At 67.2% G+C, this 57,671-nt stretch carries 45 protein-coding genes, 1 other RNA gene, 2 pseudogenes and 1 riboswitch (1 of these 49 running past the window's edge); of the genes and pseudogenes, 28 read left to right on the top strand and 20 right to left on the bottom strand.

All coding sequences use genetic code 11. The annotated features are described in order from the left end of the window. From AC5P57_RS19745 to AC5P57_RS19735, 3 genes are all read right to left on the bottom strand, one after another. Positions 1-1,073: the 5' portion of a hybrid sensor histidine kinase/response regulator gene (locus tag AC5P57_RS19745; RefSeq protein ID WP_262234542.1), read on the bottom strand. It extends 1,846 nt beyond the left edge of the window; only the first 1,073 of its 2,919 coding nucleotides appear in the window; its start codon is at positions 1,071-1,073; its stop codon lies off the left edge, out of view. Between the two features lie 143 nt (positions 1,074-1,216). Continuing rightward, positions 1,217-1,627 carry a hypothetical protein gene (locus AC5P57_RS19740; RefSeq protein WP_262234543.1) on the bottom strand — a complete coding sequence of 137 codons (411 nt, stop codon included), beginning with the start codon at positions 1,625-1,627 and terminating at the stop codon, positions 1,217-1,219. 451 nt (positions 1,628-2,078) lie between these two features. Continuing rightward, complete coding sequence (locus AC5P57_RS19735; RefSeq protein ID WP_262234544.1) at positions 2,079-4,478, bottom strand: autotransporter family protein; 2,400 nt, start codon at positions 4,476-4,478, stop codon at positions 2,079-2,081. A 769-nt stretch (positions 4,479-5,247) separates the two neighbouring features. On the opposite strand from AC5P57_RS19735, the gene AC5P57_RS19730 reads away from it, so the two are divergent. Next, positions 5,248-8,196 carry an autotransporter family protein gene (locus AC5P57_RS19730; protein WP_262234545.1) on the top strand — a complete coding sequence of 983 codons (2,949 nt, stop codon included), beginning with the start codon at positions 5,248-5,250 and terminating at the stop codon, positions 8,194-8,196. A 150-nt stretch (positions 8,197-8,346) separates the two neighbouring features. Here the strand turns inward: AC5P57_RS19730 and AC5P57_RS19725 are convergent, their stop codons facing one another. From AC5P57_RS19725 to AC5P57_RS19710, 4 genes are all read right to left on the bottom strand, one after another. Further along, positions 8,347-9,732 (bottom strand): FAD-binding oxidoreductase, encoded by a 1,386-nt coding sequence (locus tag AC5P57_RS19725; RefSeq protein WP_262234546.1) that lies wholly within the window; start codon positions 9,730-9,732, stop codon positions 8,347-8,349. Beyond that, positions 9,729-10,373, bottom strand: coding sequence for a metal-dependent hydrolase (locus AC5P57_RS19720; protein ID WP_099553588.1), 645 nt, complete (start codon positions 10,371-10,373; stop codon positions 9,729-9,731). Before AC5P57_RS19720 ends, AC5P57_RS19725 begins: the two co-directional genes overlap by 4 nt. 110 nt (positions 10,374-10,483) lie before the next feature. Then, positions 10,484-10,852, bottom strand: a complete 369-nt coding sequence (locus AC5P57_RS19715) for a YraN family protein (protein WP_185959181.1) — start codon at positions 10,850-10,852, stop codon at positions 10,484-10,486. Beyond that, positions 10,842-12,563 (bottom strand): penicillin-binding protein activator, encoded by a 1,722-nt coding sequence (locus AC5P57_RS19710; protein ID WP_099553593.1) that lies wholly within the window; start codon positions 12,561-12,563, stop codon positions 10,842-10,844. The genes AC5P57_RS19715 and AC5P57_RS19710 overlap by 11 nt, the downstream gene beginning before the upstream one ends. Positions 12,564-12,644: 81 nt before the next feature. Here AC5P57_RS19710 and rsmI point away from each other — a divergent pair, with 81 nt between their 5' ends. Further along, positions 12,645-13,463 (top strand): 16S rRNA (cytidine(1402)-2'-O)-methyltransferase, encoded by an 819-nt coding sequence (gene rsmI / locus AC5P57_RS19705; protein ID WP_099553595.1) that lies wholly within the window; start codon positions 12,645-12,647, stop codon positions 13,461-13,463. A 171-nt stretch (positions 13,464-13,634) separates the two neighbouring features. Further along, positions 13,635-13,986: RNase P RNA component class A (gene rnpB, locus AC5P57_RS19700), an RNA gene on the top strand. A gap of 123 nt (positions 13,987-14,109) precedes the next feature. On the opposite strand, the gene AC5P57_RS19695 is transcribed toward rnpB, so the two are convergent. Together AC5P57_RS19695 and AC5P57_RS19690 are read right to left on the bottom strand one after the other, a co-directional pair. Beyond that, on the bottom strand, positions 14,110-14,589 hold the full coding sequence (locus AC5P57_RS19695) for a DM13 domain-containing protein (RefSeq protein ID WP_142807246.1): 480 nt from the start codon (positions 14,587-14,589) through the stop codon (positions 14,110-14,112). A gap of 306 nt (positions 14,590-14,895) precedes the next feature. After that, positions 14,896-15,684: an NRDE family protein gene (locus AC5P57_RS19690; protein WP_262234617.1), complete on the bottom strand. Its 789-nt coding sequence runs from the start codon at positions 15,682-15,684 to the stop codon at positions 14,896-14,898. 323 nt (positions 15,685-16,007) lie between these two features. On the opposite strand from AC5P57_RS19690, the gene mraZ reads away from it, so the two are divergent. From mraZ to lpxC, 15 genes and pseudogenes are all read left to right on the top strand, one after another. Then, positions 16,008-16,454: a division/cell wall cluster transcriptional repressor MraZ gene (mraZ, locus tag AC5P57_RS19685; protein WP_004143635.1), complete on the top strand. Its 447-nt coding sequence runs from the start codon at positions 16,008-16,010 to the stop codon at positions 16,452-16,454. A 14-nt stretch (positions 16,455-16,468) separates the two neighbouring features. Then, positions 16,469-17,437: a 16S rRNA (cytosine(1402)-N(4))-methyltransferase RsmH gene (rsmH, locus tag AC5P57_RS19680; protein ID WP_262234547.1), complete on the top strand. Its 969-nt coding sequence runs from the start codon at positions 16,469-16,471 to the stop codon at positions 17,435-17,437. Continuing rightward, positions 17,434-17,697 carry a cell division protein FtsL gene (gene ftsL / locus AC5P57_RS19675; RefSeq protein ID WP_005412242.1) on the top strand — a complete coding sequence of 88 codons (264 nt, stop codon included), beginning with the start codon at positions 17,434-17,436 and terminating at the stop codon, positions 17,695-17,697. The genes rsmH and ftsL overlap by 4 nt, the downstream gene beginning before the upstream one ends. After that, on the top strand, positions 17,694-19,538 hold the full coding sequence (locus tag AC5P57_RS19670) for a peptidoglycan D,D-transpeptidase FtsI family protein (RefSeq protein ID WP_262234548.1): 1,845 nt from the start codon (positions 17,694-17,696) through the stop codon (positions 19,536-19,538). The genes ftsL and AC5P57_RS19670 overlap by 4 nt, the downstream gene beginning before the upstream one ends. Continuing rightward, the gene (locus AC5P57_RS19665) at positions 19,535-21,043 is read left to right on the top strand and encodes a UDP-N-acetylmuramoyl-L-alanyl-D-glutamate--2,6-diaminopimelate ligase (protein ID WP_099553600.1); all 1,509 of its coding nucleotides are present in this window, start codon (positions 19,535-19,537) and stop codon (positions 21,041-21,043) included. The genes AC5P57_RS19670 and AC5P57_RS19665 overlap by 4 nt, the downstream gene beginning before the upstream one ends. Beyond that, positions 21,040-22,434 carry a UDP-N-acetylmuramoyl-tripeptide--D-alanyl-D-alanine ligase gene (locus AC5P57_RS19660; RefSeq protein ID WP_099553602.1) on the top strand — a complete coding sequence of 465 codons (1,395 nt, stop codon included), beginning with the start codon at positions 21,040-21,042 and terminating at the stop codon, positions 22,432-22,434. The genes AC5P57_RS19665 and AC5P57_RS19660 overlap by 4 nt, the downstream gene beginning before the upstream one ends. After that, positions 22,424-23,509 carry a phospho-N-acetylmuramoyl-pentapeptide-transferase gene (gene mraY, locus AC5P57_RS19655; RefSeq protein WP_010481929.1) on the top strand — a complete coding sequence of 362 codons (1,086 nt, stop codon included), beginning with the start codon at positions 22,424-22,426 and terminating at the stop codon, positions 23,507-23,509. The genes AC5P57_RS19660 and mraY overlap by 11 nt, the downstream gene beginning before the upstream one ends. 1 nt (position 23,510) lies before the next feature. Next, positions 23,511-24,830, top strand: coding sequence for a putative lipid II flippase FtsW (gene ftsW / locus AC5P57_RS19650; RefSeq protein ID WP_142807249.1), 1,320 nt, complete (start codon positions 23,511-23,513; stop codon positions 24,828-24,830). Further along, positions 24,827-25,915: an undecaprenyldiphospho-muramoylpentapeptide beta-N-acetylglucosaminyltransferase gene (murG, locus tag AC5P57_RS19645; protein WP_262234549.1), complete on the top strand. Its 1,089-nt coding sequence runs from the start codon at positions 24,827-24,829 to the stop codon at positions 25,913-25,915. Before ftsW ends, murG begins: the two co-directional genes overlap by 4 nt. Before the next feature lie 40 nt (positions 25,916-25,955). Further along, on the top strand, positions 25,956-27,392 hold the full coding sequence (murC, locus tag AC5P57_RS19640) for a UDP-N-acetylmuramate--L-alanine ligase (RefSeq protein WP_099553609.1): 1,437 nt from the start codon (positions 25,956-25,958) through the stop codon (positions 27,390-27,392). Then, entirely contained in the window at positions 27,389-28,351 is a 963-nt protein-coding gene (locus AC5P57_RS19635; protein ID WP_099553611.1) for a D-alanine--D-alanine ligase, read from the top strand. The genes murC and AC5P57_RS19635 overlap by 4 nt, the downstream gene beginning before the upstream one ends. Continuing rightward, positions 28,348-29,025: pseudogene (locus AC5P57_RS19630) on the top strand (cell division protein FtsQ/DivIB); the annotation flags it as partial. The gene AC5P57_RS19635 and the pseudogene AC5P57_RS19630, both read left to right, overlap by 4 nt. Positions 29,026-29,093: 68 nt before the next feature. Next, on the top strand, positions 29,094-30,329 hold the full coding sequence (gene ftsA / locus AC5P57_RS19625) for a cell division protein FtsA (protein ID WP_005408083.1): 1,236 nt from the start codon (positions 29,094-29,096) through the stop codon (positions 30,327-30,329). Positions 30,330-30,499: 170 nt separating this feature from the next. Further along, positions 30,500-31,735, top strand: a complete 1,236-nt coding sequence (gene ftsZ / locus AC5P57_RS19620) for a cell division protein FtsZ (protein ID WP_049428898.1) — start codon at positions 30,500-30,502, stop codon at positions 31,733-31,735. A gap of 192 nt (positions 31,736-31,927) precedes the next feature. Then, positions 31,928-32,839 carry a UDP-3-O-acyl-N-acetylglucosamine deacetylase gene (gene lpxC, locus AC5P57_RS19615; protein ID WP_004143722.1) on the top strand — a complete coding sequence of 304 codons (912 nt, stop codon included), beginning with the start codon at positions 31,928-31,930 and terminating at the stop codon, positions 32,837-32,839. Between the two features lie 282 nt (positions 32,840-33,121). Here lpxC and AC5P57_RS19610 read toward each other — a convergent pair whose 3' ends face one another. After that, entirely contained in the window at positions 33,122-33,571 is a 450-nt protein-coding gene (locus tag AC5P57_RS19610) for a DciA family protein (RefSeq protein ID WP_005408086.1), read from the bottom strand. 12 nt (positions 33,572-33,583) lie between these two features. Here AC5P57_RS19610 and AC5P57_RS19605 point away from each other — a divergent pair, with 12 nt between their 5' ends. The 3 genes from AC5P57_RS19605 to AC5P57_RS19595 all read left to right on the top strand — a co-directional run bounded on the left by AC5P57_RS19605 (position 33,584) and on the right by AC5P57_RS19595 (position 38,631). Next, positions 33,584-34,540 (top strand): M23 family metallopeptidase, encoded by a 957-nt coding sequence (locus AC5P57_RS19605; RefSeq protein ID WP_099553613.1) that lies wholly within the window; start codon positions 33,584-33,586, stop codon positions 34,538-34,540. A gap of 300 nt (positions 34,541-34,840) precedes the next feature. Further along, complete coding sequence (gene secA / locus AC5P57_RS19600) at positions 34,841-37,573, top strand: preprotein translocase subunit SecA (RefSeq protein ID WP_099553615.1); 2,733 nt, start codon at positions 34,841-34,843, stop codon at positions 37,571-37,573. 101 nt (positions 37,574-37,674) lie between these two features. Beyond that, positions 37,675-38,631 carry a Nudix family hydrolase gene (locus tag AC5P57_RS19595; RefSeq protein WP_142807254.1) on the top strand — a complete coding sequence of 319 codons (957 nt, stop codon included), beginning with the start codon at positions 37,675-37,677 and terminating at the stop codon, positions 38,629-38,631. An 87-nt stretch (positions 38,632-38,718) separates the two neighbouring features. On the opposite strand, the gene AC5P57_RS19590 is transcribed toward AC5P57_RS19595, so the two are convergent. Both AC5P57_RS19590 and metF read right to left on the bottom strand, forming a co-directional pair. Then, a complete protein-coding gene (locus AC5P57_RS19590; protein ID WP_142807255.1) occupies positions 38,719-39,303 on the bottom strand; it encodes a DUF4124 domain-containing protein in 585 nt (194 codons plus the stop codon). A 40-nt stretch (positions 39,304-39,343) separates the two neighbouring features. After that, positions 39,344-40,171 (bottom strand): methylenetetrahydrofolate reductase [NAD(P)H], encoded by an 828-nt coding sequence (gene metF, locus AC5P57_RS19585; RefSeq protein ID WP_142807256.1) that lies wholly within the window; start codon positions 40,169-40,171, stop codon positions 39,344-39,346. Between the two features lie 201 nt (positions 40,172-40,372). Between metF and AC5P57_RS19580 the strand changes: the two genes are divergently transcribed. The 3 genes from AC5P57_RS19580 to AC5P57_RS19570 are packed head-to-tail and all read left to right on the top strand — an operon-like array spanning position 40,373 to position 43,119. Continuing rightward, complete coding sequence (locus tag AC5P57_RS19580; RefSeq protein ID WP_262234551.1) at positions 40,373-41,305, top strand: alpha/beta fold hydrolase; 933 nt, start codon at positions 40,373-40,375, stop codon at positions 41,303-41,305. A gap of 36 nt (positions 41,306-41,341) precedes the next feature. Then, a complete protein-coding gene (locus AC5P57_RS19575; RefSeq protein ID WP_495219760.1) occupies positions 41,342-42,391 on the top strand; it encodes a sensor histidine kinase in 1,050 nt (349 codons plus the stop codon). Further along, positions 42,388-43,119: a LytR/AlgR family response regulator transcription factor gene (locus AC5P57_RS19570; protein ID WP_099553628.1), complete on the top strand. Its 732-nt coding sequence runs from the start codon at positions 42,388-42,390 to the stop codon at positions 43,117-43,119. The genes AC5P57_RS19575 and AC5P57_RS19570 overlap by 4 nt, the downstream gene beginning before the upstream one ends. A gap of 6 nt (positions 43,120-43,125) precedes the next feature. Here the strand turns inward: AC5P57_RS19570 and AC5P57_RS19565 are convergent, their stop codons facing one another. The 4 genes from AC5P57_RS19565 to AC5P57_RS19550 are packed head-to-tail and all read right to left on the bottom strand — an operon-like array spanning position 43,126 to position 47,715. Beyond that, complete coding sequence (locus AC5P57_RS19565; protein ID WP_262234553.1) at positions 43,126-44,607, bottom strand: amidohydrolase family protein; 1,482 nt, start codon at positions 44,605-44,607, stop codon at positions 43,126-43,128. Beyond that, positions 44,604-45,896, bottom strand: coding sequence for a sensor histidine kinase (locus AC5P57_RS19560; RefSeq protein ID WP_262234554.1), 1,293 nt, complete (start codon positions 45,894-45,896; stop codon positions 44,604-44,606). The genes AC5P57_RS19565 and AC5P57_RS19560 overlap by 4 nt, the downstream gene beginning before the upstream one ends. After that, on the bottom strand, positions 45,893-46,582 hold the full coding sequence (locus AC5P57_RS19555; protein WP_262234555.1) for a response regulator transcription factor: 690 nt from the start codon (positions 46,580-46,582) through the stop codon (positions 45,893-45,895). Before AC5P57_RS19555 ends, AC5P57_RS19560 begins: the two co-directional genes overlap by 4 nt. A gap of 2 nt (positions 46,583-46,584) precedes the next feature. Then, positions 46,585-47,715 (bottom strand): type 1 glutamine amidotransferase domain-containing protein, encoded by a 1,131-nt coding sequence (locus tag AC5P57_RS19550; RefSeq protein ID WP_262234556.1) that lies wholly within the window; start codon positions 47,713-47,715, stop codon positions 46,585-46,587. A 106-nt stretch (positions 47,716-47,821) separates the two neighbouring features. On the opposite strand from AC5P57_RS19550, the gene AC5P57_RS19545 reads away from it, so the two are divergent. Together AC5P57_RS19545 and AC5P57_RS19540 are read left to right on the top strand one after the other, a co-directional pair. Beyond that, the gene (locus AC5P57_RS19545) at positions 47,822-48,379 is read left to right on the top strand and encodes a DUF3228 family protein (protein WP_262234557.1); all 558 of its coding nucleotides are present in this window, start codon (positions 47,822-47,824) and stop codon (positions 48,377-48,379) included. Positions 48,380-48,584: 205 nt separating this feature from the next. After that, a complete protein-coding gene (locus AC5P57_RS19540) occupies positions 48,585-49,103 on the top strand; it encodes an energy transducer TonB (protein WP_262234558.1) in 519 nt (172 codons plus the stop codon). Here AC5P57_RS19540 and AC5P57_RS19535 read toward each other — a convergent pair. From AC5P57_RS19535 to ahcY, 3 genes are all read right to left on the bottom strand, one after another. Further along, complete coding sequence (locus AC5P57_RS19535; protein ID WP_262234559.1) at positions 49,100-49,603, bottom strand: hypothetical protein; 504 nt, start codon at positions 49,601-49,603, stop codon at positions 49,100-49,102. The genes AC5P57_RS19540 and AC5P57_RS19535 overlap by 4 nt on opposite strands. Beyond that, positions 49,603-50,076, bottom strand: a complete 474-nt coding sequence (gene ybaK / locus AC5P57_RS19530) for a Cys-tRNA(Pro) deacylase (protein ID WP_262234560.1) — start codon at positions 50,074-50,076, stop codon at positions 49,603-49,605. Before ybaK ends, AC5P57_RS19535 begins: the two co-directional genes overlap by 1 nt. A 262-nt stretch (positions 50,077-50,338) precedes the next feature. After that, positions 50,339-51,784: an adenosylhomocysteinase gene (gene ahcY, locus AC5P57_RS19525; RefSeq protein WP_004154241.1), complete on the bottom strand. Its 1,446-nt coding sequence runs from the start codon at positions 51,782-51,784 to the stop codon at positions 50,339-50,341. Positions 51,785-51,820: 36 nt separating this feature from the next. After that, positions 51,821-51,904, bottom strand: a riboswitch (S-adenosyl-L-homocysteine riboswitch). Between the two features lie 120 nt (positions 51,905-52,024). On the opposite strand from ahcY, the gene AC5P57_RS19520 reads away from it, so the two are divergent. Beyond that, positions 52,025-54,541 (top strand): S9 family peptidase, encoded by a 2,517-nt coding sequence (locus tag AC5P57_RS19520; protein WP_262234562.1) that lies wholly within the window; start codon positions 52,025-52,027, stop codon positions 54,539-54,541. Positions 54,542-54,713: 172 nt separating this feature from the next. Next, on the top strand, positions 54,714-57,425 hold the full coding sequence (gene ppc / locus AC5P57_RS19515; protein WP_262234619.1) for a phosphoenolpyruvate carboxylase: 2,712 nt from the start codon (positions 54,714-54,716) through the stop codon (positions 57,423-57,425). Between the two features lie 116 nt (positions 57,426-57,541). Here the strand turns inward: ppc and AC5P57_RS19510 are convergent. After that, positions 57,542-57,671, bottom strand: a pseudogene (locus AC5P57_RS19510) (acyl-CoA thioesterase); the annotation flags it as partial.

Here is a 57,671-nt window from a genome sequence, read left to right as displayed (position 1 = left end):
CGCAGCAGCACCACCCACAGCGCGCCCAGCAGCACCGCCAGCATCAGCACGCCCGCCAGCAGGTAGGCCCGTTGCGTGGCCCAGACATCGGCCCAGTGGTAGGGCCGTACCAGCACCCAGTCCACACCGCGCAGCGGCGCTGATACCTCGAAGCGGTGGTTGCCGTTCAACGGTTGGGGGGCCGGTGGTGCCTCTGTGGCCGTGGCATGCAGTACTTCGCGGCCCTGCCGGTCCACCACCTGCCATGTCCCGGCAGCCGCCTCGGTCAGCCGTTCGTGCAGGGCATCCAGCGGCTCGAACGTGAGGCGGTGGGCAAAGGGCGTGCCTTCGCTGCGCAGGCGCATCTGGGTCACCAGCGCGTCCTGTCCGGTAAATGGACTGCGCCCGTAGTACACACGCAGGTGCCCGCTGGGCAGAGCGATGTCGGTCCCTGTTCCCGCGCCCTGCCAGCCTTCATCGGCGGTACGGCGCAGTGCGGCCAGGGCCTGTTCGCGGGTCTGCATGCCCATGGCGCGCAGCAGCTGGGTTTCGTCCTGCAGCCCGGCCACCGCGAACAGCTGCCCTTCCGGTTCGTAGGTGTAGGAGATAAGCGAGGTGGGCGAATCCTGCGCCGCTACCGTGGCGGCCATGTAGGCCGAATAGGTTTCCACCATGCCCAGGAAAGCAGCCTGGGTCTGCGGGGCAAGGCGGGGCTGCGGTGGCGACACCGCCAGCCAGGGAACCGACAGCGCGCCGGGCGCCAGCACCTGTACCTGGCCCCGCTGGGCCGCCAGGCGTTCGGCAAGGGGCATGCCACGGGCCGCCAGCAGCGGCTGCTGCGTGGCCCACAGGGTGGCGTTGGTGTTCAGGCTGGCGACGTAGGCGCGTCGGCGTTCGCCGATGTAGCGGTCCATGGTCTGCAGCCCACGGCGCAGGGCGTCACGTTCTTCCTGGTGCACGGTTTCCAGCCGCAGCCACAGGGCCGCAGCGCCGGCAGCCAGCAGCAGCACGGTCAGCACTGCGCCGCCGCCAAACAGGACCCGTCGTTGCAGGTGCCGCAGGGTGGCAAGCACGGAGTCGGTGGGTGACGCCATGGCACAACCCTGCAGATCGGGGCCCGCACACAGAGTGCCGGGCACGACACGCCCGTGCAAGCGCAGGCCTGGCCTGCTGGCCGTGGCCACGCCGGCGCTGCGGTTCGCGGCGGGGCAGGCCGGGTGCGCGCAGCGCCTGGCCTTCAAGCGGCAGGCAGCTGCACACCCACGTATTCGGCCAGCCCACGGCAGGCCAGCAGCAGCCCTTCGTGGGCATCGTCGCCCAGCTGCTGGTCGTCGCTGCCGTCCACGCGCACGCGTTCGCTGGCGTGCAGCAGCTCCAGCAGGAAGGTCAGTCCCGCGTTGGCGCGATCGATGCGGGCCAAGGCCATCTGCTGGCCCTGCGGACGCGCTGTGTCCGGCCACGGTTGTCCATCGGCGGCTTCCACGTGGCGGATCTGCCGCAGGCAGCCCAGCAGGGTGATCCCAGCAGGTGCTTGCGCCGGCTGCGTGGCGCTCAGTGTGGTTTCCAGGGCGCGGGCGATCTCATCGGGCAGCTGGTGGGCGGCCTCGCCCAGGGTGGCGAACAGATAGGGGTAGTGCGACGCGGTCATGGCGGCATCCTCGTGCATGGTGCAAGGGCCACCGCCGCGCGGGCGCGAGGGTGGCGGACGATGCATGGTTGCAATACCGGGGACAACCGTAGTGGCCGGCGGGCGCAAGGCCCCCACGCACCGCCCGCCAAAGACGCACGGACGGATTGCCAGCCGACGCCGCGCAACAAGGAAAGCGCGACGCCGGCTGACAAGCGTAAACAACACGGTAGTCCTACGGGATTGCAAGCCCGTGCCACCCGTTGTCGGTGGCGACCCATGATTTGCATGGAGCGCTGGTGAATCCAATCAGAAGAGTTTCAAAACGCGAAACACTGAATTTCTCAATCACATGCATCGCGTGATGCGGCATGCACAACGCCGGGCCAAAAGCGTCACCTTTCGCGTCGAGCCCTGCTCGACTACGCGCAGCCGAGCACGGGCCCAGCCCCGCAGGTTCCCGCGCGTCACCTCACCAGGTGTAGGCAACGCTCACATTGGCCGTTGCTTCGCGGTAGCCATGGTCGCCGCGCATCACGCCCAGTCCGCCCCAGGCACTCAGCCCCGAACGGAAGTTGACCCGCGCACCGGCATTCAGCTCATAGCGGTTGCGCGGCACGCTGGCCTTCAGCGCTTCTTCGTCGAAGGCCATGCCGTCACTGGCGCCATCGCGGTACCAGTTGGCCACCACGTACGGGCTGACCGACGCACCGGCGGCGCTGCGGCCTTCGCCCTGCAGACGCAGGCCCACGCGACCGGACAGTCCACTGTCGCCCAGGCTGCGCACCACGGTGCCGGTGGCCTCGGTGTGGCGATCGGTGCTGGCGTCGGTATGGATCAGCTGCAGTTCCGGCTGCAGGCTGAGCGCGGTGCTGCCGATCTGGCCGATGCCGAAGCGGTAACCCGCTTCCAGCGAGGATTGCCAGATGTCCGAATCGTAGCGTTCCTCGGCCAGACCTTCGCCCTGCACGCGGTTGCGGAACTGCCCGCGCTGCACGCTGGCATCCACGTACAGTGCATCGCTGCTCCAGCTGCCGTACACGCCCAGCGCGCCGCCTTTCACCTTGCCCTTGGCGCTGTAACCGGTCAGCAGCGAACGCGATGTAGCACTGGATTGCGCCACGGTGCCCATCACACCCACGCGGCCGTGGCCTTCATCGAACACGCCCAGATCCGCACCCAGCTGCAGGCGCGAGCGGTCCACGCGCAGGTCCAGCTGGTCTTCCACGGCCGACAGCTTGCTCTGGGTGCCATCCACGCGTGCCCAGCCGCGCACGCCATCGTCGGCACGGCTGCCGCCCTGGCGTTCGCGCCAGCCGTCGCGCAGCAACTGGTCCAGGGCGAACTGGTTGGCCAGGTAGGCGCCGGTTTCAGGGCGCAGTACTGGAATGGGGGTGATCGGATCCACCGGGTCCACCGGATCGACAATCGGCCGGCACTGCGGTAGGGTCGGGTCGGCCAGGCACGGGTCCGGCGCGGTGGCCAGCTGCGAACGCAGGTGCCAGCCACCGTCGGTCGCATCCTTGAACAGGAAGTACTCGTACTGCCCGCCTACGGCACGGCCCTGCAGATCGAACTGCGCGTTGGACGCGCCGCCGATGCGGATCAGTTCGATGCCCTTGCTGGTCTGCGCACCGGCGCCGCCCGCGTTGGTCACGCGCACGTTGGCCTGGCCATTGGCATCGCCGGTGATGATCAGCTTGTCGGTGGCCGAGCTGTCATCGCCCAGCTGGGTGTTGAAGCCCAGCGTGCCGCCGTTGCCGGTGAAGCTGTCCACGCTGAGCGTATTGAAGGTGCTGCCATCACCCAGGGCCACAGTGCCGGTGGCGCCCAGGGTGAGCTGGCCGACGTTGCTGTCGCCAGTCATCAGCCAGGCGCTGTCGCCATCGATGCTGGCCGTGGTGACGTTGAAGAAGCGGCCGTCGATCTGCGCCTTGTTGCGCAGGATCAGGTCCAGCCTGCCGTTGGTGACGGTGGTGGGGTCGAAGGTGACGTTGCCGATGAGGCGGGAATCGTCCACGGTGAAACGCACGTCGGTGCGGTCAGTTGAGACAGAGTTGAGGAAGTACTCGACCAGCAGCAGGTTGCCATCGCCGCCGAGCAGCTGCGATCCATTGGCTACGGTGATGTCGTAGCTGTTGTCATACAGTGGCATCACGCGAATCGCTGCACCGCGGCCGGACTGCAACGTGGAGTTGTCGATGTTCAGCCGTACTGGGCCCACGTTGCCACGCTCACCCCACAGCATGGCGCCCACATTGGCGGCGACGATGCGTGAGCCGTTGATGATGTCCATCTCGCCGCGACTCACGCGCACGCCCAGTCCGCTGAGGTGGTCGCGTGTGAAGTCGGGGGCATCGTCCACCTGGATGAAGGTCGAGTCGATGCGGGCACTGGATGGGTCCTGCGCGCCGGCACTTCCAGGCGAAATATCGACACCCCATGATGCCGTCGCCGAGGGGAGCATGGATGCTTGCGTCACGAGTACCGTGCTTCCGGTCAGGTCCAGTCGACTGCCGCCCGCGATACTGATCCTGCCTTGGATCAGGCTGTCAGTGGCGCGCAGTGAGGAGAAACTGCCCAGCCTGATCGCGTTCCCGGCAGAGGAGCCAGCGTAAGTGACCTGCGCATTGTTGAGGGTCGCGGTCGAGCCATATGCATCGATCTGGTGGGTCTCGCCGCCGTTGACGGTCAACACCGAATCATTCTGCAGATTCCAGGCTTCCACGGGATCGCCAGCAATCACTTCGGCGGTCTGGTTATCGAGATCACCGGCCCAGGCAAGGGGGGCAAGGCCGGTGCTGGCAAGCACCGCGGCGAGGCTGCAGGCGAGCGGGTTGAGCGAAAAGGCGGAACGCGGATGACGGTTCATGGTGCGACCTCAGGCTGGGAAAGCGGGTGGACACTTCTAAGCCCGATTCAGGCAGGTGGCGTACAAGCGCGGTGTCCAGTTCGACGTCAAGTGTCGTGTTCGACCTGCTCGCTTCCCATGCAATTAGTTGCAAAGCGGGCTTGTTGGAGTCACGTTCATGGGCAACTGTTCAGCCCCGCGGCATGGGCGCTCCGTGAGCGATCTGCAATGCGTTCGATGGTGCGGCACGGCCTTGTTCGCAAACATGTGTGGCGTCCATCTGGAGCCACACGACATCGAAGCGACTGAACCCGAATGTATGGCGGGGTGAAACGGGTCAGTTGCAACTCTCCCATGAGGATAGGTTTGCCCTCCTGCGTGTGGAGCAGAACGGCACGGGGGGGGGAGCGTTCCGACTCAGGTGGATTGAACCGGCGCATGGCCTGGATGGCGGCAATGTTGGGGCAGGCGGCACCTTTGATTTCCAGCATTCTGGTCGTCACGGCGCTTGCCATTGTGCATCTGGATGTACGGCCTGCACACCTCGGGAAGTGACATCAGGCTTCGACATCGCTAGAGAATGAACGTATTTCCCCCGGGGCCGCGAGAAAGCAGGTTCGGCGCAGCAATCTGCGTGGCATGGGCGAGTGATGACACAATCAAGAAGCTTGTTAACGAGAATAAACGTCGTGTAAACAGCGGATTGTCTTATCAGACGTTGCAATTAATTGCATGGCTGGTGTTGAACGCGACATTCACCATGCCGGTCTCAATAAATGGACACTGGCACATGCGATACCGTCAAATTCGACACACGGCGCTGCCCCTCGCACTGACGGCCGCCCTCACCGTTGGCATTCCCTTCAGTGCGCACGCACAGCAGATCATCGCTGATGGAGACGCACAAACGCCGTCAGCGGGTGAATACAGCACAACCGGAAGGGGCAATCATGCCTTCCATGCGTTCAATGGCGGCAGCATCGTGCCGCTGGGTGTGGTCAAGGTGAGCGCCAGCGATGGTGCATCCGCAGTCCGGGCCGAAGGTGCTGGCAGCCGTATCGAGCTGACTGGTTCGGCCCTGGTCACCACCGGTCTTGCTGCCACCACGGCATTGGCGACGACGGGCGGCGAACTGCGTCTGGCGGCTACCGATGTAATCAACAAGGGCACCGGCATAGGCGTTGAGGCACACACCGGCAGCCAGGCCACGCTGCAGGATGTGAACATCCGCATGGAAGGTGCGTCATCGGTCGGCCTCGGCGGTGGAGGTGACATCGCGATGACCGGTGGCTCGATCTTGGCGATGGGGCGGGGCAACCGGGCGGTGGCGGCCACCGGGGCGAACATGATCCTGACCGGCGTTGCAATTGAAGGCGAGTCGGGCATCTGGCTGGGCGATGGCAACGAGCTTGAGCTTGCGGGAAGCAGCGTGAAGGCCAGCGGCAACGCGCTTAACATCAGTGGTCGCGGCAATGCAGTGACTGTGGCGGACTCCAGCTTCCACAGCAATGGCAATTCGACGGGTACCGTCATGATGGTCTCCGATTCGACGCTGACCATGGCACGCAGTGCTGTCATCAGCGAGGGTGATCGGGCTGCCGGTATCGATGTGCGAAGAGGTGTGGTGGATCTGGACACTTTGAAAGTGACCACGTCCGGAGAGAGGAGTTACGGGTTGTACGCTAACTTCGCCGCCTCCGGCGCTGATCCGGCCATCAACGCGACTGCGACCAAAGTTCATACTTCTGGTGCAGGTGCGATAGGCGCCATCGCCCACCAGGGTGGCGGCATCCACCTTGATGACAGCATCATCCTTACCGAAGGCCGGGAGGCACATGGTGTGCTGATCGGCGGCATTGGCGAAATGACGTTGACCGGTTCGCACATTCGCACCGAGGGCGAAGGGTCATGGGCTGCAGTGATCAACGATCGCGGTCGCCTGACCATCGACGGTGGCTCGCTGATCGGCACGCAGCACGGCGGTGTGTGGGTGCGCAGCACGCGTGATCCGGGCCTGACGCTGGGCAATGGTGCAGTGGTATCCGGTGGCAACGGCATTGCGCTGGCGCTGGATGCGGCCGTGGCAGGTCGCTTCGATGTGGCGCTGGAAGGCGGTGCGCAGCTGCTGGGCGACATAGTGACCACCCCGGAGGATGTCGATGCTGGGTTGATGCCGCAATCGCAGGTGCATGTGCGCCTGGCCGACGCCTCGCTGTGGCAGGGCGCTTCGGATCGAGTGCAGACCGTGGCGCTGGACGACGGCAGCCAATGGACGCTGACCGGTGATGCCACCGTGGGCGAACTGCAGGTGCGCGACAGCGCGCTGGTGCTGTCCGATGGCAGCGGACGCTTCAACACGCTCACCGTGGACGGTGATCTGCACACCGAGGGTGCCACGTTCCTGTTCAACGGTGCGCTGGGTGATGACAGCTCGGCCATGGATCGGCTGCACGTGCGCGGCGATGCCTCGGGCGATGCGCAGATTGCAGTGCGCAACATCGGGGGCGTGGGCGCGGAGACGGTCGATGGCATCCGCCTGATCGAGGTGGACGGCGCATCGCTGGCCAGCTACACGCTGGCCAGGCGTGCGGTCGGTGGCGCCCATGAATACTTCCTGTTCCAAGGCGGGCTGGCCAATCCAGGTGATGGTGCCTGGTATCTGCGTTCGCAGTGGTTCGATCACTGCGCGGAAGATCCGTTTGCCGCCGGCTGCTCGGGTGGCCCGGGCCCGGGCCCCGACCCGGGTGATGGCGGCGGCGAGGGAGAGGGTGGCGGCGAGGGAGAGGGTGGCGGCACGGTTGATCCGATCCGGCCGCCGCCGATGTTGCGCCCGGAAGCCGGTGCGTACCTGGCCAACCAGCGGGCGGCGGTAACCATGTTCGACCACGGCCTGCACGAACGTGTGGGCGCGGTATCGATGCAGGAAGGGCGCACTGCATGGGCGCGTGTGGGCCGCAGTGCAGCCGATTTCACCGCCGTGGGCGGGCAGCTGTCGGTGGACGGCAGCACCTCGGTACTGCAGATCGGCAGCGATCTGCTGCGGCGGGGCAATGCAGCGTTCGGGGTGATGCTGGGCAGTGGGCGTGCCGACAATCGCGTTGCATCGGATCTGACCGGCTACACGGCCAATGGCCGCGTACGTGGTACAGCGGTGGGTGCATATGCCACCTGGATGCAGGATGCGGAAGGAACGCATGGCGCGTACATGGATGCCAGCCTGCAGCATGCCCGCTTCGACAACCGCGTGCAGGGCATCGGCCTGGAGCGCGAAACCTATGACTCACGCACGATCCGCACGTCGCTGGAAGGTGGCTATACCTTCACTGTTTGGCAGGGGGCGATGGGCCAGCTGTATCTGCAGCCGCAGGCGCGGGTGTCCTACACCGATTACCGCGCCGATCGCCATGTGGAACAGAACGGCACCGTGGTCGACCGTGCCGATGCCGGTGGCCTGAACGGTCGCGTGGGCGTGCGTGTATTCGGCCATGGCACGGCGGCGGGCAATCGCATGCAGCCCTACCTGGGTGTGAACTGGCTGCGCGGCAGCGGCACCCACACGGTGCAGTTCAACAGAAACACGGTGGCCGCTGATGTGCCGCGCAACCGCTATGAAATGCAGGCCGGTGCCGAGCTGCAGCTTGGCCAGCGCTGGGGCGCGTGGGGTGGCATGACCGTGCAGCGTGGTGACCACGGCTACCGCAACGTGGGCGGCCAGCTGGGTGTGCGCATGGCCTGGTAAACGTGACGGCACGGGCTTCCGCAGAGCCGAGCCTATGCTCGGCTCACCGCGCGAAGCTCGGTGCACCGTGATCTGAATGGAGAGCAGCCGAGCGTGGGCTCGGCTCTACAGGTGCACGTTTTGGTAGCGCCGGGCCATGCCCGGCGGGCATCACACCGGCGGCAACACCTTGCCAGGGTTGAGGATGCCATCCGGATCCAGCGCGGCCTTGATCGCGCGCATGGTGGCCAGCGTGGCCGGGGTGAAGGCGCGGGCCATGAAATCGCGCTTGGCCAGGCCGATGCCATGTTCACCGGACAGCGTGCCGCCCAGCGCCAGGGTCAGTTCGAAGATCTTCGGCAGCGCGGCATGCGCACGTGCGTTCTCGTCGGCGTCATCCGGGTGGTAGAGGATGTTGACGTGCAGGTTGCCGTTGCCGGCATGGCCGAAGGTGACGATGGTGAGCGTGTAGTCGCGGGCCAGTGCCTGCACGCCGGCCACCAGATCGGGAATGCGCGACACCGGTACAACTACATCCTCATTGATCTTGCCCGGGGCCACGCTGCGCAGTGCAGGTGAGAGCGCCTTGCGTGCGGCCCACAGCTGGTCACGTGCGCGGCCTTCCATCGCCACATCCAGTTCGATCATGCCGTCGCCTTCAGCGGCGGTGGCCAGTGCCTGCAGCAGGTAGGGCAGGGTGTCGTGGTCACCATCGGCTTCGACCAGCAGCATGGCGCCGGCCTGCGGCACTTCGGCACCATTGAGCCGCAGCAGTTCCAGGCTGCGTGCATCCATGAATTCCAGGCGCGTGGGCACCACCGGCTGCGACATCAGGCGCGATACCGCCGCAGCGGCCGCATCGGCATCGCGGTACAGCACGCGCAGCCCGGCCTGGCTGACCGGCAGCGGGGTCAGCTTCAACGTGGCTTCCACGATCAACGCCAGCGTGCCTTCGCTGCCCACCAGCAGGTGGGTCAGGTCGTAGCCGGTGGCGTCCTTGGTGTAGGCGCCGCCGCAGCGGATCACCTCGCCGGTGCCGGTGACCGCCACCAGGCCCAGCACGTTGTCGCGGCTGGTGCCGTACTTCACCGCGCGCGGGCCGCCAGCGTTGCAGGCCAGGTTGCCGCCGATGCTGCAGGCTTCGGCGCTGGACGGGTCCGGCGCCCAGAACAGGCCGTGTGGAGCCAGCGCCTGCTGCAGGGCGCCGTTCAACACGCCGGGCTGCACCACGGCGCAGCGGTCGCCGGCACGGATCTCCACGATGCGGTCCATGCGGGTGAACGACAGCACGATGCTGCCCGGCAACGGCACGGCCGCGCCGGTGGTACCGGTGCCTGCGCCGCGTGCAACCAGCGCTACGTGGTGTGCACGGCAGGCGCGGACCAGTGCCTGCACCTGTTCGATATCGGCGGGCAACGCAACAGCGGCGGGGCGTTGGTGGCGCCATGAGTTGTCCTGCGCGTTCGCCTCCAGCGCGCCGTCATCCATGCGCCAGCCCTCCGCGCCCAGCAGGGCGGACAGTTCGGCAACCAGGGCAGCGGGCAGGGCAGTACTCATGACGGATCTCGTGGGGCAACGGGAGCGGGTTGGATCAGTTTCCAGGCGACAACGGCGCCGGCCAGCGGCAGCCAGACCCAGCGCAGTTCGGACAACAGCGTGGCGAGGCCACGTGCGCTGAAGAACTGCGCGGCAAACGGTGAAACGCGGATCGGTCGCCACGGCGCGAAGAAGCGTTGTTCGCTCCACGGCCAGGCGAGGGCAACGCCGAGGCCGCCGGAGGTCATCGCATCCAGCAGCGGGTGGCTGGCCGCGCAGATGAAGACGAATACAGCGGCTTGCACGGTAGATGCCACCGTTGGCCGCGCCCTGGTGGGTGCCAACCTTGGTTGGCACGAAACCGCCGACCAAGGTCGGCGACTACCGGAGCTGTGTGGTGCCGACCAAGGTCGGCGACCAGCAAAGAACGCCAACACCGCCGCCATCGCCGCCAGCACGCAGGCAAACAGCAGCGAATGGCTGGCCCCACGATGGCCGAACGCATCGGCATAGGGAATGTGCAGGGCGAACGCCAGCACATCGGCATCGGGAAGCATGGCGGCGATCACGCCGGCAACCAGCAGGCGCGGCGGGATGCGGCCGCGATCCGCCGCGCACCACAGCGCCAGCGGTACGGCGGCATGGGTGATGATCGACGGCATCAGTCACGCACCGTGGTCGTGCCGGCCAGGCCGCGCTCTGGTAGGTGCCAACCTTGGTTGGCACAGAAGCGCCGACCAAGGTCGGCCTCTACCAGAGCGGACGGTATCCATCAGCAATCATCCAGCCGGAACGCATCACGCAGCCACCGCAGCTGCGGCGGCTCGCCCGTGGCGTCAACCACGTCAAAACGGCAGGGTGCATCGGCCAGAGCGGGATTGTCCTGCAGGTACAACTGTGCGGCATGCGCCAAGCGCCGGCGTTTGCGTGCATCCACCGAAGCGGCGCCACCGCCGAAGTCAGAACGTGCGCGATAGCGCACTTCCACGAACACCACGGTGCCAGCGTCATCCATCACCAGGTCCAGTTCGCCGCCACGGTAGCGCACGTTGCGCGCGCGTGGCTGCAGGCCGGCCTGTTGCAGATGCTGCTCGGCGGCGACTTCCACCGCCGAGCCACGTTGGCTGCGCTCAGCGACCACCGACGATCGGCATCGGCCGGCCGCCATTGAAGGTGGACCATGCCGGCTGGCGCAGGATGTTGCCGTTGCTGTCCAGGAACAGGGTGCCGGTAGCGCCGTCCAGGCCGCCTTCATTCGACAGCTTGTCCAGGTAGGCGGTGATCTTCCAGGCATCGGCGCCGAAGGCGAACAGGCGACCGGCCGCACCGCGGGCGCTGGGCAGCGCGCTGGCAACCTGGCTGGCCGACGGCAGGCCGGACACGCTGCGCACGTTCCAGGCTTCGTTCGGGTAGACGATGCCATCCAGCGCCACGTCTTCTTCCATCTTGCCGCTGCCGACAGTCAGCTGCGAGGTGCCGACGCGGGTCGCGCCACCGGCACCGGCCAGCGCCAGCTGCGGCGCCAGCAGGCGCGCCTGCGGCGCGCGCACGGCCAGGAACACGGCATCGACCTGGCCGGCATTGCGCACCTGTGCGCCAACGTCGCCCACCGCATCGCTGACGCCGATCGAGGCCACCACCTGGCCACCACGCTGGGCAAAGCGCTGGGCGAAGGCGGCGGCAGCACGGCGGCCGGTGTCGTCGGCGCTGTTGATCACCAGCGCCTTGCCACGCTCGCGGCCACGCAGGTATTCGGCGGCGACGATGCCGTCGTCTTCCGGCGCCAGCGAGAAACCGGCGCTGCCGGCCGGCGGTGCATCCTTGCCGCGGTTCAGGGCCAGCACCGGCACCTGCAGCTGCTGGCGGCCATACACTGCGTCCACTTCGTCGCGGCCCAGCGGGCCGACCACGAAGTCGGCACCGGAGGCAACGGCCTTGTCGTAGGCGGCCAGGGCGCCGGCCGGGGTGCCGGCGGTGTCGAAGAAGTTGATGTCCGGGCGGCGGCGGCTTTCACCGTAGTAGGCACTCAGCAGGCCATCGCGCACCGGCTGTGCGGCGGTGGCCAGGCGGCCGCTGAGCGGCAGCAGCACGGCCAGCTTGGCCGGCGGCCGGTAACCGTCGCTCATCGCCGGCGGGCGCTTGCTGGTATCGAACTGGGCGGCGCCATCGCGGTCGAACGGACGCGGCAACGGCAGGCCGCGTGCGATCAGCGCACGGCCAGCGAAGTTGTACAGCGGGTCGTTGGCCGGCAGGGCGGCGGCACGGCTGCGCAGGGTGGCGTCGTCGAGGGTACCGAGCAGGCCGGAGATGGCGGCCTGGTTCTCGCTGCGCGCACTGCCGGTCAGGCTGGCATGGGCGCGGGCGCGCTCGGTGGCGGCGCCGAACGCGTCGCCGGTGCCCTGCAGCGCGTTGGCGCGGGCCACGTACCAGCGCGTGCGCAGCGCGGGGAAGACGTTGTCGCCATGTTCCTTCAGCAGGGCCAGGGCCTGCGCCGGCTGCTTGTCGGCCAGTGCCAGCTCGGCGCCGGTCAGCTGGTAGCGCTGCAGGCTGGGGCCGGACAGCTGGCGGGCGGTGAGCTGGCCGAGCAGGCTGCGCGCGCGGGCACTGTCGCCGGCCAGGTGCCAAGCCCAGGCCGCGTCGGCCAGCGCATTGCTGCGGGCACCACCGCGCAGGGTGGCGGCCAGGCCTTCCAGTTGCAGCGCGGCATCGCGCGGCTTGCCCTGTTCGATCAGCGCCAGCGCCTGGCTCTGCGCCGGCGATTCGGGCGCGCTGGTCAGGCTGGTGGTGGCACAGCCGGCCAGCAGCATCAGCGACAACGACAGGGCGGAGATCCGTGCGGCGGGCTTGTTCATGATCGGGTCCATGCGATGAGGGCAGCGGCCTTGGCCGGGTACACGCTACGATTCTACCCTTGCCCCGTGAGTACCGCTGAAATGAGTGTCCCAACCCTGTACGTCGTCGCCACCCCGATCGGCAACCTGGCCGATCTGAGCCCGCGCGCGCAGGAGGTGCTGCGGTCGGTGGCGGCCATCTGTGCCGAGGACACCCGCCGCAGCGGTCAGCTGTTGTCGCATTTCGGCATCCAGCAACCGCTGGTGGCCCTGCATGAACACAACGAAGAGGCCTTGGCGCAGCGCCTGGTGTCGCGCCTGCAGGCTGGCGAATCGCTGGCGCTGGTCAGCGATGCCGGCACCCCGCTGGTCAGTGACCCCGGTTTCCGCCTGGTGCGTGCCGCGCGCGCGGCCGGCATCAAGGTCAGCCCGATTCCTGGCGCCTGTGCCGCCATCGCCGCGTTGAGCGTGGCCGGCCTGCCCAGTGACCGCTTCAGCTTCGAGGGTTTCCTGCCGGCCAAGGCCAGCGGCCGCCGCGACCGTCTGCAGGCGCTGGCCGGTGAAGTACGCACGATGGTGTTCTATGAATCCTCGCATCGCATCGCCGAGTCGCTGGCGGACATGGCGGCGATCTTCGGCGGCGAGCGCCCGGCAGTACTGGCGCGCGAACTGACCAAGCTGTTCGAGACCGTGCTCGATGGCGACCTGGCCGGCCTGCTGGCCAAGGTGGAAGCCGACGAGAACCAGCGCAAGGGCGAGTTTGTGGTGATGGTGCAGGGCGCCGGCGACGATGAGCAAGCGCAGCTGGCGCATGGCCGCCGTGTGTATGCCAAGCTGAGCGAACACCTGCCGCCGTCGACCGCGGCCAAGCTGGCGGCCGAGCTGACCGGCGCACCGCGCAAGGCGTTGTACGGCAGTTGATGGATCGTGCGGACCAAGGTCCGCACCCACCAAAGCGGCGGAATCGGTAGATCCACGCCATGCGTGGATGGGTTAGACCTCCAGTAGATCCACGCCCTGCGTGGATGGATGAACCGGACGCCGCGATCAGCACGGCAGGACGGGCGTGCGTAGGCTAGAATGTGCGCTGGCGGAGCCGGCCAGACAGTCGCGTCATCCCTTCGGGGGTGCCGAGGAAAGTCCGGGCTCCATAGGGCAAGGTGCCAGGTAACGCCTGGGCGGCGCAAGCCGACGGAAAGTGCAACAGAAAGATACCGCCTACGTCTTCTTCGGAAGGCCGGTAAGGGTGAAATGGTGCGGTAAGAGCGCACCGCGAGTCTGGCAACAGACCGGCACGGCAAACCCCACCTGGAGCAAGACCAAATAGGGATCCTTTGGCGCGGCCCGCGTTGGATCCGGGTAGGTTGCTTGAGCGTTGCGGTGACGTAACGCCTAGAGGAATGACTGTCCACGACAGAACCCGGCTTATCGGCCGGCTCCGCCTCCTTCTTCCATATGCATGAACCGCGCATCGGTAGTGCCGGCCGCTGGCCGGCAACCTCCTCACCAGCAGACGCATCGTGCTGTTGCCGGCCAGCGGCCGGCACTACCGGGATGATGTCCGGCCTCAGCCCGGCGTGCGGTACTGCCCGGCGGAAATGAACTGCTCGAAGCGTTCGCACCACACCACGACGGTGCTGTAGTCGTCCACGTTGACGCTTTCAGGCACGTCCACCAGGAAACGGTTGAAGGTCTTCACCTCGCCGATGCGCTGGGCCTGCGCCTTGATCTTCAGGAAATCGGCCTTGTTGTCGACGAAGTCGCGGACCAGGTAGACCTTGTAGTCCGGCCCCGGTCCCATCTTTCCGTCGAACGCGACCTGGCGTGCGCTGACGCTGACCTTGCCGTCGGCCCAGTGCACCGCGTCGCTGCCTTTGAGGTCACGGCGGAAGGTGGTGTGGTAGGTGGCGTCGTTCATCGCGGCCTGCACCTGCGTGATCGGCGGGTCATCGGGGGCGATCAGGATCGGCAGCAGATAGATGCCCAGGCCGAAGCCCAGGCCGAGGGTGAGCAGGTGGGTGGCGAGCAGGATGAGGGTGCGGCGCATGGGGCCTCCATGTAGATGTGGATCGCGCGGCCTGGTGCCGGGCACGACCACTTTGGGAGGTTGGGGGCGGCATTTATAGACACAGTGCCAGACGCAAAAAGGGCACAGTGGGGTGGCCGCAGCAGCGCAGGCCCTGTGGTGCGGGCGGAAAGGCGCTGCGTCGGGAAGCTGAATGACGCCGTTGGCAGTCCTGGAGCGGGTAGTGCCGGCCGCTGCGTGGCTTGCCCGAAGATCCGGAAGTTGCCGGCCAGCGGCCGGCACTACCCCGCTGGAAAGGGATTCCGGGCAGCGGCCAGCATGACCGGGTCAGAAAATGACGTGGCTCTGTCCGTTGGCTGCGCCCTGCGGGCCAAAGCGGCGCTCGTGGATTTCGCCGTGGCCATCGGCGTCGATCAACAGCACGGTGCTGGCGCGGGTGCCGTAGTCGTCGCCGCGGATGAAGGCCGGGCTCAGCCAGCGCTCGCGTTCCAGGCCGATGCCGGTGTCGGGCAGGTCGCTATCGGCGGGGCGATGTTCGTCGGCGAGGGCGTTCCAGAGCGGGGTCAGGTCTGGGGTCAGATCCCTTTCGCTTTGCGAAAGGGATCTGACCCCATCTTCCTGCAGCCAGGTTTCAAGGGCAGCCATCAGCCGCCGGGTCTTCGGCCACGGCGCGTCCAGTGCGCCGTTGGACATGCCATGCACGCCGGGGCCCAGGCTCTGCCGCTCGGCGGGGTGGTTGCCCAGGAACTCCAGGCTGTGGCCGTCGGCCAGCAGCAGGTTGAAGGGCGCATACGCGCCCGCCACGGTCGCCAGCCGGTCGATATGCACGGCGGCCGGGTCGCGGCCGCGCAGGAAGTCGGCCACCAGCGCCCCCCGGGACGGGCCGGTCTGTGCGGCCAGCGGATCGCGGACATTGGTGACCACGGCCATGCGGCCGCCGGTACCGACACCGGCCCAGCCACCGCCGGAGCGCAGGTCGCGTCCCCCGATGACGGAGGTCTCATCTTGCCAGGGGGCCAGCGCCGCCGTCGGGCGGGCGTGGAACTCATCACGGTTGCCGGTCATCACCAGCCGCCAGCGCGGGTGGTGCATCCAGCCAAGAGCGAGCAGGCACATGGCCTCATTGTGCATGGTTTGCGCAGTCCGGCGGTGTTTCCGGCCGGTTCCGGATGAATGCGCGGGCGATGTTTCACGCCCTGTCTACAGCCCTGAACTTCCGTTCAATCTCAAAAATTGAGACGGATCAGCAACTTGTGGATAAGCCTTGAACAATTCTCTAAAGGTTGTTGCAAGCCATTGATGCGGCTGGCGATTTCCCCGCTGAAAAGTTGTTGACAACCCTTCGGCCGCTGCTAAGGTGGGCATCAGAGGGAAATCCGGGTGTTTTGTGGGTTTTCGTGGTTCAATGTTTCACCGGGCGAAGGATAGGTGCACGCGTCGTGTTCCAGGGCGAGACGGCCATCACAGTTGACGATAAAGGGCGCATGGCGGTTCCCACCGCTTACCGCGACCTCGTCGCGCGCGCCAGCAACAACCGTCTCGTATTGACCTACAACCCGTTCGAAGCCGGCTGCCTGTGGCTGTATGCAGAGTCGGAATGGGAGCGGGTCCGCGACGACGTCATGTCCAAGCCCAACACCCAGCGCGTCGTGCGCCTGTTGCAGCAGAAGCTGGTCGGCTCGGCCGCCCATCTGGAACTGGACGGCAACGGTCGCATCAGCATCCCCGCCAGCCACCGCGGTGCGGTGGGCATTGAAAAGAAGGCGGTATTGCTCGGTATGGGCGACAAGTTCGAATTGTGGAGCGAGCAGGCGCATCGGGCCCTGATCCAGCAGACGTTGTCTGACGAGGATCTGGGTGATGGGTTGCTCGACCTGAAGTTGTGAGCCGGGGTGCCCGGATGCGCCCAGAAGCGCAGGCCGGTCACCTTCCGGTGTCGCAGTCGCCGGCGGTGCACCTGCCGGTCCTGTACACCCAGGTCATTGAAGGCCTGAGGGTGATCGAAAACGGACGTTATCTGGATGGCACGTTCGGTCGTGGCGGTCATGCACGTGGCGTGCTCACCCAGCTCGGTCCCGAGGGGCGCCTGCTGGTCATGGACAAGGATCCGGAAGCCATCGCCGTTGCCGAGCGCGATTTCGCGCCGGACCCGCGCGTGTCCATCTTCCGTGGCAGCTTCGCCCAGCTGCTGCAGTGGGATGCGACGGCTGAAGGCCTGGACGGCGTGCTGTTCGACCTGGGCGTGTCTTCGCCGCAGCTGGACGTGGCCGAGCGGGGTTTCAGCTTCGGCAAGGACGGCCCGCTGGACATGCGCATGGACCCGGACAGCGGTGAAAGCGCCGCGCAGTGGATCAACCGCGCCGAAGACCGCGAGATCGCCGATGTGCTGTGGACCTATGGCGAAGAGCGCCAGAGCCGCCGCATCGCCCGTGCCATCGTGGCCCGCCGCGAGAAGCAGCCGTTCACCCGCACCGCCGAACTGGCCGAGCTGATCGCCTCGGTGATGCCGCGTGGAAAGGACAAGATCCACCCGGCCACGCGCAGCTTCCAGGCCATCCGCATCCACATCAACCGCGAGCTGGCCGATCTGGAAGCCGGGCTCGACGCGGCGGTAGAGCGGCTCAAGCCCGGTGGCCGGCTGGCGGTGATCAGCTTCCATTCGCTGGAAGACCGCATCGTCAAGCAGTACATGAACCGCCTGGCCAAGGCGCCGCCGGCCAACCGCCGCCTGCCCGAGGCGGTCGCGTTCGTGCCGACGCTGGACCTGATCGGTGGCGCCATCAAGGCCACCGACGAAGAGCTGGCGGCCAACCCGCGCGCCCGCAGCGCCGTGCTGCGCGTGGCCCAGAAGCGGGAGGCCGATGCATGAGCCGGCTGCTGCTGATCATCCTGTTGGCCTCCACCGTGGCCTCGGCGATCGGCGTCGTGTTCGTGCGTCACCGTCACCGGCAGACGTTCATCGAGCTGTCGCGCGCCGAGCGCAAGCGCGATGACATCAACCTCGAATTCGGCCGCCTGCAGCTCGAGCAGGCGACCCTGGCCGAAGCCAACCGTGTCGATCGCATCGCCCGCGAAAAGCTCGGCATGAAGTTCCCCGAGGCTGCCGACATCGTGGTGGTGCGGCCATGAGCAAGACCGGCCGCAACCGCCCGCGCAACGCCTTCAACCTGCGCCAGCGCCTGCGCTGGGTCGCGCTGGCGCTTGGCCTGTGCTCGGTGTCGCTGGTCGGTCGCGCCGCCTACGTGCAGATCATCAACAGCGATTTCTACCAGCGCCAGGGCGAGGCCCGTTACCTGCGCGAACTGCCGATCAAGACCTCGCGCGGCATGATCACCGACCGCAACGGCGAACCGCTGGCGGTGTCCACGCCGGTCGCCTCGATCTGGGTCAACCCGCAGGACCTGCTGCGTTCGCCCGAGCGCATCCCGGAGCTGGCCCAGGCGGTCGGCATGTCGGTGGACGAGCTGAGCAGCCGCCTGTCGCAGAAGTCGGACAAGGAATTCATGTACCTGCGTCGCCGGATCAATCCGGACGAGGCAGAGAAGGTGGTCGCGCTGAAGATTCCGGGCGTGGCCGCGCAGCGCGAGTTCCGCCGCTTCTACCCGCAGGGTGAGGCGATGGCGCACGTGCTGGGCTTCACCAACATCGACGACCGTGGCCAGGAAGGCCTGGAACTGGCGTTCGACGAATGGCTGCGCGGCAAGGCCGGTGCCAAGCGGGTGATCCGCAACCGCAAGGGCGAAACCGTCGAAAGCGATCTGCTGCGCGCCGCCGAACCGGGCAAGGACCTGACCCTCAGCATCGACCGCCGCATCCAGTACCTGGCGTTCAAGGAACTGCGCAACGCGCTGGTGGCCAACAAGGCGGCCGGCGGTTCGATGGTGATCATGGACGTGACCACCGGCGAGATCCTGGCCATGGTCAACCTGCCGACCTACAACCCGAATTCGCTGACCGGCGCGCTGCCCGATGCGCGCCGCAACCGTGCGGTGACCGATCTGGTCGAGCCGGGTTCGACGATGAAGCCGTTGACCATCGCTACCGCGCTGCAGGCCGGTGCGGTGACCAAGGACACCATCATCGACACCAACCCGGGCTACATGCAGGTGGCCCGCTTCACCATCCGCGACGTGCCGCGCAACAACGGCGTGTTGAACGTGACCGGTGTGATCACCCGCAGTTCCAACATCGGCGCGGCCAAGGTTGCGGCAAAGATGCCGGACCAGGTGTTCTACGATGGGGTGCGCCGCTTCGGCTACGGCTCGGTGCCGCATAGCGGCTTCCCGGGTGAATCCGGTGGCGTGGTGCGGCGCCCGGCCAACTGGGACGGCGCCACCAAGACCACCATGTCCTACGGCTACGGCCTGAACGTGACGCCGCTGCAGATCGCCACCGCCTACTCGGCGCTAGCCAATGGCGGCAAGCTGATCGCGCCGACCTTCGTCAAAGGCCAGCGCAACGAAGCGCATCAGATCATCGATGAGAGCGTCGCCAGGCAGGTGGTGGCGATGATGGAAACGGTGGTGACCCAGGGCGGCGCCAAGCAGGCAGCGGTGCTGGGTTACCGCGTGGCCGGCAAGACCGGTACCGCGCGCAAGACCGGCCCCGGCGGTTACGAGCGCGGCCATTACAACGCGCTGTTCGCCGGCGTAGTGCCGGCCACCAACCCGCGCTTCGCCACCGTCATCGTCATCAACGACCCGCAGGCCGGCAAGTTCTACGGCGGCCTGGTGTCGGCGCCGGTCTACCACAACGTGATGGAAGGCACCCTGCGCCTGATGGACGTGCCGCTGGACGACCTGCAGTCGTGGCTGGCCGCACAACAGTCCGGCAAGGTCGGCCACTCGGCCTCGATCCTGCCCGCGCCCCCGGCCGAGGCCGCGCTGCCGGCCGATGCCGCCGCTGAATTCGATGCTGCGCTGCCCAGCGCGCACGCCCAGACGCCGCCCGCTACGGGAGGCACGCAATGAGTCCTTCGATGTTGCTTTCGCAGTTGCTTCCGGACGTCGCTCTTGCAGGGCACGACCCCGTTCTGACCGGCCTGGTGCTGGACAGCCGCGCCGTGCGCCCCGGCAATGCCTTCGTCGCCATTGCCGGTTTCGGCGCGCATGGCCTGGGGTTTGTCGAGCAGGCCCGTGCGGCCGGCGCCGGCGTCATCCTGTTCGAACCGCCGGCACCTGCCGAGCTGCCGGCCCCGACCGATGCGATCGCCGTGCCGGGCCTGCGCGCGCGCATGGGTGCGATGGCCGACCAGTTCCATGGCGCACCGTCGCGGGCGATGGCGATGGTCGGTGTCACCGGTACCAACGGCAAGACCTCCACCGTGCAGCTGCTGGCCCAGGCCTGGCACCTGCTCGGAACGCCCAGTGGCAGTATCGGCACGTTGGGCGCCGGACTTTATGGTGCGGTTGAACCGACCGGTTTCACCACGCCGCTGGTGCTGCAGATGCATGCGCTGCTGGCGCAGCTGCGCGACGCCGGTGCGCGCGCGGTGGCGATGGAAGTCAGCTCGCACGCGCTGGACCAGGGCCGTGTGGATGCCGTGCACTACGACGTGGCGGTGTTCACCAATCTCACCCGCGACCATCTGGACTACCACGGTGACATGGCCAGCTACGGCGCGGCCAAGGCGCGGCTGTTCCATCGTCCGGGCCTGAAGTCCGCGGTGATCAATCTTGACGACGCCTTCGGCCGCCAGCTGTTCGCCGGCCTGCCGGCGGGCGTGCAGCCGATCGGCCTGAGCTCGCGCGGTGCCACCGATGCCAGTGTGCGCGCCGAAGCGCTGCAGCTGGACGGCCGTGGTATTGCGTTCGACCTGGTCATCGACGGCCAGCGCGCGGCGGTGCAGTCGCCGCTGCTGGGCCGCTTCAACGTGGACAACCTGCTGGCCGTGGCCGGCACCCTGCATGCGCAGGGCCAGCCGCTGCCGCGCATCGCCGAGGTGCTGTCGGCGCTGCAGCCGATCCGTGGCCGCATGAACCGCCTCGGTGGCGAAGACGGCCTGCCGACCGTGGTGGTCGACTACGCACACACCCCGGACGCGCTGGAACAGGCGCTGGACAGCCTGCACGGCCATCTGCAGGGCACGCTGTTCTGCGTGTTCGGCTGCGGTGGCGAACGTGATACCGGCAAGCGCCCGCAGATGGCCGCCATCGCCGAGCGTCTGGCCAACCAGGTCATCGTCACCGACGACAACCCGCGTGGCGAGGATGGCGATGTGATCGTGGCCGACATCCTGGCCGGCTTCACCGATGCCTCCGCCGTGACCGTGCAGCGCAGCCGCGCGCGTGCGATCGGCCTGGCGGTGAAGCGTGCCGCTGCCGGCGACATCATCCTGATCGCTGGCAAGGGCCACGAGCCGTACCAGGAAGTGAACGGCGTGCGCCATGACTTCGACGACACCGAAGTGGCTGCCGCTGCACTGGCAGCCAAGGCCGGTGTTCTAGCGGCCCAGGCTGGGGAGGGCGCCGCATGAAGCGCACCCTGCTTTCGCTGATCGCACACTGGGCCGGCGGCGAGATCCACGGCGATGACGTGGCCATCGATGCGGTCAGCAATGACACCCGCAGCCTCGGCCCGGGCAGCCTGTATGTGGCGCTGCGTGGCGAGCGTTTCGATGGCCATGATTTCGCCGCAGATGCGCTGGCGCGCGGTGCCAGTGCGCTGCTGGTCGAGCGCCTGCTGCCGATCGAACTGCCGCAGGTGCTGGTGGCTGACAGCGAACTGGCGCTGGCGAAGGTCGCCACCGGCATGCAGCGCGACCGCGGCACCGAGGTGTTTGCGATCACCGGCAGCAACGGCAAGACCAGCGTGAAGAGCCTGCTGCTGTCGATCCTGCAGCAGGTGGCACGGCACGCGCACAAGGTGGTCTACGCCAACCCGGGCAACCGCAACAACGAAATCGGCCTGCCGCTGGCGGTGATCGATGCGCCGGAAGATGCCGACTACGCCGTCTACGAGATGGGCGCCGGCAAGCCCGGTGACATTGCCTACCTGACCGATATCGCCCGCCCGCGCTATGCGCTGGTCAACAACATCGCCCCGGCACACCTGGAACGCATGGGTAGCCTGCTCGGCGTGGCAGTGACCAAGGGCGCGATCTATGCCGCGTTGCCGGCCGATGGCGTGGCGGTGATCAATGTCGACGATGCCTACGGCCGCTGGTTCGAACAGCATTTCGTCGGCACCCCGCCGCGTTGCCGCGTGCTGCGCTACGGCCTGGAACATACCGCCGACGTGACCGCGCGCGACATCCGCGCCGGCGCGCAGGGCACCCAGTTCACCCTGGTTTCGCCAGCCGGCGAAGCACGCGTGGTGCTCGGCCTGCCGGGTCGCCACAACGTCAGCAATGCGCTGGCCGCAGCCAGCCTGGCGCTGGCCGCGGGCGTCGACCTGGCGCTGATCGCTGCCGGCCTGGCCGAAGCGCAGCCGGTGCCGGGCCGCCAGATCGCCCATCAGCTGCGCAACGGCGCGGTGCTGGTGGATGACAGCTACAACGCCAATCCCGGCTCGCTGGCGGCGGCCATCGACGCCCTGGCCGCAGCGCCGGAAGAGGGCTGGCTGGTGCTGGGCGACATGCGCGAACTGGGCCCGGACGCCGAAGCGCTGCATGCGCAGGCCGGCATCCGCGCACGTGCTGCCGGCCTGAAGCGGCTGTATGCGCTGGGTCCGCTCAGTGCCGCCGCTGCGGCCGCCTTCGGCGAAGGCGGTCGCCATTTCGCTACCCATGGTGCGCTGTCACAGGCGCTGCAGGATGAGTTGCACGCTGGTGTGCGCTGCCTGGTCAAGGGTTCCCGTGGCAGTGCCATGGACCTGATCGTCAAAGCGCTGCTGGCGCAAGGAGAGGAATCCCCGCATGTTGTATGAACTGGCTCGATGGTTGCAGCAGTTGGAGAGCCTGTTCGGGCTGTTCAACTACCAGACGTTCCGCGCCATCCTTGCCGCGCTGACGGCCCTGTTCCTGTCGCTGTGGCTCGGCCCGGCGATGATCCGCAAGCTTGCCCAGTTCAAGGGCGGCCAGCCGATCCGCAAGGACGGCCCGCAGACCCATTTCTCCAAGGCCGGTACGCCGACCATGGGCGGTTCGCTGATCCTGCTCACCATCACCCTGTCGGTGCTGATGTGGGCCGACCTGCGCAACCGCTACGTGTGGCTGGTGCTGGCGGTGATGCTGTGCTTCGGCGCCATCGGCTGGTATGACGACTGGATCAAGATCGTCCGCCGCGACCCGAACGGCCTGAAGTCGCGCTGGAAGTACCTGCTGCAGTCGATCTTCGGCCTGGCCGCGGGCCTGTTCCTGTTCTACACGGCCGACGTGCCGGCCGCGCTGACCTTCTACATCCCGATGTTCAAGTCGATCGCGCTGCCGCTGGCCGGCATCGGTTTCGTGGCCATCGCCTACTTCTGGATCGTCGGCTTCTCCAACGCGGTGAACCTGACCGACGGCCTGGACGGCCTGGCGATCATGCCGACCGTGCTGGTGGCCTGCGCGCTGGGTGTGTTCGCTTACGCCTCGGGCAACGTGGTGTTCGCCAACTACCTGCAGATCCCGCAGATTCCGGGCGCCGGCGAGCTGGTCATCATCTGTGCGGCCATCGCCGGCGCGGGCCTCGGCTTCCTGTGGTTCAACACCTATCCGGCCATGGTGTTCATGGGCGACATCGGTGCGCTGGCGCTGGGCGCGGTGCTGGGCACGATCGCGGTGATCACCCGCCAGGAACTGGTGCTGGTGATCATGGGCGGCGTGTTCGTCATCGAAACGCTGTCGGTGATGATCCAGGTCGCCTCGTTCAAGCTGACCGGCAAGCGCGTGTTCCGCATGGCGCCGATCCACCACCATTTCGAACTGAAGGGCTGGCCCGAGCCGCGCGTGATCGTGCGCTTCTGGATCATCTCCGTCGTGCTCGTGCTGATCGGCCTGGCCACGTTGAAGGTGCGCTGAGATGAACGACCTGTCCCGCCAGGCAACACGCCTTGAAGCCATCGAAGGCAGCTACGACAAGTGGCTGCTGGGCGCGATCATCGCGCTCACCGGCGTGGGCGTGGTGATGGTGGCGTCCAGCTCGATCGCACTGATGAGCAGTCCGTTCTACTACCTCAACCGCCACCTGATCTTCCTGGCGGTCGGCATCGTGCTGGCGGTGATTGCCGCGCGCACCGAGCTGAAGTCGATCGAGCAGTACAACCAGATGCTGCTGCTGGGCTGCTTCGTGCTGCTGCTGGCGGTGTTCACGCCGGGCCTGGGCAGCACCGTCAACGGCGCGCGCCGCTGGATCAACCTGGGCATCTCCAAGTTCCAGACGGTCGAAGCGGTAAAGGTGCTCTACATCGTGTGGCTGTCCAGCTACCTGGTGCGTTTCCGCGACGAGGTCAACGCGACCTGGCCGGCGATGCTCAAGCCGCTGGGCGTGGCCGGTGCGCTGGTGGTGCTGCTGCTGCTGCAGCCGGACTTCGGTTCGTCCACCCTGCTGCTGGCGATCACCGCCGGCATGCTGGTGCTGGGCGGGGTGAACATGCCGCGCATGTCGATGCCGGTGATCATCGGCCTGGTCGGCATGAGCGCGCTGGCGATCATCGAGCCGTACCGCATGCGCCGCATCACCTCGTTCCTGGACCCGTGGGCCGACCAGCAGGGCGACGGCTACCAGCTGTCCAACGCGCTGATGGCGGTGGGCCGTGGCGAGTGGACCGGTGTCGGCCTGGGCAATTCGGTGCAGAAGCTGTACTACCTGCCCGAAGCGCACACCGACTTCATCTTCTCGGTGACCGCCGAGGAGTTCGGCTTCCTGGGCACCTGCGTGATCGTGGCCCTGTACGCGCTGCTGGTCGGCCGCACCTTCTGGCTGGGCATGCGCTGCGTGGAAATGAAGCGCCACTTCTCCGGCTACATCGCTTTCGGCATCGGCCTGTGGATCAGCATGCAGACCTTCGTCTCGATCGGCGTCAACCTGGGCATCCTGCCGACCAAGGGCCTGACGCTGCCGCTGATCTCCTCCGGCGGTTCGTCGGTGCTGATGACCTGCGTGGCGATGGGCCTGCTGCTGCGCGTGTCCTATGAACTCAAGCGCGCCGAGCGCCGCCAGGCCGTGCGTATCGGTGGCGCCGAAGACGTTGCTGCCGAGTCGAGCGACGAGCCGGCCGCGCCGGTGGCCGCCAGCGTACCGATGAGCGCCGAGCCGGTGGCTGCCACTGCGCCGAACGCTGCGCGTGGCACCAGCCGCCTGCAGTCGCGCATCGAACCGACCTTCGGGAGGCTGTCATGAGCGCAGCCCATGACACTGCACGCCCGGTGATGATCCTGGCCGGTGGTACCGGCGGTCATATCTTCCCCGGCCTGGCCGTGGCCCGCGTGCTGCGCGAGCGTGGCGTGCCGGTGACCTGGATGGGCGCCGAAGGTGCGATGGAAACCCGCCTGGTGCCGCAGCACGACATCGCGATCGACACGCTGGCCATCACCGGCCTGCGCGGCAAGGGCAAGCTGGCGTTGCTGGCTGCGCCGTGGCGACTGATGCGCGCGCTGCGTGCGGCCGGCATGATCATCCGCAAGCGCCAGCCGCGTGCGGTCGTGGCCTTCGGTGGATTCGCCTCCGGCCCGGGTGGCATGGCCACGCGCCTGCATGGCCTGCCGCTGATCGTGCATGAGCAGAACCGCGCACCGGGCCTGACCAATCGCATCCTGTCGCGCTATGCGCGCCGCCTGCTGACCGGGTTCCCGGGCACCTTCGCCGCGCGCGAGGAGTTCGTCGGCAATCCGGTGCGTGCGGAGATCGCCGCCATCGCACCGCCGGAACAGCGCTTCGCCGACCGCCACGGCCCGCTGCGGGTGCTGGTGGTCGGTGGCAGCCAGGGCGCACGCGCGCTCAACACCGGCGTGCCGCAGGCCATCGTTGCGCTGGGCGCTGCAGTGCCGGTGCAGGTGCGCCACCAGAGCGGCGAAAAACTGCACGCCGAAGCGGTCGAGGCGTATGCCAAGGCCGGCGTGCAGGCGGAGATCACCCCGTTCATCGCCGACATGGCCGAGGCGTTCGCCTGGGCCGATCTGGTGGTGTGCCGTGCCGGTGCGTCGACCCTGGCCGAGCTGTGCGCGGTCGGTGTCGGCAGCGTGCTGGTGCCATTCCCCGCTGCCGTCGACGATCACCAGACCCGCAATGCGGAGTATCTGGTTGAGCGCGGCGCGGCGGTTTTGCTGAAGCAGGACGGAACGCTGGCCGACGGCATTGCCGCACTGCTGCGCGATCTGTCCGAAAATCCCGCCCGCCGCATGCAGATGGCGCAAGCCGCGCGTGCCCTGGCTAAGGTCGATGCCGCCGAGCGCATCGCCGATATCATTCTCGAGGAAGCTGTATGAAGAAGGCATGCCACCGCGCCTGCCCTGCGCGAGGCCGCGCATGATCCGTCGCCTGCACGACACCAACGACCTGGTGCGCGCGTTCCCGCGCGTGCATTTCGTCGGCATCGGCGGCACCGGCATGAGCGGTATCGCCGAAGTGATGCTGACGCTGGGCTATGAAGTGTCCGGTTCGGACAACGCCGACAACGGCGCGACCCGCCGGCTGGCCAGCCTGGGTGCGCGCATCATGCGCGGCCACTCGGCGGCCAACGTGCTGGGCACCGACTGCGTGGTGGTCTCCAGCGCCATCCGCGAAGACAACCCGGAGCTGATGGAAGCGCGCAGCCAGCGCATTCCGATCATGCCGCGTGCGGCGATGCTGGCCGAACTGATGCGCTTCCGCCGCGGCATTGCGGTGGCCGGCACCCATGGCAAGACCACCACCACCAGCCTGACCGCCGCCGTGCTGAGCGAAGGCGGCCTGGACCCGACCTTCGTGATCGGCGGCCAGCTGCTGGCCGCCGGTGCCAACGCCAAGCTGGGTGGTGGCCAGTGGCTGGTGGCCGAGGCTGACGAAAGCGATGGCAGCTTCCTGCGCCTGAACCCGTTGATGTCGATCATCACCAACATCGACGCCGATCATCTGGAGAACTACGGCAACGATTTTGCCCGCGTGCAGGCGGCGTTCGCCGAGTTCCTGCAGCGCCTGCCGTTCTACGGCCTGGCGGTGCTGTGCATCGACGACCCGGAAGTGGCTGCGCTGGCTGCCAAGACCCCGCGCCACGTGATGAGCTACGGCATGAGCCCGCAGGCCGACGTGCGGGCCGAGAACGTGGTGCAGGAAGGTTCGCGCATGCGCTTCACCCTGCGCCTGCCGCAGGGCACCAGCCAGGAAGTGGTACTAGCACTGCCGGGCAAGCACAACGTGCTGAACGCACTGGCCGCCGCCGCAGTGGGCTGGCAGCTGGGCGTGGCCCCTGACGCCATCGCACGCGCGCTGGAAGCATTTGCCGGTGTCGGCCGTCGCTTCAACGATCTGGGCGAGGTGACCACCGCCAGTGGTGCCAAGGTCCGCATCATCGATGACTATGGTCATCACCCGAGCGAGCTGGAAGCAGTGTTCGCCGCCGCCCGTGGTGGCTGGGCCGACAAGCGCCTGGTGGTGGCCTTCCAGCCGCACCGCTACAGCCGTACCCGCGACCAGTTCGACAAGTTTGCCGCCGTGCTGTCCAGCGTCGATGCGCTGGTGCTGAGCGAGGTCTACCCGGCCGGTGAGGAACCGATTGCCGGTGCCGACTCGCATGCACTGGCCCGCGCCATCCGTGCGCGTGGCCGTAGCGAGCCGGTGGTGGTGGGCAAGGCTGCCGAACTGGCCAGCGTGCTGCCGGATGTGCTGCAGGACGGTGACCTGCTGCTGATGATGGGGGCGGGCGACATCGGCGCCGTGGCCACCCATATCGCAGTGGAAGGCTTCAAGGGGGAGGGCGAGGCGTGAGCACGCTGACCTTCCCGCCGCTGCGCGTGACCGACCCGGCCGGGTTCGGCCGCGTCGCCGTGCTGCTCGGCGGCAGTTCCAGCGAACGCGAAGTGTCGCTGGATTCGGGCCGCAACGTGCTGGCAGCCCTGCAGTCGCGCGGCGTCGATGCGTTCGCGGTGGATGGCATTCCGGCGCTGGCCAAGGCGCTGGCCGCCGGTGGCATCGATCGCGTGTTCAACATCCTGCACGGCCACAACGGTGGTGGTGAGGACGGCATCGTGCAGGGCCTGATGGACGCCTTCGGCGTGCCGTACACCGGCTCGGACGTGCTGGGCTCGGCGCTGAGCATGGACAAGATCCGCACCAAGCAGGTGTGGCTGTCGCTGGGCCTGCCGACCCCGCAGTACCGGAAGGTCGACGCTTCGAACGTACATGCGCTGGCGGCCGAACTGGGCCTGCCGGTGGTGGTGAAGCCGGCCAACGAAGGCTCCAGCGTGGGCATCAGCCGGGTCACCGATGACGCCGGCCTCGACGAGGCGGTGGCGCTGGCCGCGCGCTACGACGGCCAGCTGCTGATGGAGCAGATGGTGGTCGGCGACGAACTGACCGTGGCCATCCTCGGCGACGTTGCGCTGCCGTCGATCCGCATCGTGCCCAAGGGCCAGTGGTACGACTACAACGCCAAGTACATTGCCGAAGACACCCAGTACCTGTGCCCGGGCCTGGACGGTGACGACGAAGAAGAAATCCGGCGCATCGCGCTGGCCGCGTTCCGTGCCGCCGGTTGCCGTGGCTGGGGCCGCGTGGATGTCATGCGTGATCGCAGGAGCGGCCGATTCTTCCTGCTGGAAGTGAACACCGCACCGGGCATGACCAGCCATTCGCTGGTACCCAAGGCGGCCGGCCAGGCCGGCATCAGCTTCGAAGAGCTGGTGTGGCGTGTGCTGGAACAGACCCTGGAGGCCCCGCACGCATGAACGCGGTGCTGCGCATCTTCGTCTGGCTGTTGGCGCTGTCGGTGGTTGCACTGCCGGTCGTGGCGGTGGTCAATGGCTGGGTCGGCGCCGAGCGCTGGCCGCTGGCGAAGCTGCGCGTGCATGGTGAGTTCAAGCGGGTGCCGGCCGAGCAGCTGCAGCAGGTGCTGCTGCCGTATGCGCACGCGGGCTTCTTCGCGGTCAAGCTGCAGGACGCGCAGGACGCACTGGAACAGCTGCCCTGGGTGGAAAGCGCGCAGGTGCGCAAGCAGTGGCCGGACGTGCTGGAAGTGACCCTGGTCGAGCACAAGCCGTTCGCGCGCTGGGGCAACGACCGCCTGGTCTCCGAGCAGGGCAAGCTGTTCCCCACGCCGAAGAAGCTGGCCGACCTGGCGCTGCCCGAACTGGACGGCCCGGACAGCCAGACCGAAGAAGTGATGAAGCTGTACAGCGACTCGCGTGCATTGTTCGCACCGGCTGGCGTCGATGTACGCCGGGTGACGATGGATGCACGCGGCAGCTGGTCGCTGGTGCTGAGCAACGGCACCGAAGTGGTGGTGGGCCGTGACGACGCGCGCTCGCGCATGCAGCGCTTCGTCAAGGTACTTCCGCAGCTGAACCGCCAGGACGCGCCGATCGAGCGCGCCGACCTCCGTTACACCAATGGTTTCACGCTGAGCTGGGGTACCCCGGCCACGCCGGCGAAAACGCCGGCGACCCCGGCCAGCAGGACGCAGGAAAGGACATGAATCGCAAGGGTGACAAATCGCTGATCGTTGGCCTGGACATCGGCACCTCCAAGGTGGTGGCGCTGGTGGGCGAGTATTCGCCTGGCAATCCGATCGAAGTGATCGGCATCGGCTCGCACGAGTCGCGCGGTTTGAAGCGCGGCGTGGTGGTGGACATCGAATCGACCGTGCAGTCGATCCAGCGCGCGGTGGAAGAAGCCGAGCTGATGGCCGGCTGCGAGATCCGCTCGGTGTACGCCTCCATTTCCGGCAACCACGTGCAGTGCAAGAACTCGCCGGGCATCGTGCCAATCCGCGACGGGGAAGTGACCTGGGGCGACCTGGATCGCGTGCTCGATGCGGCCAAGGCGGTGGCGATCCCGGCCGACCAGAAGATCCTGCACGCGATCCCGCGCGAGTACGTGCTGGACGATTCGCAGGAAGGCATCCGCAACCCGGTCGGCATGACCGGCGTGCGCCTGGAAGTGCACGCCCACCTGGTGGTGTGCGCGCAGTCGGCTGCAGCCAACATCAGCAAGTGCGTGCAGCGTTGCGGCCTGCAGGTGGACGACCTGGTGCTGTCCTCGCTGGCCTCCAGCGTGGCGGTGCTGACCGCTGACGAACGCGAGCTGGGCGTGGTGCTGGTCGACATGGGCGCCGGCACCACCGATATCGCGGTGTTCGTGCAGGGCGCGATCTGCCACACCGCCTCGCTGCCGATCGCGGGCGACCACGTGACCAACGACATCGCGCACATGCTGCGCACGCCGACCCCGGAAGCCGAGCAGATCAAGGTGCGCTACGCCTGCGCCCTGGCCCAGCTGGCCACCGCCGAGGAAAGCATCCAGGTGCCGTCGGTGGGCGACCGCCCGCCGCGCCGCATGCCGCGCCATTCGCTGGCGCAGGCGGTGCAGGGCCGTTACGAGGAGATCTTCGAGATGGTGCAGGCCGAACTGCGCCGCTCCGGCTTCGAGGAACTGGTGCGCGCCGGCATGGTGCTGACCGGTGGCGCTTCGAAGATGGAAGGCGTGGTCGAGCTGGCCGAGGAAATGCTGCAGATGCCGGTGCGCGTGGGCATTCCGCAGCACGTCACCGGGCTGGGCGAAGTAGTGGGCAACCCGGTGCACGCCACCGGCGTGGGCCTGCTGCTGATGGGCAGCCAGATCGAGCACCCGCGGCGGCCGTCGCTGCCGACCGGGCGCGCCGGAAGCATGTTCAAGAAACTCAAGACCTGGTTCCGCGGCGAGTTCTGACGCGGAACCCGTAATGCCGGGCCTGGCCCGGTCGCAGTACCCGCAGTACCCGCATCACAACGCAACACCGGCAACACACAACCCACACAGCCGCAACGTCGGCATGCAGCAGGACGGCAGGACGCCCGAATGCCCATGCCAGCCAAAGCGGATACAACGAGGACACGGACATGGCGCATTTTGAACTGATCGAAAAGATGGCACCCAATGCGGTGATCAAGGTGGTTGGCGTGGGCGGCGGCGGCGGCAATGCCGTGGCGCACATGGTCAACTCGGCAGTGGATGGCGTGGAATTCATCACCGCCAACACCGACTCGCAGGCCATCAAGAATTGCGGTGCCAAGCTGCAGCTGCAGCTGGGTACCAACGTGACCAAGGGCCTGGGCGCAGGCGCGAACCCGGAAGTCGGCCGCCAGGCCGCGCTGGAAGACCGTGAGCGCATCATGGACGCCCTGCAGGGCGCGGACATGGTGTTCATCACCGCCGGCATGGGCGGTGGCACCGGCACCGGCGCTGCACCGGTGGTGGCGCAGCTGGCCAAGGAAATGGGCATCCTGACCGTGGCCGTGGTCACCAAGCCGTTCCCGTTCGAAGGCCGTCGCCGCATGCAGGTGGCGCTGAAGGGCATCGAGGAACTGAGCCAGCACTGCGACTCGCTGATCACCATTCCGAACGAGAAGCTGATCACCGTGCTGGGCCGCAATGCGACGATGATCCAGGCCTTCCGTGCCGCCAACGACGTGCTGCAGGGCGCCGTGCAGGGCATCGCCGACCTGATCGTGCGTCCGGGCCTGATCAACGTCGACTTCGCCGACGTGCGCACAGTCATGTCCGAAATGGGCCTGGCAATGATGGGTACCGGCACCGCCCGTGGCGATGACCGCGCCCAGGCCGCTGCCGAATCGGCCATCCAGAACCCGCTGCTGGACGACGTGAACCTGGCCGGTGCCAACGGCATCCTGGTCAACATCACCGCCGGTGCGGACTTCACCATGGCCGAGTTCGACGAGATCGGCCGCACCATCGACGGCTTCGCTTCGGAAGACGCCACCGTGGTGGTCGGCACCGTGCTCGACCCGGACATGCAGGACGAAGTGCGCGTGACCGTGGTTGCCACCGGCCTGAACCGCGTGTCGGCCAGCAAGACCCAGCGTCCGGGCGAGCGTGCGCCGATCAAGCTGGTCCGCAACGCCACCACCGGCCAGCCGGAGTTCGGCGACTTCGACAACGGCGGCGACGCCGTGTCCAAGGCCGTGGGCGGCATGGGCCTGGGCCTGCGTCGTGCCAGCAGCGATACCGCTTCCGCTTCTGCGCCGTCGGCTCCGGCCGCTTCGGCTCCGGCGGCAGCTGAACTGCCCAACGATTACCTGGACATCCCGGCGTTCCTGCGCCGCCAGGCGGACTAAGCGGGGCTTCCCGGGGTTGTCCTCCCCGGGGTGCGCCACCATGTCCTGAAAACGCGGGCGCCGGGCCAGGATGGGCCCGGCCGCCCTGCTTCATGTGCGTCCCATTGGCGCGCCGGTGTGTCCTGCCTGCCTTTCAGCCGGGGTAGGGGACCGTGCGTGTTAATCTAATGTGTCACTTCCGGTCCATCCCCCATGATCCAGCAACGCACCCTCAAGAACACGATCCGCGCCACCGGCGTTGGCCTGCACAGCGGTGACAAGGTCTACATGACCCTGCGCCCGGCACCGGTCAACCATGGCATCGTGTTCCGCCGCGTGGACCTGGACCCAGTCGTGGAAGTGCCGGCCAAGGCCGAGCTGGTCACCGAAGTGACCCTGTGCACCGGCCTGACCTGCAACGACGCCAAGATCCAGACCGTCGAACACCTGATGTCGGCGCTGGCCGGCCTGGGCGTTGACAACATCATCGTCGAACTGTCCTCGGCCGAGCTGCCGATCATGGACGGTTCGGCCGGCCCGTTCGTGTTCCTGCTGCAGTCGGCGGGCATCGTGGAGCAGGATGCGCCCAAGCGCTTCATCCGCGTGCTGAAGACCGTGGAAGTGACCGAGGGCGACAAGGTGGCCCGCTTCACCCCCTATGAGGGCTACAAGCTGGGCTTCACCATCCAGTTCGACCACCCGATGATCCCGGCCAAGCAGTCGCGCCAGGAAATCGAGTTCTCGACGCTGGCCTACACCAAGGAAATCTCCCGCGCGCGTACCTTTGGCTTCATGCGCGACCTGGAATACATGCGCGAGCGCAACCTCGGCCTGGGCGGTTCGATGGACAACGCCATCGTGCTGGACGAGTTCCGCGTGCTCAACGAAGACGGCCTGCGCTACGCCGACGAATTCGTGCGCCACAAGATCCTCGACGCGATCGGCGACCTCTATCTGGCCGGTGGCCAGGTGCTGGGCGCCTACGAGGGCTTCAAGTCCGGCCACGCGCTCAACAACAAGCTGGTACGCGCACTGATGGCCGACGCCACCGCCTGGGAATGGGTCAGCTTCGACTCGCCGGCCACGCCAGATCCGGTCGAATACGCCACCCCGGCGTACGCCTGATTTCTGTAGATCGTTGAATTTAAAGACAAAAGCGCCGCCTGAAAGGGCGGCGTTGTCGTTTCCGCAACGCGCATCGCATTCAGCATGCTTGACGCGCGTCAAGGCCGGTTTGAGGTCACGGTTTTGTGAACCTGTTGGATCGGAAGCCTGAATTTAACGCGGTTTTAACAACAATCTAACGACAGGCCCCCGGATGGCAGCTAGGATGCGACCCGGCCCCCGAAATGTTTCACGCCGTGGTGACACGTGCGACGGGGAGCGGAGCCGGATGCTCCGTTGTCGTCAGGACCGCTTCTTCGGCTTCGAAGGAACGTCCTGCAGGCAAGCCAAGGCGTCGCGTAGCCCTTTGTGCGTGGCGGCTGAAACTGCGTGGGGTCCATTCCGGTTGTCGAGCGCTGGGGAGCGCGTGGGAGTGGGAGACGCAGTCTTGATGGTCACCCTGGTGGCCTTCAGCCCGATGGAACGGGCCGCGTCGAGCAACTGGGCTTCGGCAAGCCGCAACTTGGCATGCCAGACCGGGGATTCGACGAGAAAAACGAGGTGTTCCCCGTCCACATTGGCCAGCCGGCAACGGCTGCGCAGAGGTGGCGGCAACTGGGGGCGCAACTGACGGTCCAGCGCGTCGAGCCACAAGGCACGCCGCAGCGGGTTCCCGCTTTTGTCCGCCATCACCGCATCCAGCGCCGGTTTCGGCACTGACGCGGGGCGAACGCTGGATTTCGGCTCAGACATGAAAACTCACTGATGGCATTCAAAAAGATCGTAATCAAAACGCGTGAAGGACAGGCCAAGTCGTCGCCGATCGCGCGTTTGCGGTTCTATTTCGAGGACCGCCCCCGTGCCCTGCTGGGCAGCGTACTCGGGGTAGGCTGCATTATCGGCCTTGCTGGCGGCATTGGCGCCAGCGCGCTGAATGATTCCCGGCTGCAGGCCAAGGTCGAGCGCCAGGATGCGGAACTGGCCAAGGTCAAGCGCGATGCGCAGACCCAGGTCAACGCACTGGCGGCCCGCCTCGGCGAGCTGCAGGCGCAGGCCACCCGCCTGAACGCCCTTGGCGAACGGCTGACCCAGATGGGCAAGCTGGAAGACGGCGAATTCGACTTCAACGAGACCCCTGGCCTCGGTGATGGCGATGCCGGCGGCCCGACCAGCGACATCCCAGTCAAGGACGTCAACGCCGACTTACAGGTGCTGGAGCAGCGCTTCGCTGCTTCAGGCCGCCAGCTGTCGGTGATGGAATCGCTGATGTTCGACCACCAGCTGCAGCAGAACGCCGTGCCCTCGCGCATGCCGATCCGCAACAGCTACGTGACCTCCGGTTTCGGCACCCGTGCCGACCCGTTCGGCCGCGGTGCCGCCACCCACAAGGGCATGGACTTCCACGCCAGGGTCGGTGACCCGGTGATGGCCGTGGCCGAAGGCGTGGTCAGCTTCTCCGGCGTGAAGGGCGGCTACGGCAACGTGGTCGACGTCGACCACGGTAACGGCTACGTCACCCGCTACGCGCACAATTCGCGCCTGGTGGTGAAGGTCGGCGACCTGGTCCGTGCGGGCCAGGAAGTGGCCAAGGCCGGTTCCACCGGCCGTTCGACCGGCGCCCACGTGCACTTCGAGGTGTGGGAGAACGGCAACGTGGTCAACCCGCGCAAGTTCCTCGGCGACGGCGGCAACACGCCGGTCGGGCGCATCAGCCGCGGCTGAATCCCGGGTCGGACTCCTTCCGCGCCGCGGAAGGGCTCTGACCTGATCTGGTTGAGGGCTGGTGTCGAGGGCAGGGGGCAGAGCCCTTTCGCCATGGCGAAAGGGATCCGACCCCGCATTCGTGTTTCTTTGCCGAATCCGGGGCGATCGCGACCGGATCGGCGCTTGAAACCTCAGCCGCCCGTCCCAAGCTACAATGGGTGTTGCCATCGACAGGGCGCCAGGCGCCCTGTTTCGTTTGCGGCGGACGGATCCCAAGGGGGAGGCCGGGCGTCGTGTCCATCCAACCCGGTTCCTTCAATGATCAACAGCCTGCTTACCCGCGTATTTGGCAGTCGTAACGAACGACAGCTGCGCCAGCTCAACCGCATCGTCGCCAAGATCAATGCGCTGGAGCCGGAGATCGAGAAGCTTTCCGACGAGCAGCTTCAGGCCAAGACGCCGGAGTTCAAGCAGCGCATCGCTGACGGTGAAGCCCTGGACAAGGTGCTGCCGGAAGCCTTCGCGGTCTGCCGCGAAGCCGGCCGCCGCGTGCTGGGCATGCGCCACTACGACGTGCAGCTGATCGGCGGCATGGTGCTTCACCTGGGCAAGATCGCAGAAATGCGCACCGGTGAAGGCAAGACCCTGGTGGCGACCCTGCCGGTGTACCTCAACGCGCTGGAAGGCAAGGGCGTGCACGTGGTCACCGTGAACGACTACCTGGCCCGCCGCGACGCCGCGCAGATGGGCAAGCTGTACAACTGGCTGGGCCTGAGCGTGGGCGTGGTCTACCCGGGCATGCCGCACAGCGACAAGCGCGAAGCCTACGCCGCCGACATCACCTACGGCACCAACAACGAATTCGGTTTCGATTACCTGCGCGACAACATGGCGCTGTCCAAGGCCGACCGCTACCAGCGCGGCCTGCACTACGCCATCGTCGACGAAGTCGACTCCATCCTGATCGACGAAGCGCGTACCCCGCTGATCATCTCCGGCCCGGCCGATGATTCCCCGGAGCTGTACATCCGCGTCAACCGCGTCGTGCCGAACCTGGTCAAGCAGGAAGTGGAAGACGGCGAAGGCGACTTCTGGGTCGACGAGAAGGGCAAGCAGGTGCACCTGTCCGAAGCGGGCATGGAGCACGCCGAGCAGCTGCTGGTCGAAGCCGGCATCCTCGATGGCGAGACCGAAGGCCTGTACGCGGCACAGAACCTGACCGTCGTGCACCACCTCAATGCCGCGCTGCGTGCGCACGCCATCTACCAGCGTGACGTGGACTACATCGTGCGCGATGGCGAAGTGGTCATCGTCGACGAATTCACCGGCCGTACCCTGGCCGGCCGCCGCTGGTCCGACGGCCTGCACCAGGCGGTGGAAGCGAAGGAAGGCGTGCCGGTCCAGCGCGAGAACCAGACGCTGGCCAGCATCACCTTCCAGAACCTGTTCCGCATGTACAAGAAGCTGTCCGGCATGACCGGTACGGCCGATACCGAAGCGTTCGAATTCCAGAGCATCTACGGCCTGGAAGTGGTGGTGATCCCGACCAACCGCCCGACCATCCGCAAGGACAGCCCGGACCAGGTGTTCCTCAACCGCAAGGGCAAGTTCAATGCGGTGCTGGCCGACATCGAAGAGTGCGCCAAGCGCGGCCAGCCGGTGCTGGTGGGTACCACCTCGATCGAAACTTCGGAAATGCTGTCCGAGCACCTGAGCAAGGCCGGCGTGAAGCACGAAGTGCTCAACGCCAAGCAGCATGACCGCGAAGCGACCATCGTCGCCAATGCCGGCCGTCCGGCCGCCGTGACCATCGCCACCAACATGGCCGGTCGCGGTACCGACATCGTGCTGGGCGGTTCGCTGGAAGCCGAGATCCACGCCCTGGGCGAGGACGCGACCGATGAGCAGAAGGCCGCGGTCAAGGCCGAATGGCAGAAGCGCCACGATGCGGTGAAGGCTGCCGGCGGCCTGCACATCGTCGGCACCGAGCGCCACGAATCGCGCCGTATCGACAACCAGCTGCGTGGCCGTTCGGGCCGCCAGGGTGACCCGGGTTCGTCCCGCTTCTACCTGTCGCTGGAAGACAACCTGATGCGCATCTTCGCCTCCGACTGGGTGCAGAAGGCCATGCGCATGATGGGCATGAAGGAAGACGACGTCATCGAGGACCGCCTGGTCAGCCGCCAGATCGAGAAGGCGCAGCGCAAGGTCGAGGCCCACAACTTCGACATCCGCAAGAACCTGCTGGACTTCGACGACGTCAACAACGACCAGCGCAAGGTGATCTACGCCCAGCGCGACGAGCTGCTGGACGCCGAGTCGGTGAAGGGCAACGTCGACGGCATCCGCGACGACGTGATCTTCGATGTGGTGGCCCGCTTCGTGCCGCCGAACTCGATCGACGAGCAGTGGGACCTGCGTGGCCTGGAGGCGACCCTGGAGTCGGACTTCGGCCTGCAGATGTCGCTGACCGGCCTGGTCAAGGAACACGAGGAACTGGACGCCGAAGCAATTGCCGCCAAGGTGCAGGAACGCGTGAACCAGCACTTCGCCGAGAAGGAAGCCGGCGTGGGCGAAGAGACCATGCGCGCGCTGGAGAAGCACGTGATGCTGACCGTGCTGGACCAGAGCTGGAAGGAACACCTGGCGCGCATGGACTACCTGCGCCAGGGCATCTACCTGCGTGGTTACGCGCAGAAGCAGCCGAAGCAGGAGTACAAGAAGGAAGCCTTCGAGCTGTTCTCGGACATGCTGGAGAACGTCAAGCGCGAAGTGGTGACCCTGCTGTCGCGCGTGCGCGTGCGCAGCGACGAGGAAGTGCAGGCGCTGGAAGCGGCCGAGCGCCAGCAGGTGGAAGCCCGCCTGCGCCAGTCGCAGTTCCAGCACCAGGACGTGGGTGGCTACAGCGCCGACGAGGAAGCCGCACAGGTGCAGGCCGCCCAGCAGGGCGTGGCGCAGCTGCAGCGCGACGAGCCGAAGATCGGCCGCAATGATCCGTGCCCGTGCGGAAGTGGCAAGAAGTACAAGCACTGCCACGGCCAGCTGAGCTGATCCCGAAGAGCCCCGCGAAAGCGGGGCTCTTCTTTTGTGGTGCATGATCCTGGCCAGATCCGCGATTGCGCGGGCCGCCCTGTTCTGGGCATGCTTCCCCCATGCCTTCCCCCACCCGATCGATCCATGTCGTGGCCGCCGTCATCACCGACGCCCGTGGCCGCGTGCTGCTCAACCGCCGAACCGAGAACCGCGACATGGCCGGCCTGTGGGAGTTCCCGGGCGGCAAGCGCGAATCCGGCGAGACCTCCGAACAGGCGCTGGTGCGCGAACTGCGCGAAGAGCTGGGCATCGAGGCCGATATCGGCGAGTGGCTGATGGACGTGCCGCAGCGCTACCCGGACAAGCACCTGACCCTGGAAGTGCGCCATGTACGCAGCTGGAAGGGCACGCCACGCGGGCGCGAGGGCCAGGCGATCACCTGGGTGGCGCCGGACAAGCTGGGCCGCTATTCGATGCCGCCGGCCGATCTGCCGGTGGTGGCCGCCCTGCGCCAGCCCGACCGCTACCTGATCACCCCGGCGCCGGCCGATGATGACGGCGGCGTACAGCAGTGGCATGAGCAGCTGCAGCGTGCGGTAGCAGGTGGCCAGCAGCGTATCCAGCTGCGCCTGCCGCCGGCGCATCCGCAGCGGCAGGCGATGGTCGAGCAGGCCGTGCGTGCGCATCGCCGCAGCGGCGTGCAATGGCTGCTCAATCGCGATATCGAACTGGCGCGTGCGTTGGGCGTGGGCGTACACCTGGGCAGCGAGCAGTTGCAGGAACTGTCGCAGCGTCCACTTCCCGAAGGCCAGCTGGTGGCCGCATCCTGCCACGACCTGCAGCAGCTGCAGGCCGCACAACAGCTGGGCTGCGACTTCGCGGTGCTTGGCCCGGTGCAGGCCACCGCCAGCCATCCCGATGCCTCGCCGCTGGGCTGGGATGCCTTTGCCGAACTGCGAGCGCAGGTATCGCTGCCGATCTACGCCCTGGGCGGCATGGGCCGCGGCCACATCATCGAAGCGCGCCGCCACGGCGGGCAGGGCATCGCCGCCATTCGTGGGTTGTGGCCGGCGTAAAGCTGCTTCGCTCGCCGGGCATGGCCCGGCGCTACCGTGTGGGATGGAGGCAGTAGATCCACGCCATGCGTGGATGGATGCTCGCGATCACAACGTGATCCAGAAGCACCCGTACTGCCGCCGCAATCCCAGCACCGTCGAGGCGCGCGCCACGCTGCCCGGCAACGTCTGCTCCAGGCGCAGGCCGACCGGATGCCGCACGGCCGGCGGCTCAGGGTCGGATTCCTGCGCAGCAGGGCTCTGACCCTCCTCCGGCACTGCGACCTGGTCCTGCCTGGAATAGACCGGCACCACGTCCACCAGCGGCCGCCGCGCCAGCGATTCCAGCTGGCCGAGAATGCGCTGCGCGCCCGCGTCGGACACCGCACCCCACAGGTACAGTGAAGACAGCCGATTGACGTCGTTGCCGAGGATGCCGTTGCGCAATGCATCCACGAGCTCGCTCAGCCGGCGTGGGCAGCGTGCACCCAGCGTGTCGCGCGGTGCGGTGTTGCCGGTAGGGGCGGGCGGCGGCAGCCGTGACCGTGCGCCCACGCTGTCACAGGGACGGTCGGTGTAGACACTCTGGCCCTGCGCATCGGTGCAACGGTTCAGGCGCGTGGACTGCGCGTGGGCAACGTGGGCCATCGCGCACAGCGGCAACAGCACCAGCAGGAGGGAAAGGCGGATCATCAGCGAAGGGTAGCGCTGATCAGGTCCGCATGGCGTGCTTTCAGCCTCGCAGCAGTTTCAGCACTGAAGTGGTCGGCCTGGCCAGGTTCAAGGTGTAGAAGTGCAGGCCGGGCGCGCCGCCTTCGATCAGGCGCTGGCACAGCCTGGCTACCACTTCGGTGCCGAATGCACGCACCGACTCGGCGTCATCGCCGTAGGCCTGCATCTTGCGGCCGATCCAGCGCGGAATTTCCGCACCACACTGTTCGGAGAAGCGGCGCAGCTGGCTGAAGTTGGCGATCGGCATGATGCCGGGCGTGATCGGTACCTGCACGCCGAGCCGGCGCACTTCATCGACGAAGTGGAAGTAGGCATCCGGGTTGAAGAAGTACTGGGTGATCGCCGCATCGGCACCGGCGTCGATCTTCGCCTTGAAGTGCTTCAGGTCGGCCAGCGCATCGGTCGCCTGCGGATGCGTTTCCGGATACGCACCCACTTCGATGTGGAACGCATCACCGTGCTCGGCGCGGATGAAGTCGATCAGCTCGGCGGCATAGCGCATGTCGCCGGGGAAGCCCATGCCCGAGGGCAGGTCACCGCGCAGTGCGACCAGGCGACGGCAGCCGATGGCACGGTACAGCTTGAGCAGTTCGCGGATCTCCTGGCGGGTGCCGCCGACGCAGGACAGGTGCGGTGCGGCGTCGAACCCGTGGTGCTGGTTGAGGTGGCGCACGGTCTCGGAGGTATAGCTCAGGGTCGAGCCACCGGCGCCGAAGGTACACGACACGTATTCGGGGGCGTAGTCCTTCAGCTTGGCCGCGGCACGGTCCAGCTGGCTGCGCTGTTCGTCGGTCTTGGGCGGATAGAACTCGAAGCTGATGGCGGTCATGGCGCGGGGCGGCGGCGGGTTTGAGTAAGTATATCGCTTCATCAAGATGGATGTGCGAATGGCGCGTGAGCAAATGCCGTCCGGCGCCTGCGACCGTTCGCCCCACCGTGCGGCCGCTGCTCCGAAATCGCAACCTGTATGCCTCGGCCCGGCCCACGCTGCTCCCATCCCGGCAACATCCACCCGATGAAGGAGCAGACGATGAAGATCTTCCTGGCACTCTGGTACGCAATGAAGGCGCTGGCCCGGCTGGCGATGATCGGCATGGCGATGGCCGTGCTGGGCTCCGGTTCGGCCCATGCGACGGCCGCCACCGGCACCGGCACCGGCAAGGTGCAGGTCGAGGTGGTCGGCAAGGGCCGCCCGCTGCTGCTGATCCCCGGCCTCAACAGCAGTGCCGAGGTCTGGCGCGAGACGTGCCTGGCGCTGAAGGACGTGCAGTGCCATCTGGTGCAGCTGCCGGGCTTTGCCGGCGCGGCTCCTGCCGATCCGCGCCCGGCTGGATTCCTGCCGGCGATGCGCGGCCAGTTGCTGGCCTACCTGCATGACCAGCAGCTGGGCCCGGTGGTGGTGGTCGGCCACAGCCTCGGCGGCCTGCTGGGCCTGCAGATGGCACAGGCCGAGCCGAAGGCGGTCAGCGCGCTGGTGGTGGTTGATGCATTGCCGTTCCTGCCGGCGGCGCGTGACCCGAACGCCACCGCAGACAGCGTGCGGCCGATGGCCGACCAGCTGCGCAAGGGCATGCTCGCCGCCGATGCCGCGCAGTGGCAAGCGCAGCTGAAGGCCGGCCTGCCAGGCATGACCCGCGATCCGCAGCGCCAGGCCGAACTGGGTCGCTGGGGCGAAGCCAGCGACCGCCAGACCACGGCTGACGCCATGCACGCGGTGATGACCACCGACCTGCGTAACAGCATCGCCTCGATCAGCGTGCCGACGCTGGTGCTGGGCAGCTGGGCCGGTTACCAGCCGATGGGTGGCACCGAGGAAAGCACCCGCGCGGTGTTCCAGGCCCAGTACGCGAAACTGCAGGACGTGCAGATCGAGATGAGCGCGCAGGGATTCCACTTCCTGATGTGGGATGATCCGCGCTGGTTGCAGGAACAGGTGCAGCGTTTCCTCGCCGCGCATCCCTGACCGCTGTCCGCCCTCCTGCCATCGCCGAGAGCCCGCATGGACGCCACCACGTCATCCCGCCGCTTCTGGACGCTCAATGCACTGGCATGGGCTGGCTATGCGATGTACGGGCTGTGGGTCGGGATGCGGATCGGTGGCGGCGTGGTGTTCAGCGGCATCGTGCTGATCACCGTCAGCGTGGCCGCCTGCCTGTGGTTGTGCAGCGGCACGCTGCGCGCGGTTGCACTACGCCAGCACTGGTGGGAGGGCAGCCTGGGAAGCCTGGTGTTGAAACTGGCTGCCGGTGTGGTGCTCGGCGCCAGCGTCGCGCAGGCGGTGACTGCCGCGCTGCTGCTGCCGGCACTGGCGCTGGGCTGGGTGCAGCTGCCTGGCGGCCACGCGGATTACCAGTGGTCGTCGTTGCTGGTGTACTGGATGAACACCGCACTGTTCCTGCTGATGTGGACGGGCCTGTGGGCAGGCCTGCACGGTTTGCGCCGGGCCCGCCACAGTGAGCTGGCCCGCCTGCGCGCCGAGGCCGAGCGCAGCACGTTGGAGCGCGATGCTCTTCGCGCACGGCTCAACCCGCATTTCATGTTCAATGCGCTGAACAACCTGCGCGCGCTGATCCTGGAAGATCCCGAGCGTGCGCGCGACATGGTCACCCGCCTGTCGCGCACGCTGCGCCAGGCGCTGGCGCACAACCGCAGCGAGCAGGTCACGCTGGCCGAGGAACTGGCGGTAGTGGACGATTACCTGACCATCGAGGCGATCCACTTCGAGCAGCGCCTGCAGGTAAACCAGCACATCGATGCCGGCGCACTGCAGGCACAATTGCCGGCGATGGCACTGCAGCTGCTGGTGGAAAATGCGATCAAGCATGGCATAGCCAGTCGCCCCGGCGGTGGCGGGATAGAGATCCGGGCCACGTTGGACGACCACGTGTTGCGCCTGCAGGTGGACAACCCGCTGGGCAGCGCCGGCGAGCCCACCTACGGGCATGGCGTCGGCCTGGCCTATCTGCGTGCGCAGCTCGGTTCGCGCGGGCGTTTCAACCTGCAGCCGGTCGGCGATCGCATGCAGGCCCTGCTGGAGATTCCGCAATGAGTGGCGTACTTCGTGTACTGATCGTCGATGACGCACGGCTGGCGCGCCAGGAGCTTCGCACGCTGCTGTCGGCGCTGCCCTGGGTGCAGTGCGTGGGCGAAGCCGACGACGTGCCCGCCGCACGCGAGGCGATCGCCACGCTGGCGCCGGACCTGGTGCTGCTGGACGTGCAGATGCCTTCCGGCAGTGGTTTCGATGTGCTGGACGGCCTGGAGACGGTGCCGGCGGTGGTATTCGTCACCGCCTACGACACCTATGCCGTGCGCGCCTTCCAGGCAAATGCGCTGGACTATCTGGTGAAGCCGGTGGAAGCGCCGCGGCTGCTGGAGGCGCTGGAGCGGGCACGTCAGCGCGAAGTGGTTTCGGCCGGAGCATCGGATTCGCGCAGCACGCTGGCTGCGCAGGACCAGGTGTTCGTGCGCGAGGGCGAACGCTGCTGGTTCGTGGCGGTGTCCGAGATCCGCCGGCTGGTGGTGGATGGCAACTACACGCGGCTGTGGTTCCGCGACCAGAATGCCCTGCTGACCCGCAGCCTGAGTGCGCTGGAAGCACGCCTGCCGGCAGAGCTGTTCTTCCGCGCCAACCGCAATACGCTGGTCAACCTGCGCCGCATTCGTGGCGTAACGCCAAGTATTGCCGATGGCTACGATCTGACGCTGGACGACGGCAGTGAAGTGGACGTGTCGCGGCGGCAGGCGCGCGAACTGCGCGAGCGCATGGCGTTGTAGCTGCGGCTACAGCTCGGCGCTGACCGGGCTGGTGAGGAAGCCCCACAGCAGGCGCGCCATCACCGCTGGTGAGCGTGCCTGTGAACGCGCATACGCCAGCAGGGCATCCAGCCGCGGGCGATCGTACAGGTGGCCGGCCAGCAGCACCGCGTGGATGCGACGGGTGTTTGCGGTGTCCTGCAGCGGGTCGCCATCGAGGAGCACCAGATCGGCGGCCTTGCCAACCTCGACGCTGCCATGTGATGCCTGCAGCTGCAGATGACGCGCGGCCTGCAGCGTGGCCGCACGCAGTACGTCGGCCCGGCTCATGCCGGCGTGCCGCAGCCATTGCAGTTCATCGTGGTAGCGGAAGCCGCCCAACCCGGTATCGGTACCGACCAGCACGGGGACGCCTGCGCGATGCGCGGCGCCGGTGAGCACCAGGCCATGCTCAAAATAGGCCTTCAATGCAGTTTCACCGCGCGGGCCGGGGTAGCGCGCCACGGTGGCCTGCAGGTCATCACGCCACGCCCAGCGTGAGAGCGGATCCAGATAGGCCAGGCGCGGGTCGTCGGCGAAGGCGGGGTCGCGTGCGCGCGCGTCCTCTTCGCGGGTGACATGGGTCGGTACGAACGCGGCACCGCTGGCCTGCATCAAACCGAACGCCTTGTTGCAGAGCGCGGGCTGGTGACTGGCCACCATACGTTCGGCCAGTTTGGTCGGGTCTTCGCCGTCGAGCGCGCCGCCACGCCAGGCGGCTGCGTTTTCGAAGCAATGCCGCACGAACAGATGGGCGTGTTCGAAGCTGCGCTGGCCCGCCTGCATCGCGTCTTCCAGAGGCACGGCCCTGGGCAGGTGGCCGACCAGCGGACGGCGCAGCTGCTGCGCCTCGGTGGCCAGCCGCTGGTAGGTATCCGCACGCAGCCGGTTGTAGACCTTCAGCGCGTCGACACCGCGTGCGCTGTACGTGCGTGCACGCGCAGCCGCGGCATCCGGCGCGAGTGACGGATCTTCGAAGTAGAAACTGGCGATCTGCACGAAGCGCGGTGCAACCTGCTGCCCGGCAATGGCCTGTGCGGTCCAGCGGCGCTTGTCGGCCACGCAGGCGATCAGCGGATCGGTGGTCTGCGGGCAGTCCATCATGTCGCGGGTGCCGGTGATGCCGTTGGCCAGCATCAGCGGGAACTGCAGCTGCGGCGATAACTGCAGTGCATGGGTATGCATGTCCCAGAAGCCGGGCACCAGCCAGCGGCCACCGGCATCGAACACGGGCAGCGCCGTGTCGTGTACATCATTGCCGATGGCGGTGATGATGCCGTTGCGCAGCGTGACGCGGGTCGGCTCGCCGGCAATGCCGTTGTGCACGTCCACGACCCGTACGTTGACGATCACGCGGCTGTTGCCCGCCTCCGGCAGCGGTGCTCCGCGCAGGGGCCAGAGCAGCGCCGCCACGAAGGCCAAGGGCAGCACCGGCAGGGCCGCCAGCAGTGCGCGCAGCAGGCGCCTCATGGGCCGCTGGCCTGGCCGCGCAGGCGTGCACTGACACCATCGCGTTCGACCCGGATGTCCAGGTGCAGACCATAGTGACTGCACAGCCGCCGCATGATTTCCAGGCCCAATCCGCTGCCCCTGCTTCCCGCGCGCTTGTCGAACGGGCGTGGTTCGGGCCAATTGCCCAGCGATGGTGTGGTGTCTGTGGTGTTATGCACCAGCAGGTGTCCTGCGTCCAACGCGATCAGCACCTGCCCATGGGCGGTGTGTGCGAAGGCATTGCCGATCAGGTTGGCCAGTACCACGTGCAGCGCCGCCTCGGGAGCACGCAGCGTGGCGTCGTCGGGTACCACAAGCTGTACCTGCACCGGCCGCGACGCCAGCAAGGGCGACTGTTCGACAATCACACGTTCCAGCAGCGGAACCAGCCTGACCGGCCCGGCGCAGTGACCTGCGGGTTCCTCGCGCGCCAGGGCCAGCAGCGCGGTCACAGCCCGTTGCAGCTGCAGTGCAGACAGGCGGATGTGCTGCACGTGCTGCCGGCCGCGCTCCGACAACCCGGGTTCGCCGAGCAGTTGGCCCGCCGCGCTGGAGATGACGGTCAGCGGAGTGCGCAGTTCATGGCTGGCATCACGGGTGAACGCATGCTCGCGCGCGACGAAGGCGGCGACCCGTGCCGACAGTCCGTCCAGCGCACGTGCCAGCACGCCGATCTCGTCGCCATCGAAGCGTGCGGCAAGTTCCGTGCCGTGGCCGGTCATCGGCTGCAGTATCTCGACCTCTTCGACCAGCGCATACAGCCGGCGTGTGACGCGATGGGCCAGCCACCTGCCGAGCAGGATCGCCAACAGCACCATCACCAGCGCAGTGCCGGCAAGCAGCATCACCACGTTGTCGCGGATCGGCCGTACCACCAGTTGGCTGCTGACTTCAGACACCAGCCACGCCGGTGGGGCCGATGCCGCTGGCGTGAGCCGCAAGAGATGGTAATGGCGCCCGTCATCGCCAGCGAATTCCGAGCGCCAGGGTTCATCGGCGAACACCCGGTGCAGGTCGGCGGGAAATGTCGACGGTGAGGTATGCAGCTGGACGGCGGCTTCGGCCGGCGTGCGCCAGCGACCATCGCGCGCATGGTGGGCAAGCTGTGCCTGAGCTTCGCGCGCCAGCTGGGCATTGAACAGGCTGTCCTCGACGGCATACATGAAAACCAGCGAGTACAGCCCGAACACCGTGGCGATGAGCAGGGCGAACGCAGTAAAGGCGACGGCGAGGCGGCGGCGCAGGTGCTGGACCGGGCGTGCTTTCATGGCGCTGCCTCCAAGCGGAAGCCGACGCCGTGAACGGTGCGCAGCATCTCGCCTTCGAACGGCTTGTCCAGCGCCTGGCGCAGCAGGTAGAGATGCGAGCGCAGTGGATCGGAGGGCGGCGCTTCATCGCCCCACAACCGCTGCACCAGCTCGCTGCGGGTGACGGTGCGTGGCCACGCCTCGGCCAGAATGAGCAGGATGCGTTGCGCCACCTGTGGCAACTCCAGCGGCGTGCCCGCACGCGATGCCTGGCCGCTGCGGCGATCGATGCTCAGCGGGCCCACCTGCAGCAGGTTCGCCTGGCCAGCGCGGTGGCGACGGGCGAGGGCGAGGCAGCGGGCAAGCAGCTCCGCGTCATCGAACGGCTTGACCAGATAGTCGTCTGCGCCGGCCGCGAAGCCCTGCAACTTGTCACCAATCGCGTCGCGTGCGGTCAGCATCAGGACGGGGATGTGCCGGTCGCTGCATTCACGCAGTCTCTGGCAGATGGTGACGCCGTCGATGCCGGGCAGCCCGATATCCAGCAGCAGTACATCCGGCGGTGACGCCAGCGCCAGACGCAGGCCAGCCTGGCCGTCGGCGGCAAAATCGACCAGATGGCCGTGCGACTGCAGCATGTCGACGATGGTCGATGCCAACGGCAGGTTGTCTTCAATCAACTGCAGGCGCAGGCGCTCGGCGTCCATGGTCAGGGCTGCATGCGGGCCAGGAGAGCGCTAGCTTCGTCCAGACCGGGCTGCTTTTCCAGCACAGCCAGTACCTGCGAACGGGCCAGATCGGTCCGGCCCAGGCGCCAGTGTGCTTCTGCCATCGCGACCTGCAGCCTTGGCTCGTCCATATGCGGGCTGGCCAGCTGCATGATGGCCAGCGCGTCGGTGGTTGCAGTGGCGTCCTTTGCCGCTTTCAGCTGGTAGAAGCCCAGCATGCCGATCAGCTCGACGTGATGGTCGGACGGGCGCTGTGCCAGTATTCGCGCCGCCCGCCCATCGCGCTGCTGCAGGTGCTGCTCCACCAGCGCCATGCTGCGTTCATCGCGCCATGCCTGGCGTGCCAGTGGCACACGCCCGCTGGCGCGCACGAAGGCGTCAGCCAGTGCAGCGGTCGAGAACGGGTTCTGACCGGTCAGCAGGCGTCCATCGACTACGACCTTGGGCATCATCAGCGGTGCCTCCTGCCAGTGTGCGCCCAGCTCCCGCATGCGCGGTTCAAGCTGGAAGGTGAACTCCTTCGCCCAGCGCTTGCCGAACAACGACTCTTCCTCTTCCGTGAAGCCGGTCATGGCGCGGCCGTCCACCAGAGAGCGTCCATCGGCCAGGCGTACCCCTGCCAGCGCCGCCGGACCATGGCAGACCGCCGCCACCAGCCCGCCCGATTCCCATATGGCGGCAATCGTGTCGCGCAGCGCGGGATCGGCGGGAAGATCGAACATCGCGCCCTTGCCGCCAATCACCAGTACGCCCTCATAGTCGTTCGCGCGCAGCTGCGCGGTGGGCAGGGTTGCCGCCAGCTTGGCCATGGCCTGCGAATCGGCAATGACAGCGGCATTGAAGGCCTCATCGGGGTTGTACTTGTCTGCTTCGACAGCGCCCCCTTTGGGGCTCGCCACGTCGATCTCGAATCCGTTCTGCCTGAGGATCAGCCAGGCCTGGGCGAACTCGTCCATCTCGAAGCCCGGACGGGACTTGCCCTGATCACGTCCTTCGCTGCTGACCACCAACAGGACGCGTGGCGATGCATCAGGCGGTGAAGGCGCGCCCAGAGCGGGCAGGGGCAGAGCGGCAAGGAGCGAAGACAGCAGGGCGTGGCGGAAGCGGCGCATGCAGGGTTCTCCAGGGGATGTGCCAGCAGGGTGGCTGGTCGATGTGAAGCAGACTTCAAGCCCTGCGGGCGCTACCCTGAGTGCCTGTTTCCGTACGCGGCATGCCATGTCCATCGTCCTCACCGAATTCGCCCGTCCCCGCCTGTTCCCGCGCGTGCCGCGCGGCAACACCATCCAGGACTGCACTGCCGAGCAGTTTGAAGCCCACCTCAACGCACACGCGCCGATGAAGGTGCTCGAGGGCTACGCGCCATTCTGCAAGCTGTTCGTCTACGAGAACTGGACCAGCACACGCTGCCTGACGGTGCCGATTACCGATGCCAACCGCCACCTGCTGCGCAGCGGCTACGAGGCGCGCAATCGTGAAGAGCTGCCGGTGCTGGTGCGTTGGTTCGAAGGCGTGGAATCGCCGCGTGCGAACTACCTGGTGGTGATCCTGTACAGCGCCGAACAGCTGGCCAGGGAAGGTTCACCGATCGAGGCCGACTGGGGCATCGTCGGCTGCATCTACACCGCCGAGCCGGAAGAGGTGCCGATGGCGCCGATCACCATGATGCGCAATGCGCTGGGCGTGGAGGAGGGCGGTTCCGGTGTGCCGCTGGACCGGGAGGCCTACCGGCGTTCGGTGGAGTTCTGGGAGAATAACGCCAACTGGCGGCCGTGAGCCCACGCTGTGGTCGTACAGTCGGCATCTGAACAGGGCGGATTGCAGCGGGGCGCTACCATGGCGGTGAATCAACGCAGGGAGCACAGGGATGAATGTTCGCAGCTGGATGCCGTTTGCATGGGTCGCCGCAGGCCTGCTGGCCGCAAGTGAAAGCTCGGCAGCAAAGTACGATGCAGGCGCCGCCTGTGGGGCCCTGTCCGACGTGACGCTGATCCGCGACGCGGGCGTGGGTTCACTGCAGGCGCAAGCAACGTCGGGGCGCTGCACGTTCCATGTGGAAGCGGATGACGCAGCTGCGCTTTCGCGTCAGCAGTCGTTGCTCCAGAGCGTGTCGGCGATCGCCTGCGGTGCGCCAGCCACCACCCGGCCGTCGCAAGGGGCTGCGGGCTTCGACCTGCAGATGCCTGCGCGTTGCCCACTCTCTTCCAGCACGCCGTTGATTGCCCGGGAAGGAGGCTGGCACCAGCGGCGACTTTCGTCTGTCCCGACGTATCCTGCGGCCGCCATGCGCGAGGCCCAGCAGGGTGGCGTCGAGCTGATGCTGCTGCTGGATGCACAGGGCAAGGCCCAGGCGATCATCCTGTCCCGATCCAGTGGGTACCCACTGCTCGATGCGGCGGCGCTCAAGCACGCGCGTGACTGGCGTTATGAGCGTGAAGCGGCGGGCAAGGCGCCAAACATGAGCCTGATACGCGGAACGGTCACGTTCAAGCTCAACTAAGGCGTCTGCAGGGCGGGCTCGGCCTTCCACTCCCACCAACGGTAGTGGTACTCGCGCTCGGTCGCACTCCATGGTTGCGCGCAGCAGGTGCACGTCAGCCGGTAGCATTCGCCCCAGCCGTCCTCCGCTTCGCCCCGTGCACGCAGCTGCACGTGACCTTGTTCCAGCAGCGGCTCGGGGCTGAAGAACACATAGGTTGGATACAAGGCGCACAGGCAGCCTTCGCGCGCCTGCCAGTAGCGCAGCCGTTGCAGGGCCGCCTTGAGGTGAGCCTGATTGCTGATCAGCATGCCGCCAAGGGCGACGCCCTGGCAGCTGCGTTCAATCGTATCCACATGCGCGCTCAACGCCTCCAGGGATGCGGGAGTGAACAGTTGGGCGACGGTGCGTGCGGCATCGGTAATGCGCGTTGCGTCGCGCGACAACAGGTCCTGCAGCAGCACATCGGCCTGTGCATCCTCAAGCCGGGGCGACGGCGTTGCGGACCACGGCCAGCGCATCAACGTGCCTTGCCGATCGCGGCGTAGTGGCCGGCGGTCAGCCGCAGCAGATCGGTGGGTGCCAGTTCCACTTCCAGGCCACGGCGTCCGGCGCTGACATGCAGGTTGGGCAATGCCTGCGCGCTGGCGTCCAGGAAGGTGCGCAGGCGCTTCTTCTGCCCGAGCGGGCTGATGCCACCGACCAGATAACCGGTCGCGCGCTGTGCGGCGTCAGCAGCAGCCATCTCGCACTTCTTGCAGCCGGCCGCTTCGGCCAATGCCTTCAGGTCCAGCTGGCCGGCCACCGGCACGATTGCAACGAGCAATTCATGAGTTTCGGTGCTGACCAGCAGGGTCTTGAACACCTGGGCCGGATCGAGGCCGAGCTTGTCGACGGCTTCACCGCCATACGATTCGGCGTGGGCGTCGTGCACGTAGCTGCGCACGGTGTGGGCGATCTTCTCGCGCTTGAGGAGGTTGATGGCCGGGGTCATGGGCGCATCGTAGCGCGGGGTGAAGGCCTTGCCTTGACCGAGGCTGTTGTCCCCGCACTGGTGGGGAACATCCACGCATGGCGTGGATCTACTGTGGGTTGGGTGGATACGTGGTGTATGACCACACGCGAACGCAGAACGGGCGCCCGAAGTCGCCCGTTCCGTGTGCATCCGTTGCTGGGGCAGAACCCCTTCCTGCGGAAAGGGATCCGACCCCGCGCACGCTGGTAGTGCCGGCCGCTGGCCGGCACCGCGCAGGGCATCAGTAGCGGTAGTGGTCCGGCTTGAACGGGCCTTCCACCGGTACGCCGATGTAGTCGGCCTGTTCCTGGCTCAGGGTGGTCAGCTTCACGCCGATCTTTTCCAGGTGCAGGCGCGCCACTTCCTCGTCCAGCTTCTTCGGCAGCAGGTAGACCTTCTTCTCGTAGCTGTCCTTGTTCGCCCACAGGTCGATCTGTGCCAGGGTCTGGTTGGCGAAGCTGTTGGACATCACGAAGCTCGGGTGGCCGGTGGCGCAGCCCAGGTTCACCAGGCGGCCTTCGGCCAGCAGGAAGATCGCGTTGCCGTTCGGGAAGATGTACTTGTCCACCTGCGGCTTGATGTTGACGTGCTTGATGCCGGCGAACGACACCAGCGCATCGACCTGGATCTCGTTGTCGAAGTGGCCGATGTTGCAGACGATGGCCTGGTCCTTCATCGCGCTGAGGTGCTCGATGCGGATGATGTCCTTGTTGCCGGTGGTGGTGACGTACAGGTCGGCACGGCCCAGGGTCGATTCGATGGTGTTGACTTCATAGCCTTCCATCGCCGCCTGCAGGGCGCAGATCGGGTCGATCTCGGTGACGATCACGCGCGCGCCGTAAGCACGCAGCGAGGCGGCGCAGCCCTTGCCGACGTCGCCGTAGCCGCAGACCACGGCCACCTTGCCGGCCAGCATCACGTCCATCGCGCGCTTCAGGCCATCGGCCAGCGATTCGCGGCAGCCGTACAGGTTGTCGAACTTGCTCTTGGTGACCGAGTCGTTGACGTTGATCGCCGGGATCAGCAGGGTGCCGGCCTGGGCCAGCTGGTACAGGCGGTGCACGCCGGTGGTGGTCTCTTCAGAGACGCCCTTCCAGTCCTTGACCACGCGGCCCCAGTAACCCGGGCGCTCCTTGGCGACGCGCTTGAGCAGGTTCTTGATGACCTGTTCTTCGTGCGAGGACGAGGCGGTGTTGACCCAGTCACTGCCGTTTTCCAGTTCGTAGCCCTTGTGGATCAGCAGGGTCACGTCACCGCCGTCGTCCACCACCAGCTCCGGGCCGGTCAGGGTGCCGTCGGCCAGGGTGAAGGTCAGCGCGTCCAGGGTGCAGTCCCAGTACTCTTCCAGGGTCTCGCCCTTCCAGGCGAACACCGGGGTGCCGGTGGCGGCGATGGCCGCGGCAGCGTGGTCCTGGGTCGAGAAGATGTTGCACGAGGCCCAGCGCACGTCGGCGCCGATGTCCTTCAGGGTCTCGATCAGTACCGCGGTCTGGATGGTCATGTGCAGCGAGCCGGTCACGCGCACGCCCTTCAGCGGCAGCTCGGCCTGGTACTTGCGGCGGATCGACATCAGGCCCGGCATTTCGTGCTCGGCGATGTCCAGTTCCTTGCGGCCCCAGTCGGCCAGCGTGATATCGCGGATCTTGTAATCACCTTCGGTGGAGAAGGTCTTGGCAACAGCGTTCATTCGTGTGCTCCGGTTGTGGGCGAGCGGGTGCTCGCATCTAGCCGGGCGCCGTTGTTACAAAGCCACCTTACCGAGCCTGGCCGGGCCTCATGGGATCCGGTCGCAGCGCCCCTCGGCAGGGGAGAACCCCCATTATATCGCGGCCCCGGCATGACATCGGGATGACCCAACCATCGGCAGGTGGGATCGCGTGCACGGCCTGTTAAGGTCGGTGTTTTCACGCATCACACAGGTGGAACGATGAACATGCACGCGCGCCGCAACCGGCGCTGGACCGGCCTGGTCCTGTCGATGGGACTGCTGGCGGTGGCCCCGCTGGCCTGGGCGGCATCGCCGCAGCCCGCGGCCGCACAGGCCCAGGGCGTCAACGGCTACGAACTGCCGTCGGCCGCGCTGCAGGCGGTGGTGGATGCGCCCCGTGCGCCCTCGTTGTACCTGTCGCCGCGCCGCGACGTGGCCGCGATGATGCAGATGCCGTCGCTGCCTTCGATCCAGGTGGTGGCGCAGCCGGAACTGAAGCTGGCCGGCCTGCGCATCAACCCGCGCACGTTCTCCGACAGCCGCTTCAGCTTCGGCGAGAAGCTGTGGCTGATGAACGTGGCCGACGGCAAGGAGCGGCAGATCAGCGGCCTGCCGGCCAAGCTGTCGATTGCCAGTGTGATGTGGTCGCCGGACCAGAAGTGGCTGGCCTTCAACCAGATCGACGCCGCCAGTGGCGCCAATGAACTGTGGCTGGTGGACGTGGCCGGTGGCAGTGCCCGCCGCCTGGTTGCCGGCCTGAACACGGTGATCGGCAGCGGCTACCAGTGGCTGCCGGACAGCCGCGGCCTGGTGGTGTTCACCCGCCCGGCCAACCTCGGTGCGGCCCCGGCCGCCGACGGCATTCCGACCGGCCCGGCCGTGCAGCAGACCAGCCAGGGCGGCGGCGTGGTGTCGATCCGTACCTACCAGGATCTGCTGAAGAACGAGGCCGACGCGCGCCAGTTCGATTACTACGCCACCACCCAGCCAATGGAAGTCAGCCTGGATGGCAGCACCCGCGCGATCGGCGCGGCCGGCATCTTCATGGGCTTTGCAGTGTCGCCGGATGGCCGCTTCGTGTTGCGCCAGCCGGTGCAGCGCCCGTATTCCTACGTGGTGCCGGTGGACAGCTTCCCGCGACGCATTGAAGTGATCGACCGTGCCAGCGGCAAGCTGGTGCACACCGTGGCCGTGCGCCCGCTGGTGGAAGGTTTGCCGACCGGCAACGACGCCGAAGTGACCGGCGTGCGTGACATCCGCTGGCGCGGCGATGCCGATGCCACCCTGGTCTGGGCCGAAGCGCAGGACGGCGGCGACCCGAACAGGGAGGCCAAGGTGCGCGATGCGGTGCTGATGCAGGCCGCCCCGTTCGACAAACCGCCGGTCACCCTGGCCCAGCTTGGCAGCCGCCTGGCCAGCATCAGCTGGGGCCGCGGTGACCTGGCCCTGCTGACCGAGTCGTGGTGGAAGACCCGCAGGACCAAGACCTGGCTGATCGCCCCGGACAACGCCGGTGCCGAGCCTCGCCTGCTGTGGGATCGTGACGCGCAGGACCGCTATTCCGATCCGGGCCGTCCGCAGTTGTCCAGCGACGATCGTGGTCGCTCGCTGCTGCAGACCAGCGCCGATGGCAGCAGCCTGTATCTGGCCGGTGCCGGTGCTTCGCCGGAAGGTGACCGTCCGTTCGTGGACCGCTTCGACATCGCCAGTGGCAAGGCCACCCGCCTGTTCCACTCGCAGGCGCCGAGCTACTCGCTGCCGGTGGCATTGCTGGACAACCAGGGCAGCTCGCTGCTGCTGAGCCGCGAGAGCCCGGACGAGCCGGCCAACTTCTACGTGCAGTCGCTGGCCGATGCGGCCACCCAGCCGCGCGCATTGACCCATTTCGCCCATCCGCTGCCGCAGCTGAAGGGCGTGCAGAAGGAGCAGATCCGCTACAAGCGCAAGGACGGCGTCGACCTGACCGCGACCCTGCTGCTGCCGCCGGGCTACGACCCGAAGCGCGACGGCCCGCGACCGTTGCTGATGTGGGCCTACCCGGGCGAGTTCAAGAGCGCGGCTGCGGCCAGCCAGGTGACCGATTCGCCGTACCGCTTCAATGCGGTCAGCTACTGGGGCCCGCAGGCGTTCCTGGCCAAGGGTTATGTGGTTCTGGCCAGCCCGTCGATGCCGATCATCGGTGAGGGCGACAAGGAGCCGAACGACACCTACATCGAACAGCTGGTGGCCAACGCGCAGGCAGCGGTGGATGAAGTGGTGCGTCGTGGCGTGACCGATCGCGATCACATCGCCATCGGCGGCCATTCCTACGGTGCGTTCATGACCGCCAACCTGCTGGCGCACACCCGCCTGTTCAAGGCCGGCATCGCCCGCAGCGGCGCCTACAACCGCACACTCACGCCGTTCGGCTTCCAGGCCGAGGAACGCAATTACTGGCAGGCGCAGGACGTCTACCAGAAGATGGCGCCGTTCAACTACGCCGACAAGATCAAGGACCCGATCCTCTTCATCCACGGCGTGGACGACAACAACTCCGGCACGTTCCCGATGCAGAGCGAGCGCATGTTCGCGGCGGTGAAGGGCCTGGGTGGCACCGCGCGGCTGGTGATGCTGCCGAACGAATCGCATGCCTATCGCGCACGCGAATCGATCATGACCATGCTGGCTGAGAGCGAGCGCTGGCTGGAGCAGACCATCGGCCCGGCCGAGCAGGGCAAGGCGAAGAAGAAGCGCTGACGTGACCCGGTAGTGCCGGCCGCTGGCCGGCAACCTCATGGAGCCATGCAACCTGAGGTTGCCGGCCAGCGGCCGGCACTACCAGATGAAACCATTTTTGCATCGCAGCACGACGCCCGATCTGGGATAGGCTTGGGGCCTGGATCCGTTGACCGAGGCCTGTGCGTCGCCGATGAACGAGTACCGCAGCAGCATCGAATTTGCTTCTCCCGATCTTCCGCTCCGCGATGACGTGCGCCGGCTTGGCGCACTGGTCGGCGACCTGCTGGTTGAGCAGGTCTCCGCCGCCTTCCTCGACGATGTCGAAGACGTGCGCACCCGTGCCATCGCCCGCCGCGAAAACCAGGCGCCGCTGTCGGAGCTGGCCGATGGCCTGGCCGGGCGCACGCCGCAGCAGGCCGAGACCATGGTGCGGGCCTTCAGCACCTACTTCCAGGTGGTCAACATCGCTGAGCGCGTGCATCGCATCCGCCGCCGCCGTGACTACCAGCGCGCCGGTACCGCTGGGGCGCAGCCCGACGGCCTGCAGGATGCGCTGCAGCACCTGAAGGCGCAGGGCGTGGGCCTGGATGAGCTGGCGCAGTGGCTGCCGCGCATCGACATCGAACCGGTGTTCACCGCGCACCCGACCGAAGCCGTGCGCCGTGCGCTGCTGGAGAAAGAGCAGCTGATGGTGGCCAGCCTGGTCGACAACCTCGACGGCCAGCGCACGCCGGGGGAAGCGGCCGCCGATGCTGCGCGCTTCCGCATGGCGCTGACCGCTTCGTGGCAGACCACCGATTCCTCGCCGGTGCGGCCTACCGTGGATGACGAGCGCGAGCACGTCGGCTTCTATCTGGTGCAGGTGCTGTACCGGGTGATTCCGGTGCTGTACGAATCGCTGCAGCAGGCGCTGCGCGATACCTACGGCGAAGAACTGCCGCTGCCGCGCCTGCTGCGCTTCGGTACGTGGGTGGGCGGCGACATGGACGGCAACCCGAACGTGGATGCCCACACCATCCGCAATACGCTGGATGCGCAGCGGCAGGCGGTGCTCGGGCGCTACCAGAAGGAACTGCTGCAGCTGGCCAGCCTGCTCAGCCAGTCCACCGAGCGGGTGGGCGTGAGCGATGCGCTGCAGGCGCGCGTGGTGCAGTACCAGCAGCTGCTGCCGCAGGTGCAGTCGCGCCCGCGCCACGCCGACATGCCGTACCGCCTGCTCAACGACCGCATGCGCGCACGCCTGCAGGCGACGCTGGACGATGGCGAGGGTGCCTACGCTGGCCCCGCCGAAGTGATCGACGACCTGCAGCTGATCCTCGACAGCCTGCGCGCCAATCGCGGCGAACATGCCGGCGGCTTTGCCGTGCAGCGCCTGCTGTGGCGGGTGAAGACGTTCGGCTTCCATCTGGCGCGGCTGGATGTGCGCCAGGAGTCGAGCGTGCATGCGCGCGCACTGGCCGCCGTGCTGGGCGGCGAGGAGGCCTGGCAGGCGCTGGATGCGGTGGGCCGTGCGCGGCTGCTGAGCCCGCATGCCAGCGGTGAAACGGCATTGCCCAACGGCGACGACGAGGGCAACCAGCGGCTGGATGCGGTGTTCGCCGCGCTGGCCGATGCGCGTGCGCGGCATGGCAGCGATGCGCTGGGCAGCTACATCATCTCGATGGCGCACGACCGCAGCGACGTGCTGGCGGTGCTGGCGCTGGCACGCCGTGGCGGCCTGGTAGAGGAGGGCGGTGCAGTGCCGCTGGACATCGCCCCTCTGTTCGAGACGGTGGATGATCTCAAGCGCGGCACCGCGACCCTGCGTGACCTGCTGGCCGACCCCATCTATCGCGCGCACCTGCAAGCACGCGACGACGTGCAGATGGTGATGCTCGGCTATTCGGACAGCAGCAAGGACGGCGGTATCGCGGCCTCGCGCTGGGGCCTGCAGCGTGCACAGGTGGAACTGCTGGAAGTGGCGGCCGAGGCCGACATCCGGCTGACCTTCTTCCATGGCCGTGGCGGCTCGATCAGCCGTGGCGGTGGCAAGACCACGCACGCGGTCGATGCGTCGCCGCGCGGCAGCATTGATGGCCGCCTGCGGGTGACCGAGCAGGGCGAGGTGATCCATCGCAAGTACGGCATCCGTGCGCTGGCCCTGCGCTCGCTGGAGCAGGCCACCGGTGCGGTGCTGCGCGCCAGCCTGCGCCCGCGCGCCGCCGAGCCGCGCGAGGATGACTGGCGACCGGTGATGGACGCGGTGGCTGCGGCCAGCAGCGAGGTCTACCGTGGCTTCGTCGGCCAGGCCGGTTTCATGGACTACTTCCGCACCGCCACGCCGATCGACGTGATCGAACGCATGACGCTGGGCTCGCGGCCATCGCGCCGGCTCGGCCAGGACGCCGCGCTGGGCAACCTCCGTGCGATTCCCTGGGTGTTTGCCTGGAGCCAGGCGCGGGCGGTGATTCCCGGCTGGTACGGCGTGGGCAGTGGCCTGCAGGCGGCGGTTGATGCCGGCCACGAACAGACCCTGCGCGAAATGGCGCGTGACTGGCCGTTCTTCCGCACCTTCCTGGATGACATCGCGATGGTGCTGTCCAAGGGCGATATCACCATCGCCGAGCAGTTCTCGCTGTTGTCGGGCGACCTGCACGGGCGCTTCTTTCCGCAGGTGCAGCGCGAACTGGAACTCACCCGGCACTGGCTGCTGGCATTGATGGACCAGAAGACACTGCTGGACCACGATGCGCGGCTGGCGCTGTCGATCCGCCTGCGTAATCCCTACGTCGATCCGATCAGCGTGCTGCAGGTGGATCTGCTGCAGCGCTGGCGGGCCAGCGGTCGCGAGGATGACGATCTGCTGCGTGCGCTGGTGGCGTGCGTGAACGGTGTTTCGCAGGGCGTGCAGAACACCGGTTGATCCGCATCCGCCGGGCATGGCCCGGCGAGTTCGAAATGGTAGTGCCGGCCGCTGGCCGGCAACCTCATGATGTCTGGCAGCGCGCGCGAGGTTGCCGGCCAGCGCCCGGCACTACCTCATTCTTCCGGCGACGGCGGATTCGATGCCAGCAGTTCCAGATGGCGCTGTTCCATTTCCTGACGCAGCTGGCGGCGGATCTGCGCCGCGGCCTGGCGGCGCTTCTCGTCCGACGTCGCCGGCTGCAAG

The organism is Stenotrophomonas sp. YJH_SMC_79 (assembly GCF_059367995.1).
Note: the sequence above shows the minus strand (reverse complement) of the source record. Positions and strands in the feature narration are given on the sequence as shown.

Coding starts and splice junctions, on each gene's coding strand:
- AC5P57_RS19740 (WP_262234543.1), bottom strand. CDS start 1,627: ATGACCGCGTCGCACTACCCCTATCTGTTCGCCACCCTGGGCGAGGCC.
- AC5P57_RS19735 (WP_262234544.1), bottom strand. CDS start 4,478: ATGAACCGTCATCCGCGTTCCGCCTTTTCGCTCAACCCGCTCGCCTGC.
- AC5P57_RS19730 (WP_262234545.1), top strand. CDS start 5,248: ATGCGATACCGTCAAATTCGACACACGGCGCTGCCCCTCGCACTGACG.
- AC5P57_RS19725 (WP_262234546.1), bottom strand. CDS start 9,732: ATGAGTACTGCCCTGCCCGCTGCCCTGGTTGCCGAACTGTCCGCCCTG.
- AC5P57_RS19720 (WP_099553588.1), bottom strand. CDS start 10,373: ATGCCGTCGATCATCACCCATGCCGCCGTACCGCTGGCGCTGTGGTGC.
- AC5P57_RS19710 (WP_099553593.1), bottom strand. CDS start 12,563: ATGAACAAGCCCGCCGCACGGATCTCCGCCCTGTCGTTGTCGCTGATG.
- rsmI (WP_099553595.1), top strand. CDS start 12,645: ATGAGTGTCCCAACCCTGTACGTCGTCGCCACCCCGATCGGCAACCTG.
- AC5P57_RS19695 (WP_142807246.1), bottom strand. CDS start 14,589: ATGCGCCGCACCCTCATCCTGCTCGCCACCCACCTGCTCACCCTCGGC.
- AC5P57_RS19690 (WP_262234617.1), bottom strand. CDS start 15,684: ATGTGCCTGCTCGCTCTTGGCTGGATGCACCACCCGCGCTGGCGGCTG.
- rsmH (WP_262234547.1), top strand. CDS start 16,469: ATGCGCCCAGAAGCGCAGGCCGGTCACCTTCCGGTGTCGCAGTCGCCG.
- ftsL (WP_005412242.1), top strand. CDS start 17,434: ATGAGCCGGCTGCTGCTGATCATCCTGTTGGCCTCCACCGTGGCCTCG.
- AC5P57_RS19670 (WP_262234548.1), top strand. CDS start 17,694: ATGAGCAAGACCGGCCGCAACCGCCCGCGCAACGCCTTCAACCTGCGC.
- AC5P57_RS19665 (WP_099553600.1), top strand. CDS start 19,535: ATGAGTCCTTCGATGTTGCTTTCGCAGTTGCTTCCGGACGTCGCTCTT.
- AC5P57_RS19660 (WP_099553602.1), top strand. CDS start 21,040: ATGAAGCGCACCCTGCTTTCGCTGATCGCACACTGGGCCGGCGGCGAG.
- mraY (WP_010481929.1), top strand. CDS start 22,424: ATGTTGTATGAACTGGCTCGATGGTTGCAGCAGTTGGAGAGCCTGTTC.
- ftsW (WP_142807249.1), top strand. CDS start 23,511: ATGAACGACCTGTCCCGCCAGGCAACACGCCTTGAAGCCATCGAAGGC.
- murG (WP_262234549.1), top strand. CDS start 24,827: ATGAGCGCAGCCCATGACACTGCACGCCCGGTGATGATCCTGGCCGGT.
- murC (WP_099553609.1), top strand. CDS start 25,956: ATGATCCGTCGCCTGCACGACACCAACGACCTGGTGCGCGCGTTCCCG.
- ftsA (WP_005408083.1), top strand. CDS start 29,094: ATGAATCGCAAGGGTGACAAATCGCTGATCGTTGGCCTGGACATCGGC.
- ftsZ (WP_049428898.1), top strand. CDS start 30,500: ATGGCGCATTTTGAACTGATCGAAAAGATGGCACCCAATGCGGTGATC.
- lpxC (WP_004143722.1), top strand. CDS start 31,928: ATGATCCAGCAACGCACCCTCAAGAACACGATCCGCGCCACCGGCGTT.
- AC5P57_RS19610 (WP_005408086.1), bottom strand. CDS start 33,571: ATGTCTGAGCCGAAATCCAGCGTTCGCCCCGCGTCAGTGCCGAAACCG.
- AC5P57_RS19605 (WP_099553613.1), top strand. CDS start 33,584: ATGGCATTCAAAAAGATCGTAATCAAAACGCGTGAAGGACAGGCCAAG.
- secA (WP_099553615.1), top strand. CDS start 34,841: ATGATCAACAGCCTGCTTACCCGCGTATTTGGCAGTCGTAACGAACGA.
- AC5P57_RS19595 (WP_142807254.1), top strand. CDS start 37,675: ATGCCTTCCCCCACCCGATCGATCCATGTCGTGGCCGCCGTCATCACC.
- AC5P57_RS19590 (WP_142807255.1), bottom strand. CDS start 39,303: ATGATCCGCCTTTCCCTCCTGCTGGTGCTGTTGCCGCTGTGCGCGATG.
- metF (WP_142807256.1), bottom strand. CDS start 40,171: ATGACCGCCATCAGCTTCGAGTTCTATCCGCCCAAGACCGACGAACAG.
- AC5P57_RS19580 (WP_262234551.1), top strand. CDS start 40,373: ATGAAGATCTTCCTGGCACTCTGGTACGCAATGAAGGCGCTGGCCCGG.
- AC5P57_RS19575 (WP_495219760.1), top strand. CDS start 41,342: ATGGACGCCACCACGTCATCCCGCCGCTTCTGGACGCTCAATGCACTG.
- AC5P57_RS19570 (WP_099553628.1), top strand. CDS start 42,388: ATGAGTGGCGTACTTCGTGTACTGATCGTCGATGACGCACGGCTGGCG.
- AC5P57_RS19565 (WP_262234553.1), bottom strand. CDS start 44,607: ATGAGGCGCCTGCTGCGCGCACTGCTGGCGGCCCTGCCGGTGCTGCCC.
- AC5P57_RS19560 (WP_262234554.1), bottom strand. CDS start 45,896: ATGAAAGCACGCCCGGTCCAGCACCTGCGCCGCCGCCTCGCCGTCGCC.
- AC5P57_RS19555 (WP_262234555.1), bottom strand. CDS start 46,582: ATGGACGCCGAGCGCCTGCGCCTGCAGTTGATTGAAGACAACCTGCCG.
- AC5P57_RS19550 (WP_262234556.1), bottom strand. CDS start 47,715: ATGCGCCGCTTCCGCCACGCCCTGCTGTCTTCGCTCCTTGCCGCTCTG.
- AC5P57_RS19545 (WP_262234557.1), top strand. CDS start 47,822: ATGTCCATCGTCCTCACCGAATTCGCCCGTCCCCGCCTGTTCCCGCGC.
- AC5P57_RS19535 (WP_262234559.1), bottom strand. CDS start 49,603: ATGCGCTGGCCGTGGTCCGCAACGCCGTCGCCCCGGCTTGAGGATGCA.
- ybaK (WP_262234560.1), bottom strand. CDS start 50,076: ATGACCCCGGCCATCAACCTCCTCAAGCGCGAGAAGATCGCCCACACC.
- ahcY (WP_004154241.1), bottom strand. CDS start 51,784: ATGAACGCTGTTGCCAAGACCTTCTCCACCGAAGGTGATTACAAGATC.
- AC5P57_RS19520 (WP_262234562.1), top strand. CDS start 52,025: ATGAACATGCACGCGCGCCGCAACCGGCGCTGGACCGGCCTGGTCCTG.
- ppc (WP_262234619.1), top strand. CDS start 54,714: ATGAACGAGTACCGCAGCAGCATCGAATTTGCTTCTCCCGATCTTCCG.